Source organism: Pseudomonas sp. RA_35y_Pfl2_P32 (assembly GCF_963970735.1).
In the GTDB taxonomy this organism is placed as follows: domain Bacteria; phylum Pseudomonadota; class Gammaproteobacteria; order Pseudomonadales; family Pseudomonadaceae; genus Aquipseudomonas.
Genome location: NZ_CAXAQF010000009.1, coordinates 173,015 through 221,066, shown reverse-complemented (window position 1 = coordinate 221,066; position 48,052 = coordinate 173,015). Strand labels below are relative to the sequence as shown.

General features: G+C 61.9%; 41 protein-coding genes and 1 pseudogene (1 of these 42 only partly in view). 20 read left to right on the top strand and 22 right to left on the bottom strand.

Annotation, left to right across the window (positions count from 1 at the left end):
* Positions 1–37: 37 nt before the first annotated feature.
* Positions 38–169, bottom strand: a pseudogene (locus AACY45_RS11640) (fumarate hydratase C-terminal domain-containing protein); the annotation flags it as partial.
* A 100-nt stretch (positions 170–269) separates the two neighbouring features.
* Between AACY45_RS11640 and AACY45_RS11635 the strand changes: the two are divergent.
* The 5 genes from AACY45_RS11635 (at position 270) to AACY45_RS11615 (ending at position 6,186) form a co-directional block, all read left to right on the top strand.
* Complete coding sequence (locus AACY45_RS11635; protein ID WP_339545593.1) at positions 270–2,030, top strand: ATP-binding protein; 1,761 nt, start codon at positions 270–272, stop codon at positions 2,028–2,030.
* Positions 2,030–3,358 (top strand): sigma-54-dependent transcriptional regulator, encoded by a 1,329-nt coding sequence (locus AACY45_RS11630; protein WP_339545592.1) that lies wholly within the window; start codon positions 2,030–2,032, stop codon positions 3,356–3,358. Before AACY45_RS11635 ends, AACY45_RS11630 begins: the two co-directional genes overlap by 1 nt.
* Positions 3,359–3,529: 171 nt before the next feature.
* Positions 3,530–4,849, top strand: a complete 1,320-nt coding sequence (locus AACY45_RS11625) for an MFS transporter (protein WP_339545591.1) — start codon at positions 3,530–3,532, stop codon at positions 4,847–4,849.
* A gap of 320 nt (positions 4,850–5,169) precedes the next feature.
* A complete protein-coding gene (locus tag AACY45_RS11620; RefSeq protein WP_339545590.1) occupies positions 5,170–5,430 on the top strand; it encodes a hypothetical protein in 261 nt (86 codons plus the stop codon).
* 123 nt (positions 5,431–5,553) lie between these two features.
* Positions 5,554–6,186 (top strand): flavin reductase family protein, encoded by a 633-nt coding sequence (locus tag AACY45_RS11615; RefSeq protein ID WP_339545589.1) that lies wholly within the window; start codon positions 5,554–5,556, stop codon positions 6,184–6,186.
* A gap of 9 nt (positions 6,187–6,195) precedes the next feature.
* Here the strand turns inward: AACY45_RS11615 and AACY45_RS11610 are convergent, their stop codons facing one another.
* Entirely contained in the window at positions 6,196–6,459 is a 264-nt protein-coding gene (locus AACY45_RS11610) for a hypothetical protein (RefSeq protein ID WP_339545588.1), read from the bottom strand.
* Between the two features lie 9 nt (positions 6,460–6,468).
* Positions 6,469–6,834, bottom strand: a complete 366-nt coding sequence (locus AACY45_RS11605; protein WP_339545587.1) for a putative quinol monooxygenase — start codon at positions 6,832–6,834, stop codon at positions 6,469–6,471.
* A gap of 336 nt (positions 6,835–7,170) precedes the next feature.
* On the opposite strand from AACY45_RS11605, the gene AACY45_RS11600 reads away from it, so the two are divergent.
* Entirely contained in the window at positions 7,171–8,100 is a 930-nt protein-coding gene (locus AACY45_RS11600) for an AraC family transcriptional regulator (RefSeq protein WP_339545586.1), read from the top strand.
* Positions 8,101–8,129: 29 nt separating this feature from the next.
* Here the strand turns inward: AACY45_RS11600 and AACY45_RS11595 are convergent, their stop codons facing one another.
* The 6 genes from AACY45_RS11595 to AACY45_RS11570 all read right to left on the bottom strand — a co-directional run bounded on the left by AACY45_RS11595 (position 8,130) and on the right by AACY45_RS11570 (position 15,540).
* Positions 8,130–9,185 carry an ABC transporter ATP-binding protein gene (locus AACY45_RS11595; protein ID WP_339545585.1) on the bottom strand — a complete coding sequence of 352 codons (1,056 nt, stop codon included), beginning with the start codon at positions 9,183–9,185 and terminating at the stop codon, positions 8,130–8,132.
* Positions 9,186–9,203: 18 nt separating this feature from the next.
* On the bottom strand, positions 9,204–10,052 hold the full coding sequence (locus AACY45_RS11590; protein ID WP_339545584.1) for an ABC transporter permease: 849 nt from the start codon (positions 10,050–10,052) through the stop codon (positions 9,204–9,206).
* Positions 10,049–10,957, bottom strand: coding sequence for an ABC transporter permease (locus AACY45_RS11585; protein ID WP_339545583.1), 909 nt, complete (start codon positions 10,955–10,957; stop codon positions 10,049–10,051). Before AACY45_RS11585 ends, AACY45_RS11590 begins: the two co-directional genes overlap by 4 nt.
* A 180-nt stretch (positions 10,958–11,137) precedes the next feature.
* Entirely contained in the window at positions 11,138–12,241 is a 1,104-nt protein-coding gene (locus AACY45_RS11580) for an ABC transporter substrate-binding protein (RefSeq protein WP_339545582.1), read from the bottom strand.
* A gap of 216 nt (positions 12,242–12,457) precedes the next feature.
* Positions 12,458–13,906 carry an aldehyde dehydrogenase family protein gene (locus tag AACY45_RS11575; RefSeq protein ID WP_339545581.1) on the bottom strand — a complete coding sequence of 483 codons (1,449 nt, stop codon included), beginning with the start codon at positions 13,904–13,906 and terminating at the stop codon, positions 12,458–12,460.
* On the bottom strand, positions 13,903–15,540 hold the full coding sequence (locus tag AACY45_RS11570; RefSeq protein WP_339545579.1) for a 5-guanidino-2-oxopentanoate decarboxylase: 1,638 nt from the start codon (positions 15,538–15,540) through the stop codon (positions 13,903–13,905). The genes AACY45_RS11575 and AACY45_RS11570 overlap by 4 nt, the downstream gene beginning before the upstream one ends.
* Positions 15,541–15,699: 159 nt before the next feature.
* Between AACY45_RS11570 and AACY45_RS11565 the strand changes: the two genes are divergently transcribed.
* Positions 15,700–16,599, top strand: coding sequence for a LysR substrate-binding domain-containing protein (locus AACY45_RS11565; protein WP_339545578.1), 900 nt, complete (start codon positions 15,700–15,702; stop codon positions 16,597–16,599).
* A 63-nt stretch (positions 16,600–16,662) separates the two neighbouring features.
* Here AACY45_RS11565 and AACY45_RS11560 read toward each other — a convergent pair whose 3' ends face one another.
* The 4 genes from AACY45_RS11560 to AACY45_RS11545 form a co-directional block, all read right to left on the bottom strand.
* On the bottom strand, positions 16,663–17,685 hold the full coding sequence (locus tag AACY45_RS11560; protein ID WP_339545577.1) for an alpha-xenorhabdolysin family binary toxin subunit B: 1,023 nt from the start codon (positions 17,683–17,685) through the stop codon (positions 16,663–16,665).
* Positions 17,686–17,719: 34 nt separating this feature from the next.
* A complete protein-coding gene (locus tag AACY45_RS11555; RefSeq protein ID WP_339545576.1) occupies positions 17,720–18,946 on the bottom strand; it encodes an alpha-xenorhabdolysin family binary toxin subunit A in 1,227 nt (408 codons plus the stop codon).
* 341 nt (positions 18,947–19,287) lie between these two features.
* Positions 19,288–19,902 carry an NAD(P)-dependent oxidoreductase gene (locus AACY45_RS11550; RefSeq protein WP_339545575.1) on the bottom strand — a complete coding sequence of 205 codons (615 nt, stop codon included), beginning with the start codon at positions 19,900–19,902 and terminating at the stop codon, positions 19,288–19,290.
* A 46-nt stretch (positions 19,903–19,948) separates the two neighbouring features.
* On the bottom strand, positions 19,949–20,833 hold the full coding sequence (locus AACY45_RS11545; protein WP_339545574.1) for an MBL fold metallo-hydrolase: 885 nt from the start codon (positions 20,831–20,833) through the stop codon (positions 19,949–19,951).
* A 115-nt stretch (positions 20,834–20,948) separates the two neighbouring features.
* On the opposite strand from AACY45_RS11545, the gene AACY45_RS11540 reads away from it, so the two are divergent.
* Together AACY45_RS11540 and AACY45_RS11535 are read left to right on the top strand one after the other, a co-directional pair.
* Positions 20,949–21,854, top strand: coding sequence for a LysR family transcriptional regulator (locus AACY45_RS11540; protein ID WP_339545573.1), 906 nt, complete (start codon positions 20,949–20,951; stop codon positions 21,852–21,854).
* A 124-nt stretch (positions 21,855–21,978) separates the two neighbouring features.
* Positions 21,979–22,155: a hypothetical protein gene (locus AACY45_RS11535; protein WP_166590737.1), complete on the top strand. Its 177-nt coding sequence runs from the start codon at positions 21,979–21,981 to the stop codon at positions 22,153–22,155.
* Positions 22,156–22,162: 7 nt separating this feature from the next.
* On the opposite strand, the gene AACY45_RS11530 is transcribed toward AACY45_RS11535, so the two are convergent.
* On the bottom strand, positions 22,163–23,059 hold the full coding sequence (locus AACY45_RS11530) for a helix-turn-helix domain-containing protein (RefSeq protein ID WP_339545572.1): 897 nt from the start codon (positions 23,057–23,059) through the stop codon (positions 22,163–22,165).
* A 286-nt stretch (positions 23,060–23,345) separates the two neighbouring features.
* Here AACY45_RS11530 and AACY45_RS11525 point away from each other — a divergent pair, with 286 nt between their 5' ends.
* Complete coding sequence (locus AACY45_RS11525; protein WP_339545571.1) at positions 23,346–24,863, top strand: MDR family MFS transporter; 1,518 nt, start codon at positions 23,346–23,348, stop codon at positions 24,861–24,863.
* 2 nt (positions 24,864–24,865) lie between these two features.
* On the opposite strand, the gene AACY45_RS11520 is transcribed toward AACY45_RS11525, so the two are convergent.
* The 4 genes from AACY45_RS11520 to AACY45_RS11505 all read right to left on the bottom strand — a co-directional run bounded on the left by AACY45_RS11520 (position 24,866) and on the right by AACY45_RS11505 (position 28,744).
* A complete protein-coding gene (locus AACY45_RS11520; RefSeq protein ID WP_339545570.1) occupies positions 24,866–25,714 on the bottom strand; it encodes a cache domain-containing protein in 849 nt (282 codons plus the stop codon).
* An 87-nt stretch (positions 25,715–25,801) separates the two neighbouring features.
* Positions 25,802–26,647, bottom strand: a complete 846-nt coding sequence (locus AACY45_RS11515) for an ATPase (RefSeq protein ID WP_339545569.1) — start codon at positions 26,645–26,647, stop codon at positions 25,802–25,804.
* Positions 26,648–26,740: 93 nt separating this feature from the next.
* Positions 26,741–27,748, bottom strand: a complete 1,008-nt coding sequence (locus AACY45_RS11510) for an NAD-dependent epimerase/dehydratase family protein (RefSeq protein WP_339545568.1) — start codon at positions 27,746–27,748, stop codon at positions 26,741–26,743.
* 96 nt (positions 27,749–27,844) lie between these two features.
* Positions 27,845–28,744 carry a LysR family transcriptional regulator ArgP gene (locus AACY45_RS11505; protein WP_339545567.1) on the bottom strand — a complete coding sequence of 300 codons (900 nt, stop codon included), beginning with the start codon at positions 28,742–28,744 and terminating at the stop codon, positions 27,845–27,847.
* A 96-nt stretch (positions 28,745–28,840) separates the two neighbouring features.
* Between AACY45_RS11505 and AACY45_RS11500 the strand changes: the two genes are divergently transcribed.
* From AACY45_RS11500 to AACY45_RS11480, 5 genes are all read left to right on the top strand, one after another.
* Entirely contained in the window at positions 28,841–29,242 is a 402-nt protein-coding gene (locus AACY45_RS11500; protein WP_339545566.1) for an ACT domain-containing protein, read from the top strand.
* Between the two features lie 5 nt (positions 29,243–29,247).
* Positions 29,248–29,850, top strand: a complete 603-nt coding sequence (locus AACY45_RS11495; protein ID WP_339545565.1) for a LysE/ArgO family amino acid transporter — start codon at positions 29,248–29,250, stop codon at positions 29,848–29,850.
* 175 nt (positions 29,851–30,025) lie between these two features.
* Positions 30,026–30,622: a superoxide dismutase gene (locus tag AACY45_RS11490; RefSeq protein WP_095165865.1), complete on the top strand. Its 597-nt coding sequence runs from the start codon at positions 30,026–30,028 to the stop codon at positions 30,620–30,622.
* Positions 30,623–30,948: 326 nt separating this feature from the next.
* Positions 30,949–33,003 carry a putative bifunctional diguanylate cyclase/phosphodiesterase gene (locus AACY45_RS11485; RefSeq protein ID WP_339545564.1) on the top strand — a complete coding sequence of 685 codons (2,055 nt, stop codon included), beginning with the start codon at positions 30,949–30,951 and terminating at the stop codon, positions 33,001–33,003.
* 267 nt (positions 33,004–33,270) lie between these two features.
* On the top strand, positions 33,271–34,614 hold the full coding sequence (locus AACY45_RS11480) for an imelysin family protein (RefSeq protein ID WP_339545563.1): 1,344 nt from the start codon (positions 33,271–33,273) through the stop codon (positions 34,612–34,614).
* Between the two features lie 160 nt (positions 34,615–34,774).
* Here AACY45_RS11480 and AACY45_RS11475 read toward each other — a convergent pair whose 3' ends face one another.
* A complete protein-coding gene (locus AACY45_RS11475) occupies positions 34,775–35,221 on the bottom strand; it encodes a hypothetical protein (protein ID WP_339545562.1) in 447 nt (148 codons plus the stop codon).
* Positions 35,222–35,313: 92 nt separating this feature from the next.
* Positions 35,314–39,084 (bottom strand): dermonecrotic toxin domain-containing protein, encoded by a 3,771-nt coding sequence (locus tag AACY45_RS11470; protein ID WP_339545561.1) that lies wholly within the window; start codon positions 39,082–39,084, stop codon positions 35,314–35,316.
* A gap of 192 nt (positions 39,085–39,276) precedes the next feature.
* Here AACY45_RS11470 and AACY45_RS11465 point away from each other — a divergent pair, with 192 nt between their 5' ends.
* From AACY45_RS11465 to AACY45_RS11445, 5 genes are all read left to right on the top strand, one after another.
* Complete coding sequence (locus AACY45_RS11465) at positions 39,277–40,704, top strand: di-heme oxidoreductase family protein (protein ID WP_339545560.1); 1,428 nt, start codon at positions 39,277–39,279, stop codon at positions 40,702–40,704.
* Between the two features lie 45 nt (positions 40,705–40,749).
* Entirely contained in the window at positions 40,750–41,814 is a 1,065-nt protein-coding gene (locus tag AACY45_RS11460; RefSeq protein ID WP_339545559.1) for an imelysin family protein, read from the top strand.
* 14 nt (positions 41,815–41,828) lie between these two features.
* Positions 41,829–42,926, top strand: a complete 1,098-nt coding sequence (locus AACY45_RS11455) for a DUF1513 domain-containing protein (RefSeq protein ID WP_339545558.1) — start codon at positions 41,829–41,831, stop codon at positions 42,924–42,926.
* Positions 42,927–43,027: 101 nt separating this feature from the next.
* Positions 43,028–44,179 (top strand): efflux RND transporter periplasmic adaptor subunit, encoded by a 1,152-nt coding sequence (locus AACY45_RS11450; RefSeq protein WP_339545557.1) that lies wholly within the window; start codon positions 43,028–43,030, stop codon positions 44,177–44,179.
* A gap of 13 nt (positions 44,180–44,192) precedes the next feature.
* Positions 44,193–47,231 (top strand): multidrug efflux RND transporter permease subunit, encoded by a 3,039-nt coding sequence (locus tag AACY45_RS11445; RefSeq protein WP_339545556.1) that lies wholly within the window; start codon positions 44,193–44,195, stop codon positions 47,229–47,231.
* Positions 47,232–47,301: 70 nt separating this feature from the next.
* On the opposite strand, the gene AACY45_RS11440 is transcribed toward AACY45_RS11445, so the two are convergent.
* Positions 47,302–47,529, bottom strand: a complete 228-nt coding sequence (locus AACY45_RS11440) for a hypothetical protein (RefSeq protein WP_339545555.1) — start codon at positions 47,527–47,529, stop codon at positions 47,302–47,304.
* Positions 47,530–47,531: 2 nt separating this feature from the next.
* A protein-coding gene (locus AACY45_RS11435; protein WP_339545554.1) for a lipopolysaccharide kinase InaA family protein crosses the window boundary here: on the bottom strand, positions 47,532–48,052 show its 3' portion. Its footprint extends 193 nt past the window's final position; only the last 521 of its 714 coding nucleotides appear in the window; its start codon lies off the right edge, out of view; the stop codon is at positions 47,532–47,534.

Genomic DNA, 48,052 nt, shown 5'->3' with positions numbered 1-48,052 from the left:
TGCCTGCATACCGGTTCTTGTTGTGCCCTGTCAGTGTTTACTGCACTTCCACCGCCAGGCTGTCACTGATCTTTTTCTGCCAGATGGCAGGACCGGTGATGTGTACCGACTCGCCCTTGCTGTCGACTGCAACAGTCACCGGCATGTCCTTGACGTCGAACTCGTAGAGAAGAACTCAGGGTAATGACAATGGCTCGTAAATGGGTTTGATCGGTCGCAATCAGCTCTCATGCTATGGTGCCCGCCTTCTTCCTTCCTGTGCTTACAGCATGCTCCCGATCTCCAGATACCTGCGCCTGGCGCTCTACACCTTAATGATCATCGCCGGAGCAGCCGTCGCCGCGAGCCTGGCCATGCGCCACGCCGAGCGCCAGTCAATGGTCGAAGACGCGGCCCGCGCCAATCAGCAATTGGGGCTATATGCCACGTCCCTGCATACCCTGATCGAACGTTACCGCGCCCTACCCGCCGTGCTGGCGCTGGACCCGCAATTGCGCTCGGCGCTGGCCGGCCCGGTAAGCCCACAACAGCAGGACTCGCTGAACCACAAGCTGGAGAAAATCAACGGCGCGGCCCAGTCGTCCACCCTCGAACTGCTGGACCGTGACGGCCTGGCTATCGCGGCCAGCAATTGGCGCCTGCCCAGCAGCTATGTCGGCCACAACTACGGCTTCCGCCCCTACTTCAACCAGACCCGCAGCCAGGGCACCGGACGCTTCTATGCGGTGGGCGTGACCAGCGGCATTCCCGGCTACTTTCTGTCCAGTGCGGTGCTGGGCGACAACAATGAGTTTCTCGGCGCCATGGTGGTCAAGCTGGAGTTTCCAGAACTGGAGCGCGAATGGCGCCAGGGCACCGACACCCTGCTGGTGAGCGACGCCCGCGGCATCGTGTTCATCGCCAACCGGCCGGGCTGGCGCTATCGCCTCCTTGACACGCTGTCGCCGACCGACTTCGCCGAGCTCGAGGCCACCCGTCAGTACGACAAACAAACGCTGGTGCCCCTGACCCACGAACGGCTGCGACGCTTTGACGACAACAGTTATCTGGCGCGGGTCGAGGGGCCCGACGGGGCAGCCCAGTACCTCTGGGAGTCCCTGCCCCTGAGTACCGAAGGCTGGACGCTGCACCTGTTGCGGCGGCCACAGGTGGCCTTCGAAGATTTGCGCAATGCCGCACTGGCCGCCGCCGGCCTGTGGCTGACGCTGGTGTTTGTGCTGCTGTTTCTCAGCCAGCGCTGGCGTATCGCCAAGTTGCGCCAGCGCAGCCGCGAGGAACTGGAACGCCTGGTGGAGGCGCGCACCCGGGATTTGCGCACAGCCCAGGACGGCCTGGTGCAGTCCGCCAAACTCGCCGCCCTGGGGCAGATGTCAGCGGCCCTGGCCCACGAGATCAACCAACCGCTCACCGCCCAGCGCATGCAACTGGCAACCTTGCGCCTGCTGCTGGACCACGGCCGCGTCGATGATGCCTACAAGGCGCTCAAACCGCTGGATGACATGCTCACCCGGATGGCCGCCCTCACCGGCCACCTGAAGACCTTCGCCCGCAAGAGCCCCAGCGGCTTACGCGAGCCGCTGGACCTGGCGGCCGTGGTCGACCAGGCCCTGCACCTGCTGGAAGCTCGCCTGCGCGATGAGCAGATCGACTGCACCGTAGAACTGACCCGCCCGGCCCGGGTTCGCGGGGACGCCATACGCCTGGAGCAGGTGCTGATCAATCTGCTGCGCAATGCCCTGGATGCCATGCGCGACAAGCCACTCAAGCGCCTGCACATCCGCCTTGAAGCCGATCAACAGCTGTGGCGCCTGAGCGTCACCGACAGCGGGGGCGGGATGCTCGAGCAAGACCTGTCCAACGTCTTCGACCCGTTTTTCACCACCAAGCCGGTGGGTGATGGCCTGGGACTCGGGCTGGCCGTATCCTTTGCCATCATTCATGAACTCGGCGGCCGCCTGACGGCCGAGAATCACGGCAACGGCGCGCACTTCACCGTGACCCTGCCCGTCGACCTGGAGGCACAGATCTGATGTTGAACTCGGTAATCGTGGTCGATGACGAACGCAGCATTCGCGACGCCGTCGAGCAATGGCTGAGCCTCTCGGGATTCCAGGTCAAGCTGTTCAGCCGCGCCGAGGAATGCCTGGCGCACTTACCGGTGAATTTCCCCGGCGTGATCCTCAGCGACGTGCGCATGCCCGGCATCAGCGGCCTGGAACTGCTGGCCACCTTGCAACAACGGGATGCCGAGCTGCCGGTGATCCTGTTGACCGGCCACGGCGATGTGCCGATGGCGGTCGATGCCATGCGCGATGGTGCCTACGACTTCCTGGAAAAACCCTTCAGCCCCGAGACCTTGCTCAACAGCCTGCGCCGGGCGCTGGACAAGCGTCGGCTGGTCCTGGAAAACCGCGCCCTGCACGAACAGGCCGACCACCGCAGCAAACTGGAGGCCAGCCTGCTGGGCGTTTCCCCGGGCCTGCAGACCCTGCGCCGACAAATCCTGGACCTGGCGGCCCTGCCGGTCAACGTATTGATTCGCGGCGAAACCGGCAGCGGCAAGGAGCTGGTCGCCCGCTGCCTGCATGATTTCGGCCCGCGCGCCGCCAAACCCTTCGTGGCTTTGAACTGCGCAGCGATCCCCGAGCAACTGTTCGAGGCCGAACTGTTCGGGCACGAAAGCGGCGCCTTCACCGGCGCCCAGGGTAAGCGTATCGGCAAGCTGGAGTACGCCGACGGCGGCACCTTGTTTCTCGATGAAATCGAAAGCATGCCGCTGGCCCAGCAGGTCAAATTATTGCGCGTGCTGCAGGAACAGAAGCTCGAACGCCTGGGGGCCAACCAGAGCATCGATGTCGACTTGCGAATCGTCGCCGCGACCAAACCCGACCTGCTGGATGAAGCCCGCGCCGGGCGTTTTCGCGAAGACCTGGCCTATCGGCTGAACGTTGCCCAGTTGCGTTTGCCGGCGCTGCGTGAACGGCGCGAAGACATTCCCTTGCTCTACGCCCACTTCAGCCGCGCTGCGGCGCAACGCCTGGGCCGCAGCGTCGCGCCCCTGAGTGGCCCGCAGTTGAGTCGCCTGCTCAGCCATGACTGGCCGGGTAACGTGCGCGAACTGGCCAACGTTGCCGAGCGCCAGGTCCTGGGCCTGGATGATCCCGAACCGGACGCCATCGAGCCCGGCCAGTCCCTGGCCGCCCAGCAGGAAGCCTTTGAAGCGCAGTGCCTGCGCGCCGCCCTGACCCGGCACAAGGGCGATATCAAGGCGGTGCTCGAAGAGCTGCAACTGCCACGGCGCACCTTCAATGAAAAACTCCAGCGCCACGGTCTGACCCGCGAGATGTTCCTGGGCTGAAGAGTCGGCGGATTTACGCTCAGCCAATCTGGCAAATGAGCGGATTTCCGCTCACCCCAAGCGCCAAACCCCTCTGGAACGGCCCTGCACAACCTGGCACAGGTCCTGCTATAGCTCCTGCAGGCTGCGCTTTCGCGCGCTCCACAAAAACAATTAATTGAAGGATCCGTCATGGATAACTCACAAACCCTGCCCCTCGGGTCGGCGACTTCGCCTGCCAAAGAAAGAACCACGGCCAGTCGCATCAAATCGATTTTCAGCGGTTCTGTCGGCAACATGGTCGAGTGGTATGACTGGTACGTCTACGCCGCCTTCTCGCTGTACTTCGCCAAAACGTTCTTCCCCAAAGGCGACACCACCGCCCAACTGCTCAACACCGCCGCGATCTTCGCCGTAGGCTTCCTGATGCGTCCGATCGGTGGCTGGCTGATGGGCCTGTATGCCGACAAAGTCGGGCGCAAAAAGGCCCTGATGGCCTCTGTGTACCTGATGTGCTTCGGCTCGCTACTGATCGCCCTGAGCCCAAGCTACGAAGTCATCGGCATCGGTGCGCCGATCCTGCTGGTGTTCGCGCGCTTGCTGCAAGGCCTGTCGGTGGGTGGCGAATACGGCACCTCCGCCACTTACCTGAGCGAGATGGCCACCAAGGAACGTCGCGGCTTCTACTCCAGCTTCCAGTATGTGACGCTGATTTCCGGCCAACTCATCGCCCTGGCGGTGTTGATCGTGCTGCAGCAACTGCTGACCACCGAAGAGCTGTACGCCTGGGGCTGGCGCATCCCGTTCGCCATCGGTGCGCTGTGCGCCGTGGTCGCGCTGTACCTGCGTCGCGGCATGGAAGAAACCGAGTCGTTCACCAAAAAAGAGAAGTCCAAGGAAAGCGCGATGCGCACCTTGATGCGCCACCCCAAGGAACTGCTGACCGTGGTCGGCCTGACCATGGGCGGCACCCTGGCGTTCTACACTTACACCACCTACATGCAGAAGTACCTGGTGAACACGGTCGGCATGAGCATCAGCGACTCCACCACCATTTCGGCGGCCACGCTGTTCCTGTTCATGTGCCTGCAACCGATCATCGGCGGCCTGTCGGATAAAATCGGCCGGCGTCCGATCCTGATCGCCTTCGGTGTATTGGGCACCCTGTTCACCGTGCCGATCCTGACGACCCTGCACACCATCCAGACCTGGTGGGGCGCGTTCTTCCTGATCATGGCGGCGCTGATCATCGTCAGCGGCTACACCTCGATCAACGCGGTGGTCAAGGCTGAGCTGTTCCCGACCGAAATCCGCGCCCTGGGCGTGGGCCTGCCGTATGCGCTGACCGTCTCGATCTTCGGCGGCACCGCTGAATACATCGCCCTGTGGTTCAAGAGCATCGGCATGGAAACCGGGTACTACTGGTACGTCACCGCGTGCATCGCCGTGTCGCTGCTGGTGTACGTGACCATGAAAGACACCCGCAAACACTCGCGGATCGAAACTGACTGATCCACCCTCCGTAGGAACTGCCGCAGGCTGCGGCATTTCCTACAGACATATCCTCCTCCCCCTTCCTCCCGATTAATGATCTGTTAATTCCCCTACGACACTCTGCTGTCATCTGAATCCTGAACGACGCCTCGTCCGTCCATGGCATTCGGCCCCCCCCCCCTCGGGGGGAAGCCGCACTGCAATCTGTCAGTGACGGCACATATATCAAATAAATCGATTATTAACGGCCAATTTTTGAGCTTTTACATCAGCTTTGTGCGGACAGTATGAACTCCATACCGCACGCCCAAAACGCCAACGAACCTGGAGCACAGACCATGAAAACCCAACTGATCCTCGCCCTGACCCTCTCTGTACTGGCTGCCAACACCTTCGCCGCCGATGGTTACGACCGCACCGGCGCTGCTACCCTCGCAGAGGATGGTTACGACCGCACTCCACAAGGCCAGAGCGTTGCCGAAGGTGGCCGCGAACGCCTGGAAGAAAAAGGTCTGGTTGAAGTCGGCTACGACCGCAGCGGCTCGGCGACCGTTGCCGAAGATGGCTACGATCGCACAGGCTCGGCCGCCCTCAGCTAAGCCATGAATGCCCCCCACAAAGCCCGGCCCAGGTCGGGCTTTGTGGTTTTTGCTCGCCCCGGCACACTGGCAATACAGGCGATTGCCCTGCACCATTGCCCCTCATTTTCACGGAATCCGCCCATGCAAGACGACATCCACTTCTACGAACCTGCCCAGGGCCACGGTCTGCCCCACGACCCCTTCAATGCCATCGTCGGCCCACGGCCTATCGGCTGGATTTCCTCGCAAGACGGCCAGGGCCGCCTGAATCTGGCGCCCTACAGCTTTTTTAATGCGTTCAACTACATCCCGCCGATCATCGGGTTCGCCAGCGTCGGACGCAAAGACAGCCTGAACAACATCGAACAGACCGGCGAGTTCGCCTGGAACCTGGCCACCCGCCCGTTGGCCGAGCAGATGAACCAGAGCTGCGCCACGGTCCCGGCCGACGTCAACGAATTTGAACTGGCTGGACTCACCCCCATCGCCTCGAAAATCATCCAGGTGCCGCGCGTCGCGCAAAGCCCGGTGTCCTTCGAATGCAAGGTGACCCAGATCATTCAGTTGCAGCGTGCAGACCAGCAATGGGTGCCAAGCTGGCTGATCCTCGGCGAAGTGGTCGCCGTGCATATCGCCAAGTGGCTGCTCAAGGATGGGGTGTACGACACCGCCGCGGCAGAACCGATTCTACGCGGCGGCGGTCCGGCGGATTACTTCCAGGTGGGGCCCGAGGCCCTGTTCAAGATGCACCGCCCAGGGGCGTCCAAAGCTTGAGCAGTGGCTTTACCAGATGAGTTCGCCGTCCTCGCTGACGTCGGCCAGTCGGGCCAGTTGCTGCTCGGCCGCCAGGTCGGCCTCCAGGGCGGTCTTGAACGTCTGGTCGATCAGCACCTTGTTGAAACGCGGGGCGCCCGAACCGCCGAGTGCCTTGACGGCGATGGCGGCGGTGTAACCTTCGTCACCGCGCACGGCGGCGGAAACGGCTTCGAACTGTGCAAACTCTTTACGTGCCATGTTGCGGATCCTGGCCAATGGAAAGTCGGCCATTCTAAACCTTCAGCCGACCAACTGCTGCATGACCACGGCATCGACGGACGGATACCCGGCGCGTGCCTGGTCGGCACTCACATCGCTGAAGGTGTGAAAGTCCAGGCTGTGGACCACCCGTTCCTGGACCAACTCGCCGAAAACGGCCATGGCCGGGCTGCTGAAATAGGCGGTCATGGCCGGCTGGTCGACCCAGGAACCGGATACCAGCCACAGCTCGGGGTCACACAACGAGTGCTGCAGGGCAAAGTGCAGGTTGCCACTGGCCTGGCGCGTAGGCTCGATCAGGCGGCTCAAGCGCGCGCCCAACTCCATCGAGCGGCCCGCCTGGGCCCGGACCAACGTCATATGGCTGACGGGGATTTGCATGGACATGTTCATCGCTCCCTGGATGTAGACAATCGGCAGCCTGAGAGACGCTGCGACAGGAGCAAAGAGTAAGCGTCAGGCTCAAGACCCGTTAGTCGATTCCTGCCGGCTTGTTGCACAATCCTGCACCGACTGCCGGCACACCTCTGTGTCCAGCACCTCTACCCGATGAAGATGACAAGGGTGTTTCAAGCAACGATCACGGCCCTGCGTCCCGGTTCTGCGGGTGGTACTCACCAGCGCGGCAGGATCAGGCAAGTTTTGCGCAGGATCGGCCTAGCCCCCTGACTTGCACAAACTTAAGCTATGCCCATCCCACCAGCCCTGCCGAGGATGTTCGCCATGTCACCTGTGGATTCCCCCCACGCACCGCTGGACGCCAGCCTGGAGCACCAGCGCGAGGAACTGGCCACCATCCTCCGGCGTAACACCCAGGAAGACGGCAGCTACGCCACCGCCATCAACGCCCTGGTGTTGTCACGCCATAGCCAGTCCCACGACTTTGCCCCGGTGCTCGCGCAGCCGGCGCTGTGCATCATGGCCCAGGGTCGCAAAGAGGTCAGGCTGGCCGACGAGCTGTTCAATTACGACCCACTCAACTACCTGGTGGTCTCGGTCTCGATGCCCCTCAGCGGACGGGTGGTGGATGTCTCGCCCGACATGCCGATCCTGGCCTTGCGCCTGGACATCGACCCGGCAGAAATCACCGCGTTGATTGCCGATGCCGGCCCCCTTGGCGTGCCCGCGCGCCCCGCAGGACGCGGCCTGTATGTCGAACAGCTGGATCAACCGATGCTCGACGCGGTGCTGCGCCTGGCGCGTTTGCTGGAGACCCCCAAAGACATCGCCATGCTCGCGCCACTGATCCGCCGGGAGATTCTCTACCGCCTGCTGCGCAGCCCCCAGGGCCACCGGCTATATGAAATTGCCATCGCCAACAGCCAGAGCCATCGCATCAGCCAGGCGATCAAATGGCTCAACGGCCACTTCGAGCAGCCGCTGCGCATCGATGACCTAGCTCGCGAGGTGAACCTGAGCGTGTCGACCCTGCATCACCGGTTCAAGGCAATGACGGCCATGAGTCCGTTGCAGTACCAGAAGCAACTGCGCCTGCAAGAAGCCCGGCGCCTGATGCTGGCCGAAGGCATCGACGCCTCGGCGGCGGGATACCGCGTGGGCTATGAAAGCCCCTCGCAGTTCAGCCGCGAATACAGCCGGCTGTTTGGCGCCCCCCCGCTGCGGGACCTGGCGCGGTTGCGACTGTCTGTCTGATCAGACCTGCTCGCGATGGGGCCAGTCAGTCAGGCGCCCAATACGCGGCACGCCTCGGCCGGGATGGTCACCGACACCGGGTTGCCGATGCTCAGCCCAATACCCTGGCACGGCGTACTCAAGGCGGTCAGCGAGACCCCGGAGCACTCCACCGTGGTCTCAATGGTCGCGCCGATGTCCCGCACGAACGTCACCTTGCCCAGCAGGCGATTACCCGCCGTTGCCTGGGGATGGGACAGTTGCAGGTCTTCGGGGCGCACCAGCATCTTGAGCTTCTCGCCGACCACGATACTGCTGCAGATCGGCACTGCCAGGGCGTCGCCGCCCGGCAAGCTGACCCTGCCATTGCCCAGCGCGGTAGCCGGGAAGATGTTGCCGGAGCCGATGAAGTCCGCCACGAATGCGTTGGCCGGATGCCGGTAGATCTCGATCGGCGTGCCGATCTGCTGGATCCGGTGTTCGCCCAGGACGACCACGATATCGGCCATGGTCATGGCTTCACGCTGGTCATGGGTGACCATGATGGTGGTGATGTTCAGGCGCTGCTGCAGTTGGCGAATTTCCACCTGCATCGACTCCCGCAGCTTGGCGTCCAGGGCGGACAGCGGCTCATCGAGCAGGAGGATTTTCGGGTGCGCGGCAATCGCCCGGGCAATTGCCACCCGCTGGCGCTGACCACCGGAGAGCTTGGCCACCGGACGATCGATCATCGGTTGCAGCTGGATCAGCTCCAGCAACTCCACCACCCGCACCTGCTGCTCAACCTTGCTCACGCCGCGCAGCTTCAGGGGGTAGGCGATGTTCTCGCCCACCGTCATGTGTGGGAACAGCGCCAGCGACTGGAACACCATGCCGAAGTTACGCAGGTGCGCCGGGGTGTGGCCAATGTCCTCGCCGTCCAGGCGAATCTCGCCGCCACTGAGGGTTTCCAGGCCGGCGATCATCCGCAGTAGAGTGGTTTTGCCACAGCCCGAGGGGCCGAGAAAACACACCAGCTTGCCCTCGGGCAAATGCAGGTTGACGTCCCTTACCGCGCAAGCCGAGCCGTAGTATTTCTCGACGTTTTCCAGAATCAGACCAGTCATGTGAATCTCCTCAAGCAATCAGAAGGAAACGCCGCCTTCGCCCACCAGCTTCTCCAGCACCCAGATCAGGACGAAGTCGATCAGCACAATCAGCACGGCAAACGAAAAGACGGTGGGGTCCAGCGATGACACTGTGCGGCTGTACATCCAGATCGGCACGGTCATGACATCGATGGTGTAGAGGAAGTAGGTCACCGTGAACTCGTTGAACGAGACGATGAACGCCAGCAGCATCCCGGCCAGGATCCCCGACTTCATCAAGGGCACCACCACATCGACGATCGCCCGGGTCGGCGAGGCGCCGAGCATCTGCGCCGCCTCTTCGACTTCACTGCCGATCGACAGCATCGCCGCCGTGCAGTTCTTCACCACAAAGGGCAAGGCCAGGATCACGTGGGCAATCACCAGCCGCGACGTGGTCATCTGGAACGGCAGGCTGTCGAACACCAGCAGCAAGGCCAGGCCCAGGACTACCATCGGAAACACCAGCGGCAACGACATCAGTTGCAGGGCCACGGCCTTACCACGGAACTCGCAACGTGTCAGGGCATAGGCCGCCGGCACTGCGATCAGCGTGGCGAACACCATGGTCAGGCACGCCACCATCAGGCTGGTGCTCATGGCCTTGCCCAGGCTCAGCACATCGCTGGCATCCGGCGAGACAAAGGTCTGCCAGGCGGCCTTGTACCATTGCAGGCTGTAGCTGCTGGGCGGGAAGTCGAGGTTCGACGCACCACTGAACGACATGACGATCATGGTCAGGATCGGCAACACCGCCAGCAGCAGGACGCAGCCGGACAACACCCCCGCCAGCTTGCCGGTGTCGCCCGGCAACAGTGCCTGACGTGGCTTGAGCAAACGACTCATAACGAAGCCTCCAGCATGCGCCGGCGACGGCCGGTGACGTATTCAGACAGGGTCATGATCGCCAGCGTGGTGACAATCAGCACCACGCCGGCGGCGGACGCGGCGGGCCAGTTCATCAGCGGGGCGATCTGGTCATGCACCATCACCGCCAGCATCGGTACGCGCCGGCCACCGAGCAGCAAGGGCACCACGAAGCTGCTGGCGTTGTAGGCAAACACCAGGGTCGCACCGGTGATGATGCCGGGCAGGCTCATGGGCAGCACCACCTGGCGAAACACCTGCAGGCGGCTGGCGCCGAGGGTCGCGGCGGCTTCTTCATAGGTCCGGGCGACCCCGCGCTTGGCGCTGGCAATCGGCAGCACGGCCAACGGGAACGCGGTTTGCACCAGCCCCATCAACACGCCGTTCTGGTTGTACAGCAGCATGATCGGCCGCTTGATCAGGCCCAGGCCCATCAAGGCCTGATTGAGCATCCCGCCCGGGCCGAGGATCACCAGCCAGCCATAGCTTTGCAGCAGCAGGTTGACCAGCAACGGCAACAGCACCGCCGCCAGGAACACCCGCCGCATCAGGGGCGAAGTCAGGCGCGACATGGTGTACGCCACCGGGATCGCCAGCACCACGGCGATCACTGCGCTGATCAGCGCCAGGCGCAGGATCAGCAGCAAGGACTTGAGGTAATAGGGTTCCAGCAACTGGGCGTAACTGGCCAGGCTGAAGCCGCTCCATTCCGCACCCTTGGTGCCCACGCTCATGCGCAGCACCAACAGGCTGGCGGCAATCAGCACACCGAGGAACAGCATCGAGGGCGAAAGAAAAAACCAGGCACGCGCCGTCGGCGAAACACCCCGGTTGCGGCGCACGACAGCAGCGCCGACCGGGTGGGTCAGGGGTTGGTGTTCCATAGCAAAGGGTCTCGTCAATAGAGGATCAATGGCGCACGGACACGGGGTGCCACCCCCGATCCCCTGTAGGAGCAAGCTTGCTCCAGGCGGCGTTCCGACGAAGGACCTGAAGGCGCTGCGTAGTTTCAGGCAGCCCTCGTCATCGTTAACGTCCATCGCGAGCAAGCTCGCTCCTACAGTTCAGGAGGAAAAGATTTCCGTGTAACGACGAATCCATTGGTCATGCACGCTCGCCAGGAAGGCGTTGTCGTGCATGATCGCCTTCTCGGCTATCTGCTCCGGCGTCAGGATGTATGGGCTCTTGCGGGCCTCGGCGGAGATGATGGCCTTGGCGTTGACCGGGCCGTTGAAGATGTCTTCGGCCATCTTGCCCTGGACCAGCGGGTCCAACGAGTGGTCGATAAAGGCGTAGACCAGGTCGGTGTCGCCAGGACGGTTTTTCGGCATCACCGACAGCATCAGGTCGGTGTAGAAACCTTCCTTCATGCCGAACGTGGCACCCAGGCCATAGGCTGGATCGCGGATCTGTTTCGGGAAAAACGCCGGGGCGTACAGCCCGCCCATGTCCAGGGAACCGGTGCGGAACAGCTCGGCGATCTGGTTGGGGTTTTCCCCCAGGGTCACCACCCGGTCCTTGAGCTCGGCGAGTTTCTTGAAGCCCGGCTCGATGTTGTGCTCGTCACCGCCGGCCAGTTTCGCGGCGATGATGATCAGGTCCATGGCCTCGGTCCAGTTCGGCGGCGGCAGGAAAATGCTCGGCGCCAGTTCTGCATCCCATAACGCGGCGTAGCTGGTCGGTGCCTCGCTCAAGGTGCGGGTGCTGTAGACCAGGCTGTTGCACCACAACAGGTAACCAATGCCGTGGCCGTTGGCGCCGGTGCGGTATTTTTCCGGCACGTCGAGCAGATTGGGAATGCGGTTGAGGTCGGGTTTTTCCAGCAGGCCGGCGGCGGCCAGGCCTTCGGCACCGACCCCGGCCAGGGTGATGATGTCGTACTGCGGGCGATCACCTGCGGCCTTGAGCTTGGCGACCATTTCCGAGGTGCTGCCGGTGCGGTCGGCGATGACCTTGGCGCCGGTCTTGGCCTCGAAGGTCGCGGCGATGTTGCGCAGTGCCGCCAGGCCCGTGTCATCGGACCAGGTCAGCAAACGCAGGGTCTTGCCTTGAAAGCGCGTGTCACTGGCGTTGGCGCGGATGAACGGCATGCTCATGGCGGCGGCCGCCACCGAGGCGACCCCAACGGTCTTGATGAATTGTCTTCTGTTCAGATCATGCTCGCCCATGAAGGACTCCCTCTATTGTTGTTGATTTGAGGTGGCTGCATCCCTTGCGACCGCGCTGTTCGATCGCGGCCAACCCCCGTGTTACAAGGGCCTTGGCGATATCGGCGGGTTCATCCTGAGGTCACGCCCTGGGCGCAACAATCGAAAAAAAATCATTGGTGCCATGTCCCGCACGCATGCCTCGTGACGAGGCATGCAGGGTCCGTTTTCGGGCAGTCAGACGGCGCGAATCACGTGCTTTATTTCCTGGAAAGCCTGCAAACCCCAGGGCCCCAACTCGCGGCCGAGGCTGCTCTGTTTGTAGCCACCCCAGGCGGCCTGCGGGAAGATCACCTGCGGTGCGTTGATCCACACCAGCCCCGCCTGCAGGGCGTTGGCGACCCGCTGCGCAACGTTCGCATCGCCGCTGACGACACTGGCCACCAGCCCGAACTGACTGTCGTTGGCCAACGCGATGGCCTCCTGCTCGCTGGCGAAACGGCGCACACAGAGCACCGGGCCAAAGATCTCTTCGCACCACAGCGCACTGTCCAGGGGCACGTCGGTGAAGACCGTTGGCTGCAAAAAATACCCGCGCGACAGGTCCGCCGGACGCCCGCCACCGCACACCAGTCGCGCACCGGCACTGAGGCCGCGATCGATGTGGCCCAGCACTCGCTGGTATTGCGCCTGGTTGACCAGCGCGCCCATCTCCACCTCAGGGTCGAACGGATCCGCCACGCGAATCGACTCGGCACGGGCCTTCAGGCGTTGCAGGAACTCATCCGCCAGCGAGTCGGCCACCAGTACCCGGCTGGTGGCCGAGCACATCTGCCCGGCGTTGAAGAACCCACCGCCACTGGCCAGCTCCACCGCCAGGTCGAGGTCGGCGTCAGCCATCACCAGCAACGACGATTTGCCACCCAGCTCCAGGCTCACACCCTTGATGGTTTCGGCCGCACGCTGCATGACCTGAACCCCCACCGCGTTGCTGCCGGTGAAGGAAATCTTCGCCACCCGCGGATCACTCGACAGCGGTGCGCCCACTGCCAGACCAGTGCCGCAGACCAGGTTGAACACGCCCTTGGGCAAGCCGCTCTGGGCGATGATCGCCGCCAGTTCCAGCTCCGGCAGTGGGGTGACTTCCGAGGGCTTGAGCACCACGCAGCAACCGGCGGCCAGGGCCGGTGCGAGCTTCCAGGCAGTGGTGACCATGGGGAAATTCCACGGCACGATCAGCCCGACCACACCGCAGGGCTCCCGGCGCACGCGGGCGGCAAACGCCTCGCTTGGCAGCGCCAGCGGATGGTCCTGGCTGGCGTCCAGCGCCTCCGCCAGGCCAGCGTAGTACTCGAAGGTGGCGATCACATCATCGACATCGATCCCGGCTTCAAACAGCGGTTTGCCGTTGTTGCTCGACTGCAGGTACATCAGCCGTTCCCGGCCTGCCTGCACGCCCGCGGCAATGCGGCGCAGGATGGCCCCGCGCTCGGCGCCCGAGGTGTTCGACCACTGGGCAAAGGCTGCAGTGGCGGCACTCAGTGCGCGATCGACTGCCCCTTCGTCGCCGCCGTTGACCGTGGTCAACAGGGCTTCGGTCGCCGGGTTGATGACCCGCAGGTGTTCGCTGCCCGCCGACCATTGGCCATCGATGTACACACCGTCCAGGGTGATCGGGAAGTTCATGCCGACACCGCCTTCTGCCACTGGTTCTGGTCGATTTCAATCAGGCTCGGGCCCTGGCGATCCACCGCGGCACGCAGCGCCGCGCGTAGCGCCTCCACCCCATTGATGGTCTGGGCCGCACAGCCCAGGCCCTTGGCCACGGTGATGAAATCCGGGGTGTAGATGTCGACGCCCACCGGTTCGATGGCGCGGTTGACCATATACTTCTTGATCTCTTCGTAGCCCTGGTTATTCCACAGCAGGACAATCACCGGCGTGCGCGCTTCCACGGCACTGGCCAGCTCCGGCAAGGTGAACTGCAGGCCACCGTCACCGATCAGGCACACCACCGGGGGCCGAGTGTCCCGCGCCTGGCCCCCGCCGAGCCAGGCGCCGATGGCGGCCGGCAAGGCGTAACCGAGGGTGCCGTAACCGGTGGACGAGTTGAACCAGCGACGCGGGCGCTGCGGGTTGAACGTCAGGTTGCCGCTGTACACCGGCTGGGTCGAATCGCCGACGAACACCGCCTCTGGCAAGACCTCCTGCACGGTGTGCAGGAACAGGGTCTGGGCCAGGGTCGGGGCGTCCCAGGTGCTTGCCAGTTCAGCCCGCAGGCTGGCCGCGCGGGCCTGGCCCCAATCGCTGCGCCGCTCGGTCAGGGCATGTTTGGCGACGCCATCGAGCAGGGCCTGGGCGGCATATTGTGCATCCGCCACCAACGCGACTTTCGGCGGGTAGTTGCGCACGGTCTGGTCCGGGTCGATGTCGACCCGCAGCAGGGTCCCGGGAATCTCGAAGCCGCCGGCAAAGGTCACGTCGTAATCGGTTTCCGCCAGTTCGGTGCCGATCGCCAGCACCACGTCGGCGTCCGCCACCAGGGCGCGGGTGGCCACCAGGGACTGGGTCGAGCCGATCAGCAAGGGGTGCTCTGCAGGCAACATGCCTTTGGCATTGATGGTCAGCGCCACCGGCGCGTCCAGCAACTCGGCCAGACGGGTCAGCTCGGTGGCGGCATCAATCGAACCGCCACCGGCGAGAATCAGCGGACGCTGGGCAGTTGCCAGCAACTCACTCATCTGTGCCACAGCCGACGGCGCGGCACCGGCGCGGGTGATGCTCACCGGTTGGCTGCCTTGCAGGGAATCGGCGTCTTCCACCAGCACGTCGAGGGGGATCTCGATGTGCACCGGACGCGGGCGCCCGGCCTGGAACAAGGCGAAGGCCCGGGCCAGTACGCCCGGCAGCTCGGCGGCCGACATCAGCGTATGGGAGAACGCCGCCACGCCAGCCACCAGGGCACCCTGGTTCGGCAATTCGTGCAGCTTGCCGCGACCGCCGCCCAACTGACTGCGCGACTGCACGCTGGAGATCACCAGCATCGGGATCGAGTCGGCATAGGCCTGGCCCATGGCGGTGGTGATGTTGGTCATGCCAGGGCCGGTGATGATGAAGCACACCCCGGGTTTGCCGCTGGTGCGGGCATAGCCGTCGGCCATGAAGCCGGCGCCCTGTTCGTGGCGCGGGGTGACGTGGTTGATGCTCGAACGGGCCAGCCCGCGATACAGCTCAACGGTGTGAACCCCGGGAATGCCGAACACCTGCTCGACCCCGTAGCCTTCGAGTAACTTGACCAATACTTCGCCGCACGTTGCCATGTCTTTGCCCTTCTTGTTCGTTGAGACGCTGACCCCGCGCGACATGTGTTGCTGCGCGACGGGGCTCAGTCATGGCGTTATTGGAACGGTCTGCGGGTAGCCGCAACAATCGATAAAAAGTCATACTCGCCATGTCCTCACCTCATGCCTTGGCGTTCCATGAAACGACTTCCGCCCCTCCCCGCCCTGCACACGTTTCTGATCACGGCCCAGTGCTGCAACTTCACCCGGGCGGCCGAGCAGTTGCACATCACCCAGGGCGCGGTAAGCCGGCAGATCGCCGGGCTGGAAGAGCACCTGGGTTACGCGCTGTTCCATCGCCAGGCGCGGGGCTTGAGCCTGACGGCCGAAGGCCAGGAATGGCTGCCGCGCATCCAGCAGGTATTCGGGTTGATCGACGAGGCGGTGGAACAGGTGGGCGCGCACCGTGAAACCCTGCAACTCAAGGCCCCGACCTGTGTGATGCGCTGGTTGCTGCCGCGCTTGCTGCAATGGCAGAAGGAGCGACCGGACGTGCCGGTGGAACTGACCACCACGGTGCACCACGGGGTGGACTTTCATCGCGAACAGTTCGACGCCGCCGTGATGTACGGCGCACCACCGGACAGCACCCTGGCGTCGCTGCGCCTGTTCGATGAACAGCTGACGCCCGTCTGCTCCCAGCCGCTGCTCGATGGCCCGGTGCCGCTGCACAGCCCGGCAGACCTCGACCAGCACTTGCTGCTGCACCCCACGCGGGATCAACGGGACTGGAAAGCCTGGCTGAAAGCGGCGGACGTCAACCTCAGCACCGTGGGCAAGGGCCAGCACTTCGAGACCCTGGACCTGGCGATGTCGGTGGCCTCCCAAGGCACCGGGGTGGCGATTGGTGACTGGTCGTTGATTGGCGATGACCTGAGTGCCGGACGGCTGGTCATGCCCTTCGCGCTGAAGGTGCGCACGGGGTTGGCGTACTACCTGGTGTTCCCGCAAAAGCCGGGACCGTCGCCGCAGCTGCGCGAGTTGATGGAGTGGCTGATACGGCAGGCACAACAACGTGATGATTGCTCGACGGTGTAGCTCCACTGCCTGCAAAACAAAGAAGGTCATGCGTTTGGCATGACCTTCAGTACACTTGATGGATCAGCTTTTCTTGATGGTTTTCAAATAGCGCTGAAATGCCTCATAACGTTCGGCAGCCGCCTCCAGTGCCGACACATCCGTTATCGACTCAGGCTTGTTGTCCTGGAGAAAATGCGTGTAGGCCTCAGCAACCTTGGCGACTTCTTCCGACCAGCTACGGATAACCGGACCCAGTGCGTCCAGCTCCTCCAATGCATGAAGCTTGCGTCGCAACTCACGGACTTGCAACTGGTCAGTCTTGAGGCTGGCATTCAGCATCGTCGTGCGCTCGCGCACGGCATCCCTGGCTTGCGCCAAATTGGTGAACTGACGCCCCTGGTCGATACCCTCAAGGTTTCCCTGGAGCTTGTTCAGCACCATTTGCAGGAACTCCTTATCCGGCTTTTGAGTTGCGACCAGCTTCATCGCGGCCTGAATTTCCTCTACGCTCGGCAGCAGGCTTTTGACGATAGCCAGCCAGCCCGGCGTCTTGAACCGCTGAATGGCGTCATCGATAAATTGCTTCTCCGCAGCGAGCTTCTCAAGATCCCCCCTGTCGGTCTCAATGCGCCGTTCAATAGACGCCACCTCAGAACTGATGGTACTAGGCAAATTACCGGCCGACTCAGCGAAACTGACCGAGTCAAGCTCCCGGACCACCCTCGCCAGATTGCGATTGGCAGAAGCCACCACAACCTGCGAACCGCTGACCCGCTCAACCCCTTGATTAAGGATCCTGTCCGTTTGTTGATCTTTCAATACGGAGGACAAATCAGTGAGGCTTCGAACCTCCTGGATACTCGTCAACGTTGCGACGAATCCAGTGTTGGCCAATGCCGCATGAACCTTCTTGATATCGTCGAACAGTTGTTGATGTGCGTCATTCAGCTCGTCCCTGACAAACGCGAGTTTGTCTTTCAATGAGGGTAGAAAATTAAAATCCTGACCTGCCACACTTATGTTCAGCCGGTCCTTGGCGACCCTCATCGCAGCAGTATCGGGCACCACATAATGACTAGCCGTAAAAAATCCATAGTTATTCATAGTCACATTCATCCCTGAACAAAAAACTGATTAATTAGTCCGCAGTAATCTGATTGAAAACACCCGACAGTGCTTGAGCATGTCCCTTAATGGTTTTCCACGGTTCGAAAATAGCCTGAAGATTAAGCACCAGCAAAATCAGGTCCAACTCAGTCGCATTATCTTCAAACGCCTCCAGAGACACACCCAGGCTACTCCAGACAATACCCAATACGTCCTCGATACACTTGATGCCTTGCTCAGCATCCTTCATCAATGCACGCATCTCGGTAAAATTGGTCGCCAGGGCGATCAGGCTTTGCGACAACCGAGCCTTCGACAACTTTGCAAGCAATTTCTCCTTACGCTCTAATAACAGATTCTTTTGCGCTCTTGTTGCTTCCGCCTGGGCACCAAATATTCCACCGGTCACGAGCAGTCCAATCGGACCAAACACCAGCCCGGTAAATGCGTATCCCACTTGCCCGTCATACTCAGATTGCTTTTCGGCAATTGCCTGATCAAGCGACTTTATTTGCTGACAAAACTCATCAACCTCTTCGTCCCTGCCAATGCGCGCCTCATCAACAACTTTTTGCTTGTGCGCCACCTGAATCAATAACTCATCGGATATCTTGCGTGAAAACTCAATAGCCAACCCATTGACGCTGGCAACGTCCAGATAGAACTCTGCGATATCCTTTCTCGCCCACATCAATGCCCTGCCGAGGTTTTCAACACGCTTTGAATCGGTACCGCCAAGCGGAATGGCAGCCAAACTTTCTTTCTCATGCTCGCTCAATGAATCAACATTGCCCTGAAAATTTTTGTAGGCTTCGCTGCCCTTCAAAGCCTCGACAATTGTTGCACCCGACTTGATAAACGTGCTGGCAAACAGATCCAACTGATTGCCAATATCCTTTGTTCTACGCTCCAGCGTTGCCCATGACAGAGCATGCTGATGAATCTGCTGATGAAGCTGTTGCATGTTCGCGGGTTCAAGCGCTTCGTAACCCGACTCACGATAGCCCAGGAAAGATTCAACCTCACTGATGTTTACCGGCAAGGCAAGCCCCGCACGAACATAACGCTTAATGGACAACACATGACTCTTCTTTACGATAAACGTCTCATCATCTATATTTTCCACGCGCTTCCCAAAATACTGAACCGGTACGAATTTTGAGGCTTCTATCACATTGCTAACGCCCTCCAACGTTGGAACAACTTGCTCTGCTATGGTTTGCAACTGCTGGGCGGCAAACTCTAATTCCTGCTCCATACATCCTCCGGTGCATCACTAAAAATACAGCTACGATTTAAATGCTTATTCATGCATTACCTGAAGCAACGAATAACACATTGACAGTCAAGCAACCGTATCGCACCGACATCATTACCCGCAATTCCCCAGCAGAACCAGGTAACGTAAGACGTTGAACCGGAATACCGTAAGACTTATAAAAATCCCCACTAAAAATAACTTACACATAGACCAAACACTCTATAGCTACTCAACGCTCCGCCCAACCTGTACAAAAACACTCGACGCGATAACAGCACACACCGGCGCCAATAAACGCGCAAAAAAAAGGCCACTCAGTGGCCTTTTTAAATATTCAATCAGTAACCTACCGTAAATCTCTGCCGGGAATAAGCGTGTTTCTCTACTTCATCGAGCATCGCAATCGCATAGTCAGCGAAAGTGATCCAGCTCTTGCCTTCAGCACTCACCAGCAAGTCATCCTGACCGATACGAAAAGTCCCGGTGCGCTCGCCTTCGACGAACAGTGCGGACGGTGAGAGGAAGGTCCAGTCCAGCTCCTGTTCCTGGCGCAAGGTGTCGAGGAACACCGCGCCGGCACTGGCCTGCGCCTTGTACTCAGGCGGGAAATCCGGGCTATCGATGACCCTGGTGCCGGTGGGCAACAGTAGCGAGCCGGCGCCACCGACCACCAGCAGGCGCTTGACCCCGACTTGCTTCACCGGCGCGATGATGGCGTTGGCGGGGATGGTCGCAAAATGTGCGGCGCTGATCACCAGGTCGTGGCCGGCCACTGCCGCTTGCAAGGCGGCTGCATCGAGCACGTCCACGTTCTTGCTCACCACACCCGGACGCGGGCTGAGCTTCGAGGTGTCACGGGCGATGGCGGTGACGCTATGCCCACGACGCAGGGCTTCTTCCAGCAGTTGGCTACCGGCACGGCCGGTGGCGCCAATGAGTGCGATCTTGCTCATGAACAGTGCTCCAGTGATTGAGGTTGGCTAATGACAGGGTGACGAATCACCACTGCATCTCGCCCTTGGCGACTTTGGCGCTCAGCTCCAGGGAGCTTTCCTCGCCCAGGTTCGGGTAACGCTTGAGCATCGCCGCGATCAGGGCGGTGGAATCCTTGGCCTTGGCGGTTTCTTCATCAAAGGCCTTGATGTACTCGGCGGTGAAATGCACGGCCGCCAGCGAGCGGCGGCTGTCACCCAGGTAGTGACCGGGAACCAGCGTCTGCGGCTGCAGCTTGACGATGCGGTCCAGGGTGCTCAGCCAATCGGCGTGGGACTGCGCGGTCTGGGTGTCCGCCATCCAGACGTGGATGTTTTCTGCGATCACCACCCCGCCGACCACCGCCTTGATCGACGGGATCCAGACAACGCTACGGTCCGGCTGCTTGCCGTCCAGGCCCACGATGTCCAGGGTCTGGCCTTCCAGGCTCAGGCTATGGCCCTTGAGCACGCCGGGGATGACGGTTTTAGCAGGAACGTCGGCGCCCATCTTCGGGCCCCAGAACTTGAGCTTTCCTTCAACCGTGGCCTTGATGTGATCCACCGTCGGTTGTGAGGCCAGCACGTTGGCGTTGGGGAACGCCGCCGTCAGGGTGTCCAGGCCGAAATAGTAATCCGGGTCGCCGTGGCTGATGTAGATGGTGGTCAGTTGTTTGCCGCTGGCGCGGATTTTCTCCACCACCTGCTGGGCCTGGGACTTGCCGAACTGGGCATCCACCAGGATCGCCTCTTTCTCGCCGCTGACCAGCACCGAACTCACTGGGAAAATGGCGGCGGTGCCCGGGTTATAGACATCCAGGGTCAGTGCCGGACTGGCGGCCGCCGCATGCGCTGCAAAACCGAGGGTGGCGGTGGCCAGTAAAAGTCGCTTGAAAGTGCTGAAACCGATCATGGTGCTGCTCCGTGTTCCGTGGGCCAGGTTTGGCGATGGGACAGAGCTTAGTTGCCTGACTCGCTACAAAAAATGCGATGCTTGAACATAGTTTGTTTCTGAAAGCGGGCAAATCATGGATCGTCTTCAAGCAATGCGCGTGTTCGTCTGCGTGGTCGACCTCGGCAGCCAGTCGGCCGCCGCCGATCATCTGGACCTCTCCCGCCCGGTGGTGTCGCGCTACCTGGCGGAACTCGAAGACTGGGTCGGCGCCCGGCTCATGCACCGCACCACTCGCAAGCTGAGCCTGACCGCCGCCGGCAGCGAGATTCTGCCCCGCTGTCGACAGATGCTTGAGCTGTCGAGCGACATGCAGGCCGCCGTCAGCGCACCAGATGATGCGCCACGCGGCCTGTTGCGCATCAGCGTCAGCACCTCGTTCGGCCAGGCGCAACTGGCCGATGCCATGGCCGCCTACGTCAAGCGTTTCCCCGGGGTCAGCATCGACCTGCAAATGCTCGACCGCACGGTGAACCTGGTGGATGAACGCATCGACCTGGCGATTCGCACCAGCAACGACCTGGACCCGAACCTGATCGCCCGGCACCTGACCGTCTGCCGTTCGCTGATCTGCGCCTCCCCGACGTACCTGCGCGAACACCCGGCGCCGCAGCGGGTGGAAGACCTACGCCTGCACAACTGCCTGACTCACTCCTACTTCGGCAAAAGCCTCTGGCATTTCGAGGAGGCAGGTGAACAGGTCTCGGTGCCGGTGCAGGGCAACATCAGCGCCAACGAGGCCAGCACCCTGCTGCGCGCTGCCATGGCCGGCGCCGGGGTGGCCATGCTGCCCAGCTACCAGGCCCATGTACACATTCACCGCGGCGAACTGGTCCGCCTGCTGCCCCAAGCCGAGCCCCGGCAGATGAACATGTACGCGGTGTATGCCTCACGCAAGCACATGCCGGCGGCCTTGCGCAGCATGCTGGATTTTCTGGTGGTGAGGTTTCCGCAAGAGCCGGAATGGGATCAGGGGCTTTAAGCACTTTGGCGACATCAACCGCCTGAATGTCCGCCTACAAACGCCGGCAGCACTCATGGCATCCAGGCACAGCTGACCTATGCTGATAGTAGTACCCCCGGGTATTCGTTCAGAGGTCGATGCCATGAACATTAAAACAAGACGGTATTTCGCGATCTTCATCACTTGCACCGCCACGTTGGCGCTGTATGGCACGGCCGCCTACCGTGTCGAACAGGCCAGGCAGCAACCCAGGGTCGCGGCCAGTTGTGGCGTTGACCAGTGCATTCCCCATAACGCGACCTTGAACGCCCTCAGGTAGACCGCGTTTACGCCTGCTCGCCCTGATCACTTTTCAAGCGATCCCGAAAAGCCTTGGGCGAGATGCCGACACGCCGACGGAACAGCCGGGTGAAGTTGGTCGGGTCGGAGAAGCCCAGCAGATCGGACATCTCGTAAATCGTCATGCTGGTGTAGGTCAGCATGCGCTTGGCCTCCAGCAACTGCCGCTCGTGCATGATCTGTAACGCCGGCTGCCCGGCCAGCTCACGGCATGTGCCGTTGAGGTGAGAGACCGAAATTCCCAGGCGGTGGGCCAGGTCCTCGACCTTGACGTGCTGGCGATAATTCTCTTCCACCAGCTGGATAAAGCCATTGAGGTATTCCCGAGCGCGCTGCGGGCGCTGGTGGGCGCTGCGGCGCTGGATCACCTGGCGGCTGACCCAGACCAGGATCACGCTGACCAGCGAGTGCATGAGCATCTCGCGCGCCGGTTGATGGCCGTTGTACTCCGCCTGCAAGGCGCTGAACAGGCTATTGAGGTACTCGGCCTGAGCACCTGCCAGGTAACTGTCGGCCTGGGCCAGGGCGTTGACCGAATGGCCCAGTTGAGCTTGCAGATGCGCCACCAGGGGAGCCGCCAGGGTCAGGATAAAACCCTCGACATCCTCGCTGAAGCGAAAACCATGGACTGCCAACGCTGGCAGGATCTGGACTCCAGGCTCGTCCAGCCGGGTCAGTTGGCCTTCGATTTCGAGTGCTGCCTGGCCTTTGAATACAAACAGCAACTGACAGAGATCAGCATGCCGATCGGGTTTGATTTTCCAGTGGTGCTCGCGACTGCGCTGGGAGAGGGTTTCGCAATGCAGCAAGTCCGGCGTCGGCCAGTCCAGACTTTCACCATAGCGTTTGAATATCGGAATCGCAGGAAGGGCAGGCTTGTTCATAACGTCAGTCCAGGCCTCAGCGTAACGGGCGATAGTCGCCCCGATTGGCGAAATGTACAGGTTTTGGCTCAGTGTTCTCCCTCAATTGACCGACTCACCCAGGAAAAATGCAAGCACTGGATGGATAAAAACCACCCGCGGGCCTGTCCGAGTGACGCTTTTGAGTCATAACGACCCGCACAACACGTGCAACAGGGTCGCGGAAAACCCCCATCCGCTTTCTTGCGAGGCTATCGAATAGCCTGCTACCGACTTACACTGGCGGCATTCCCCGCAGGGTTTGCCCGTGACCACCATGAATCAGCCTGAACACCCCAAGCCGGCCATTCGCAGCGTCCTGATCGCCCTGATGCTGGCGATCTTCCTCGGCGCGCTGGACCAGACCATCGTTGCCGTGTCGATGCCGGCCATTTCCGCCCAGTTCAAGGACGTCAGCCTGCTGGCCTGGGTGATTTCCGGCTACATGGTGGCGATGACGGTGGCGGTGCCGATCTACGGCAAGCTCGGCGATCTCTACGGTCGGCGCAAGCTGATGCTGTTCGGCATGGGCCTGTTCACCCTGGCCTCGTTGCTGTGCGGCCTGGCCCAGAGCATGGAACAACTGGTCCTGGCGCGGATCATCCAGGGCATCGGGGCCGGGGGGATGATTTCGGTCAGCCAGGCGATCATCGGCGACATCGTGCCACCGCGCGAACGCGGCCGGTATCAGGGCTACTTCAGCAGCATGTACGCGGTGGCCAGTGTCGCCGGGCCGGTGCTCGGCGGCTACATGACCGAGTACCTGTCATGGCGCTGGGTGTTCCTGATCAACCTGCCCCTGGGCCTGGGCGCCTGGCTGGTGGCCAATCGCACACTGGTGGGCTTGCCAGTGCCGCAACGCAAACCGCTGATCGACTACCTCGGCACGCTATTGATGATCATCGGCCTGACCGCCCTGTTGCTCGGGATCACCGAGGTCGGCCAGGGTCACGCCTGGCGCAGTGCCGAAGTGCTGGGGCTCCTGGCGGGTGCGGTGCTGACCCTGGCGCTGTTCGTCTGGCACGAACGCCGCGCCCGCGAACCGCTGCTGCCGATGCACCTGTTCGCCAACCGCACTGCACTGCTGTGCTGGTGCACGATTTTCTTCACCAGTTTCCAGGCGATTTCCCTGATCGTGCTGATGCCGCTGCGCTTTCAGAGCGTCACCGGCGCCGGTGCCGACAGCGCTGCGCTGCACCTGCTGCCGCTGGCCATGGGCTTACCGATGGGGGCCTACTACGCCGGGCGCCGGACCTCGGTGACCGGCCGCTACAAACCGATGATCCTCACGGGCGCGCTGCTGACCCCGATCGCGATCCTCGGCATGGCCTACAGCCCGCCACAAGCGATGCTCATCAGCAGCCTGTTCATGCTGCTCAGCGGGATCGCCGCCGGCATGCAGTTCCCGACTTCGCTGGTGGGCACGCAAAACGCTGTGGAACAACGGGACATCGGCGTCGCCACCAGCACCACCAACCTGTTCCGCTCCCTCGGCGGCGCGGTGGGCGTGGCCTTGATGTCGGCGCTGTTGCTGGCACTCTTGCAGGACTCCAGCTTCGCCCATCTGGCCGGCACATCGTTGGTGGCCGAAGGCCGTTCCGGCAACGTCCTGCTCGACGGCTTGAACGCCGCACCGGGCGCCGCGCAGCACGCCCTGCGCGCCGAATTGCTGCTGACCTTCCGGCATTTGCTGATGGTCAGTGCGGCAGTGTCGCTGCTGGGGCTGGCGGCGGCCATCGCGATGCCCAACCAACTGCTGCGCGGCCGCGAACACAACGCCAGGTAGGATCAAGGGCTGTAATACCCCACCGCCACCAGCCGGTTGCCGACTTTTTTCAGGTAGGCGTGCTTGTTTTCCACTTTGCCGGTGACCGGGTTTTTCCAGCGGTACTCGTACTCGCCCTGCTCCTGGGTGGCCATCAGCGCCAGGATCGGCTCGCCCACCGGCTTGCCTTGCGGGTCCTTGATCTTGCCAAAGTCAGTGTTGATCAGGCGCAGGTTGGTGCCGTGGGCCAGGTACCGTTGATTGTCGAGATTGACCACGAACACATACAGGTCGTCCTGCAGGAAACCGCCTTGCAGGGAATTGATCGAATTGAGCGTGGCCTGCTCATCCTTGGCCAGGTCGGCTGCCGCTTTGTCGAGCAGGGCCTTGGCCTGTTCGGCCGACGCCCGTGGCAGGTAGTACCCGACCGCGAGAATCCGTTGGCCGACGCGCTGGTAGTACACACGCTTGCGCTCGACCTTGCCGTCGGCCCAGTTCTGCCAGCGATACTCGGCGGTCTGGATGCCGTTGCCCTCAGGCACCTGCAAGACATCCTTGAAGGCTTTCTGCAGGTCCGGGCCCAGCACTTCGGACACATCGCGCCCGATCAATGCCGAGGATGGCCCGCCACTGGCGAGCATCGTGCCCTGGGTGTCGAGTACGAAGACGTATTTGTCCTTGTCGACAAACTCACCCTGGCGACTGAAGGCGGCAAACGCCTTGTCACCGTTGTCGTGGTAGTAGGCCAGGGCCTTTTCCAGCAAGGCCAGCGCGGCCTTTTCCTCATCGGCGACCTTGCCCGCCGCCTGGACCTGGCCCAGGCACAACAGCAGTAACCCGCCGAGCAGCACGGCTTTTTGCAGAAACCTCATTGCGCGTCCCTCGTTCTTGTTGATGTTTCAAGAGCGTAGACGGCTTGGGGCTATGTACGACTATTCAGCAAAGCCCGGCGGGTCCAATCAAGGGCGGGTGCTGATCTGCTGCTGCAAATTGCGGATCTGGGTCTGCAAGGTGGTGATATTGCGCGTGACCTGGCCACGGAAGGCATCGAACTCGGCCACTGTTGCACCACCTTGTGGGCTGGCCGGGCGATTGTCCTGCTCGCTCTTGATCACCAGCAGTTCCTGCTCCAGTCGGTTGATGGCCGCACTCGGATTGCCCTGTTTCTTCAACGCGGTGATGTCGGCACTGAGGCTTTTGAGCTCGGCCTCGACCTTGCTGGTATCGGCAGGCGTGCTCTTGAGGGTGGTCACTTCGGCGCCCAGGGTCTTGAGTTCGCTTTGCAACTGGTTATTGAGGGTACGCTGCTCGGCGCTTTGCGCCGCGATCTGCGCCAGGCGTTTGTCCAGGTCAGTCGCCTGCCCTACCACGCCTTGCTGTTGCTGGCTCTGCTCCAGCAACTGGCGCTCAAGCTGTTTGATTTGCAACTTGAGCGCTTCACTGTCGCTGCTCACGTTGGTCTGGCTGGCGACGACCTTGCCGGAAATGTCCTGCAAGCGCCCGGCCGCTTCCTCACTGATGCGCGCAAAGCTTTCCTGGGTGGCCACCAACTGCTGCTCCATCAGCGAGATCTGCTGGAAGCTCCACCAGGCCAGGCCCATGAACGCAAAGAACAGCGCGCCCACCAATGCCCACAACGGACCGGTGCTCGGCCCCTTGACCTGGACCGCCGGGACGCTGCGCGCATGCACGCTGCTGCGCTCGCGGGTAGGGCCGGCGGCGTGGAAGTCATCGTGATCGAAACTGTCGGCACGCAGGCTCGGCACATTATCGAAGTCGTCGTTGGCATCGTTACGCATGGACATGAGTCAACCTTTTGGAACCACAGAGATGGCTAAATGCGCCGAGTATAAACCTTGAACTCGACGCATTGATCGACCCCGAACCCGTCACTCGGTTCAGTGCCGGGGGTGTCCGCCGATGTCCTGGGCCTTCCACCAGCCACAGAACTCATCCAGCGCCGCCCACAGGCTGACTTTCGGGTCGTAGTCCAGATAATGCCGGGCGCGGCTGATGTCCAGGGTGAAATTTTTGTTCATCACCTGCATCCCCAGCCGCGACAGGGTCGGCTCGGGGCGCCCCGGCCAGAGCTTGCAAACCCCCTCGTTCAGCGCCGCAACGCTGTAGGCCAGGCCATAGGAACGGTAGCGCGTGACCTGCGGCACCTCCATCTGGCGCATCACATAGTTGATCACGTCCCACACAGGCACGGGGGCACCATTGCTGATGTTATAGACCTTGCCCAGTGCCGAACCGCTGGCCAGCAAACAGCTGAGCATGGCCTCGTTGAGGTTCTGCACGCTGGTGAAATCGACCTTGTTCAGGCCATTGCCGACAATCGCCAGGCGCCCCTTGCGCTGCATTTTCAGCAGCCGCGGGAAGATACTCATGTCGCCGGCGCCGGTGACGAAGCGCGGGCGCAGCGCCAGCACTTCGAGCCCGAACTCCTGGGCACCGAAGACCTTTTGCTCGGCCAGGTACTTGGTGGCCGCATAAGGATGCTTGAAACGCTTGGGCACTTGCTCTTCGGTCAGGCCCAGGTGGTCGCGGCCATCAAAGTAGACCGAGGGTGAGGACAGGTGCACCAGGCGCCGGACATTTTGCTTGAGGCAGGCCTCGACCACGTTTTCGGTGACCAGCACGTTGCCCTGGTGGAAATCCTGATAGCGCCCCCACACCCCTACCGCACCGGCGCAATGCACCACGGCATCGACGTCCACGCACAGGTCGCGCACCAGTTGCCCATCGGTCAGGTCGCCCTGGACGAACTGGGCGCCGCGGCGCACCAGATGCTCGACGCTCTCGGCCCGGCGACCGTTGACCCGCACGTCCAGGCCCTGCTCCAGGGCGAACCGCGCAAAGCGTCCGCCAATGAAGCCGCTTGCGCCGGTGACCAGAATTTTCATGTATTGCTCCTACAGATGCAGTTCCAAGCTTCAAGCCACAAGCTGCAAGTTAAAAACGGTGCGCAAGCGCTTCACTTATCGCTTGCTGCTTGACGCTTACCGCTGCTCCAACGGCACCAACCATTGGCGGGATAAACGCACCAGATGCTCAGTGAGTAAGCCGAGCAGTTGGCCACCATTGCGCCAATGATGCCAGTACAGCGGTACATCGATCGGTTTATCTGCCAACAACTCCAGCAGCACTCCGCGCTCAAGTTGCTCGCGCACCTGCAACTCCGGCACCAGGCCCCATCCCAGGCCCGCTTCGGTCAGGCGAATGAAGCCTTCGGAAGACGGGCACAAATGATGCTCGAAACCGCCCTCCACCCCAAGGGACGCCAGGTAGCGATGCTGTAGGAAATCGTCAGGACCAAACACCAGTGCCGGAGTACGGGCCAGTTGCTCGGCGCGCACCCCATTCGGGAAGTGCCGGGCTATAAAGGCCGGGCTGGCCAGGGCCCGATAACGCATGGCGCCCAGCAAGACACTGCGCGCGCCCGCCACCGGACGCTCACTGGCACACAGGCAGGCCGCCACTTCCCCGGCACGCATGCGCTTGAGGCCAACAGTCTGGTCCTCCACCACCAGGTCCAGCAGCAAATGTTGTTCGGCGCAAAAATCCCCCACCGCCCCCGCCCACCAGGTCGCCAGGCTGTCGGCATTGAGGGCGATGCGCAGGCGCTCGGGCAGGCCGGCTTCATCCAGCGCCGGCACCAGGCTTTGCAGGTCGCGCTCGAGCAGGCGCACCTGCTGGACATGGTTGAGCAGACGCCGGCCGATCTCGGTCGGTGCCGGCGGCGTGGCCCGCACCAGCACCGGCTGGCCGACACGCGCTTCGAGCAGCTTGATCCGCTGGGAAATCGCCGACTGGGACAATCCCAGCACTTGGGCGGCGCGCTCGAAGCCGGCTTGCTCGACCACGGCAGCCAAGGCGGATAACAACTTATAGTCGAACATCAGTTTTCCTAATGAGCGATCAGCAATATTGGTTTTTCTTATACAGCCTGGAACAGGAGAATAGCCAGCATCCACTCTTGCCCAAGGATCAGCGACATGGCTGGCGAAACCTCACTCAACACCTTGCTGCGCAGCATGAGCCCGCACCTCAACGAGGGCGAATACGTGTTCTGCACGATTGCCGACGGGCAACTGCCACCCGGCTGCGAAATTATCGGCAGCTTTCGTGAACAGGAAGGCCTGACGGTGATCCTCGAACGCTCCAGCGCATTGAAGTGCGAGCTCGCCTTCGACTACGTGGCGGCGTGGATCACCCTCAACGTGCACTCGGCCCTGGAAGCTGTCGGCCTCACCGCCGCCTTCGCCACGGCCCTGGGCCAGGCCGGTATCAGTTGCAACGTGATTGCCGGCTACTACCACGACCATCTGTTTGTCGGCCAGGGCGATGCAACGCGCGCCATGGCCGTACTCACGCAACTGGCGGCGAACGCGGAGTAAGACGCATGTGGCAAAGCTATGTAAACGGCCTGTTGGTCGCGTTCGGCCTGATCATGGCGATCGGCACGCAAAACGCCTTTGTCCTGGCGCAAAGCCTGCGCCGTGAACATCATCTGCCGGTGGCCGCACTGTGTGTGGTCTGCGACGCGCTGCTGGTGGCGGCCGGGGTATTTGGCCTGGCCACCGTGCTCGCGCAGAACCCGACCCTGCTGGCCATTGCGCGCTGGGGCGGCGCCGCGTTCCTGCTGTGGTACGGCAGCCTGGCGCTGCGGCGGGCCTGTTCGAAGCAGAGCCTGCAGCAGGGCGAGGACCAGACCGTGCGCTCGTTGCGCGCGGTACTGCTCAGCGCACTGGCGGTGACCCTGCTCAACCCCCACGTCTACCTGGACACGGTGCTGTTGATCGGCTCCCTCGGCGCCCAGCAAACCGAGCCTGGCGCCTACGTGGTCGGCGCGGCCAGTGCCTCGTTGCTGTGGTTTTTCACCCTGGCCCTCGGCGCGGCCTGGTTGGCACCCTGGCTGGCGCGCCCCAGCACCTGGCGGATTCTCGACCTGCTGGTGGCGGTGATGATGTTCGCGGTGGCCTTTCAATTAATTGTCGCCCGTTGAATATCGCAAAAGGCTCTGGAACCTCTATCCCACACAGTTGTTGCGTGGTTATGCCGCACCCCCGGTGCTATGATCCGACACCTGCGCCGCAAAGAGTACAAACTCCCCGGCGCTTGTCTGGCCGCCCGTGATCGGCCTTGCGCTCACCGCAACTGACCTGATTAGGAGAATCATCATGGCTTTCGAATTGCCGCCACTGCCTTACGCACACGATGCACTGCAGCCGCACATTTCCAAGGAAACGCTGGAGTTCCACCACGACAAGCACCACAACACCTATGTCGTGAACCTGAACAACCTGGTGCCAGGCACCGAGTTCGAAGGCAAGACTCTGGAAGAAATCGTCAAGTCTTCTTCGGGCGGCATCTTCAACAACGCCGCTCAAGTGTGGAACCACACTTTCTACTGGAACTGCCTGGCGCCAAACGCCGGCGGTCAACCAACCGGCGCGCTGGCTGAGGCCATCAACGCTGCATTCGGTTCGTTCGACAAGTTCAAGGAAGAGTTCAGCAAAACCTCCATCGGCACCTTCGGTTCCGGCTGGGGCTGGCTGGTGAAAAAGGCTGACGGTTCCCTGGCCCTGGCCAGCACCATCGGCGCCGGCAACCCGCTGACCAACGGCGACACCCCGCTGTTGACCTGCGACGTCTGGGAACACGCCTACTACATCGACTACCGCAACGTGCGTCCAAAGTATGTGGAAGCGTTCTGGAACCTGGTCAACTGGAAGTTCGTGGCTGAGCAGTTCGAAGGCAAAACCTTCACCGCTTGAGTCCGCTTGTTGTGAAAGAACCCGGCATTGCCGGGTTTTTTTATGCCTGCGGCGGCAGCTGAAACCCCCGAAAAACACCCCTGCCCTTGCTCCGGCGCCACAGGCGGCTACCATCATCCAGATACAAATATTCTCCCCTGCCCCTCAAGTTGCAGGAGGTGCATACCGACACACTACAAATGGGTTTCAATAACCGGCCCCCCCGGTTGTGCGGCCAGGCCGGCGGACAACGTCCGCAGGGCTCGATTGTCCCTTTGACTGCCATCACGGGATTGCCAATACTCATGGCATCTTGACGTTACCCGCACGGAACAAGGAATTACCCTTTGAAGCTGGAACTTAAAAACAGCTTGTCGGTGAAGTTGCTCCGGGTTGTGCTGTTGTCGGCATTGATCGTGGGTGTGGTCTTGAGCTGCGCACAGATCGTCTTCGATGCCTACAAGACGCACCAGGCGGTAGCCAACGATGCTGAACGCATCCTCGACATGTTTCGCGACCCATCGACCCAGGCCGTCTACAGCCTGGACCGGGAGATGGGCATGCAGGTGATCGAGGGGCTGTTCCAGGATGACGCCGTGCGCATGGCCTCCATCGGCCATCCCAATGAAACCATGCTGGCGGAAAAAAGCCGTGAGCTGCAGCACTCCGGCAGTCGCTGGCTGACCGACCTGATCCTGGGCAAAGAGCGCACCTTCACCACCCAACTGGTGGGGCGTGGTCCCTACAGTGAGTACTACGGCGACCTGAGCATCACCCTCGACACGGCCACCTATGGCCAGGGTTTTATTGTCAGCTCGGTGATCATCTTCATTTCCGGGGTTTTGCGGGCGCTGGCCATGGGGCTGGTGCTGTACCTGGTCTATCACTGGCTGCTGACCAAGCCGCTGGCGCGGATCATCGAGCACCTGACCACCATCAACCCCGACCGTCCCAGCGAACACAAGATCCCCCAGCTCAAAGGCCACGAGAAAAACGAACTGGGGCTGTGGATCAATACCGCCAACCAGTTGCTCGAGTCCATCGAGCGCAATACCCATCTGCGCCATGAAGCGGAAAACAGCCTGCTGCGCATGGCCCAGTACGACTTTCTCACCGGCCTGCCCAACCGCCAGCAGTTGCAACAGCAACTGGACAAGATCCTGGTGGATGCCGGGCGCCTGCAACGCCGGGTCGCGGTGATCTGCGTTGGCCTGGACGACTTCAAGGGAATCAACGAACAGTTCAGCTACCAGACCGGTGACCAACTGTTGCTGGCCCTGGCCGACCGCCTGCGCGCCCACAGTGGTCGCCTCGGCGCGCTGGCACGCCTGGGTGGCGACCAGTTCGCCCTGGTTCAGGCCGATATCGAGCAACCCTATGAAGCCGCCGAACTGGCGCAAAGCATTCTTGATGACCTGGAAGCGCCGTTTGCCCTCGATCACCAGGAGATTCGCCTGCGCGCCACCATCGGCATCACCCTGTTCCCGGAGGACGGTGACAGCACCGAAAAGCTGTTGCAGAAAGCCGAGCAGACCATGACCCTGGCCAAGACCCGCTCGCGCAACCGCTACCAGTTCTACATCGCCAGCGTCGACAGCGAAATGCGCCGGCGCCGCGAACTGGAAAAGGACCTGCGCGAGGCCCTGCGCCGCGAGCAGTTCTTCCTGGTCTATCAACCGCAGATCAGCTACCGCGATCACCGGGTGGTGGGGGTCGAGGCGCTGATTCGCTGGCAGCATCCGGAGCTCGGGCTGGTACCGCCGGATCTGTTCATTCCGCTGGCGGAGCAGAACGGCACCATCATCGCCATCGGCGAGTGGGTCCTGGACCAGGCCTGTCGCCAGTTGCGCGAGTGGCACGACCAGGGCTTCAGCGACTTGCGCATGGCGGTCAACCTCTCCACCGTGCAACTGCACCACGCCGAGCTGCCGCGGGTGGTCAATAACTTGCTGCAGATGTACCACCTGCCGCCGCGTAGCCTGGAGCTGGAAGTGACCGAGACCGGCCTGATGGAAGACATCAGCACCGCCGCCCAGCACCTGCTCAGCCTGCGCCGCTCCGGCGCCCTGATCGCCATCGACGACTTCGGCACCGGCTACTCCTCCCTCAGCTACCTGAAAAGCCTGCCCCTGGACAAAATCAAGATCGACAAGAGCTTCGTCCAGGACCTGCTGGACGACGATGACGATGCCACCATCGTGCGCGCCATCATCCAGTTGGGTAAAAGCCTGGGCATGCAGGTAATTGCCGAGGGGGTGGAGACCGCTGAGCAGGAGGCCTACATCATTTCTGAGGGCTGCCATGAAGGTCAGGGTTATTTCTACAGCAAGCCGCTGCCGGCCCGGGAACTGAGCGCCTACCTGAAACAGGCGCAACGCAGCAACGTCCTGAGCTTGTTGTAGCCGCGTTGTAGCAGCGGTCGCGCTCCGCGAGGCCGCGTTCGGCGGCGCAGCCGTCGTCGACGTTACAAATCGCCCGGGCGAGGACTGCGTCCTCGAACGCAGGCTACGCCAGCTGCTACAACTCGAACGCAGCCTTCGGCAACTGCTACCGTGAATAAGAAATATTTCCAGGTACAACCCTTTACACATAATGCGAAAGATTTGCATTATGTCGCAGTTTTGCGCTCACCGCGCTTGCCCCTCATCTACCGAAGCAGGATGTTCGCCATGATTCGTATGCCTCTGGCTACCGCCAGTTTGCTGGCCATCGCTATTTCCCTCGCCGGTTGCGGCGAAGGTAAAGACAAGGCTGCTGCTCCTCAAGCGCCTACTCCAGCCGCCAGCACTGCAGCACCTGCAGCTGCAGCCGCCACAGGCAAAGTCGACGAAGCCGCTGCCAAGGCCGTAGTCGCGCATTACGCCGATATCGTGTTCGCCGTCTACAGCGACGCCGAATCCACCGCGAAAACCCTGCAAACCGCGATCGACGCCTTCCTCGCCAAGCCGAACGACGAGACCCTCAAAGCCGCCAAGGCTGCCTGGGTTGCCGCTCGTGTGCCTTACCTGCAGAGCGAAGTGTTCCGCTTCGGCAACACCATCATCGACGACTGGGAAGGTCAGGTTAACGCCTGGCCCCTGGACGAAGGCCTGATCGACTACGTCGACAAGAGCTACGAGCACGCCCTGGGCAACCCGGGTGCCAGCGCCAATATCATCGCCAACACCGAAGTCCAGGTGGGTGAAGACAAGGTCGACGTGAAAGACATCACCGCGGAAAAACTCGCCAGCCTGAACGAGCTGGGCGGTTCCGAGGCGAACGTTGCCACCGGCTACCACGCCATCGAATTCCTGCTCTGGGGCCAAGACCTGAACGGCACCGGCCCTGGTGCTGGCAACCGTCCGGCCTCGGACTACCTGGAAGGCACCGGCGCCACCGGCGGCCACAACGATCGCCGTCGCGCCTACCTCAAGGCCGTGACCCAACTGCTGGTCAGCGACCTGGAAGAAATGGTCGGTAACTGGAAGCCGAACGTGGCCGACAACTACCGCGCCACCCTGGAAGCCGAGCCAGGCGAGACCGGCCTGCGCAAAATGCTGTTCGGCATGGGCAGCCTGTCGCTGGGCGAACTGGCTGGCGAGCGGATGAAGGTGTCCCTGGAAGCCAACTCCCCTGAAGACGAGCAGGACTGCTTCAGCGACAACACCCACAATTCGCACTTCTACGACGCCAAGGGCGTACGTAACGTGTACCTGGGCGAATACACCCGTACCGACGGCACCAAGATGACCGGCGCCAGCCTGTCGTCGCTGGTGGCCAAGGCCGATCCAGCTGCCGATACTGCCCTCAAGGCGGATCTGGCGGCGACGGAAGCCAAGCTGCAGGTCATGGTCGATCACGCCAACAAGGGTGAGCACTACGACCAGTTGATCGCCGCCGGCAACACCGCAGGCAACCAGGTCGTGCGCGACGCCATCGCCGCCCTGGTCAAGCAGACCGGTTCGATCGAACAAGCGGCTGGCAAGCTGGGTATCAGCGACCTGAACCCAGACAACGCTGATCACGAGTTCTGATCAACCCCGGCCACGACCCGTCTTGAAAATGCCCCGGCACGCGCGAGGCTGATCAGCGGGTCAGCCTGACCGAGAAGCCCTGCAGGCTCACGCTTGCAGGGCTTTTCTCGTTTTAAGGTGCAGGTACGCGACCACGATCGACGTCGAGCATCGAGCCCGGTCAGATCCGGAAAGCAAAGAGACTCGACTGGGCACCGACCGCTGGCAGATGAATGCCGCCGATCAAACTGACGAAATGGTTGTTGGCTTGCGCCTGACTGACCAGGGCGCGTGTAGCCGGGTCCATCAGGTCAATCCTCGGCGCGACACCAGAGAGGCCTTCAACCCGCTCGCCCAACGCTCTGCGCAACGACATCCAAAATAACTGATCGCTCCCCGCACGCCTGAACATCAACTCGAACGGCTGGTTGAACCCTGTGACCATTTCGTAACGGCTGCCCACCAACCGCTCGACCATCAGCGCCCTCAGCGCGCCGTCGCTCCCCGAGACCAAGGCCTCATGCATCAGCAACGGGATGTCCTGTGTAGTGAAATTCAGGCGGTGGTACACGTCGGGAAAGGTTTCGAGTCGCCAGGCGCCTGCGGTCTTGCGGGTGAGCGGGAGCATGGACAGTGGCTCGCCCAGCACGGGCATCGCCTGGGCTGATAGAGAGCGCCAGCCCTGCAGCGTGCGCTGGAGGGCGGCAATCCCCCAGACCGTCAGGCCTGAAGGATTGCCCAGGTGAACAGCATGTTGGCAACCTGCGTCTGAGAGATTGACGTGAATGTGGGGAACGCGTCCGCCACATAAGCGACCAGCGACTTGACGAAAGGCAACTCAATTGAATGCATCCATCGAGACAATGATTGCTCGAACGTCGCCAACCTTGGCTGCCGGTAAAGGTCAGTACTGAGCGTGCGCTCGAACGCCACAAAGCTGTTGGTGGGCATCTGTGGATCATGCATCAGCACAACACCGGTATTGATCGTGGCGCCTGAAGGTAGAACAGGAAAGTAGCGTTCATCAATCTTGACGTAGTCACGCCCGATCCATTGCGGGTCGCCACCGATACGCCGATAGATGCCCATCTGCGCGTTTTGCACCTGAAACTCAGAGGGATCCAGACTTTGTCCCCAATCGACAAATTGCTCGTGGGCAGGCCTGACGGGGCGTGGTGGCACGGGCACCGGTTGGCTTGGTCCGGGAATCGGCTCGACCGGACGGGGACGACTGGGTCCCGGGACGGGCTCGATGGTGGTGGGCCGAGCGGCCTCGCCAACCACACCGCCGCCGCTCCACGCATTCGCCCAATCAAGGCCTCTGAGGCGCATTCGTAGACGCTCCGGGCTCACGATCAGGTAAGTGTCGAAAATCCCTAATGCCCCCCCTATGCGTAAGTAATGAACCAGGCTCAAGCCAAACTCGATTTCGCGCCCACGCGGAAACGCGAAAGACTCAAACACACGCCGGGCCTGAAACTCGTCAAGAAAGGGGTAAAGATCCCTGAGCGCGCGCTCCGGAGAAATACCTCCCAAGGCGGGCGCATCCGGGTGCGTGCCGATTTCCCACTGCCCGGCGCAATCCCGGCGGATCGGCGCATAGTGGTGCTGAACCGGCTTGCGGGCGTCCCTGACACGCCATGCCTCCTCAAACCCCTCATCCAGGATCGAGTACCACTGTTGGCCGTCATTGAGGAAGTACTGCTTGGCTCCATCGACGGGCGAGAGCTTGTAATAAATGCCTTTGCCCTCCCATCCGGGGAGGGGGCTGAGGGCCTGCGGTTTTTTACCCAGGGCCATTTGCGGGTTCAATTTTCGCGCACCTGAGGCCAGCCTGGAGACCGCTTTGGGCGTGGCACCGGCAAGCCCCATCCCGACTGCGCCATCCACCACAGCGCCGGTGAACTCTCCCAATGCCCGGACAACGTGATGGGCGACACCTTCACGATCTGCGATTTTCGCCGCCTCAACGGCGTTAAAAAGCGCAAACAGACTCCTGGCCAGGCCGATAGGCAGTGTTACGCGGATCGGCAACACCATGGTCACCACATCAAGCGCAATACCCGCAACCGTCAGACCGGTCTCGATATCGGTTTGCCCAGTGGTGGTCATCTGGGCGGCCGCGTCATTGATCGCGAAGCTGGCCTCGATTTCATACCCCTCCTCGAAGACGTTACCTGCGATTCGCACAAGGCTGACCATGGAGACATCCCCCCGCCCTTGCACTGAAGCCCGGACATGGGGTTGAAACGCCAGCTCCACCCGCCCGACCAGGTACTCGCGCCACTGGCTGTTATGAATGAAGTCACTCATCAGGCGCTCTCGGGGGTACTCCCGGAACACCCGCCCGTCGGGTGCCTGGGGTGTGTACACCACAACGGTACCGCTGCCGGCGGTCGAGGTGCAGAACAGTAATACGCCGCGAACCCGCTGACCACGCAGCTTCAAGTGCTGCACGATAATCCGGTGATCTTCGACCTGAGCACGCTGATCGTTATCGACAGGCTGATCCAGCACCACGCTCACCCAATTGAACCCACGCGCCAGTCGGTCCGGTAGAAAATCACCGTTGATCTTGGCTTCGATGGCATCCAGGCGCAGTTGCTGGGCCATGAGCCGGACAAACGTGTGTTTGTGCTGCAAGGCCTGTGCGCAAGTGATCAGCTTCTCCTTCAAAAAGTCCTGATAGTGTTGGCCGACATTCAGGTTGCGCACCATGTCTTTGACCTGCTCGATCGTCAAACCGTCATAGGCGGGCAATCCTGCGGCGGGATTGATGTTCGCTGACTGCATGCTGCGGTTGGATGCCGCGCTGCTCGCGGCTTTCACGTTCAGTGTGGAGTCATTGCTGAAATTGAAGTCCAGGCCCCCGACGTTCTCCAGGGCCAGTTCGGTCAACGTCCGCGAACGGTATCTGCGTTGCGCCCCCCCAGGCTCGCTGATGGTGGACGCAGGCGCACCCGGCGCATACGTCACTGGCCGCACATCGGGTTCCCGAGTGGTGACGAGGATGTCATCCGGATTCACCGTCAATCCGTGCTCGGACTCAAGCGCCACGCGCAGTTGTCGATTGCTGTACGCCAACAGCGAGCGCCGGTCGCTGAACTGACTGAAGGAAGGCAGCCCTTCGCTGTCCGGCAAATTGGCCAGCGTCTGGCCATAGAGGGTGAACGCCGATGCCCAGGCCTCTTTGTCGACGACAGAGGCTCCCGCGAGAAAAGCCCGCAGTCGTGCCTGCGTACGTTTTTTGTTCCTGGCCTGCAGTACCGCATCGATCGTGAACGCGCGCCGCAGATCGGTCACTCGGTCCAGCGCACGAGGCAAGTTGGCCATATCGGCGTGGATACCCATCGCCTGGTAGCGGGCGATGGTCGAGGCAACATTTTGCTGGATCAACCGGCACTGCGACTCGATGCCGAATGTGAAAGGCGAATCCAGGCGCTCCAGATAAAGCATCTGATCGCACACCGGCGCGACACGATGCAGGGCCAGTACACGCTCGTGATCGTCGTCGGCAATCATCTCCAGCAAGCTGGCGAACTCGACGCCGTGCCCCAGGCGACGGTGCAACTCACGATCAAGGCTGGCCAGCGAGTCGAACTCTTCAAAACCCTGCAGCGGGGAAAACAACAGCACCCGCCCGACGTTTGCAGTCGGTTCGATGGGGCGAACCACAGGCGCACGGGCATCGATCTCCCAGCCCGCCTGCGAGTCCTGCGGGTCACGCGAAGTGAGGATAAAGGCGCCCTGCATCTGGATCGCAGGTGCCTCGCCCTGTTTGAGTGCCACACCATAGACACAGGGACGATAGCCCTGCAGCGCCTGGCGGGCCGCGGCATCCGGATAACGCAGCAGTTTGTCGAACAGCGTTTGCGCGGTGGGGCTGAGGAGCTCATCGCACCTGAGCAGCTCAAACTCGGTTTTCAGATGGCTGAGCCTGACCTCCTCCAGCCACTGTTTGTGGGTTCGGTTGTCTGTGGGGCTCAAAGGCGTGTCCCAGTAGCGCTGCAGATACAAGGGGTATTGCACCAGCAATCCGTCGGCCAACCGATCGAGAAACCCATCGAATGCCTGGGCCTTGAGCGCCGAAAAGCGTTCAGTGGCGCCACCGGCCTTGGGCACATGGTAGAAGTCGGTCTGCCGACGGGCATAACTCGCCGCCTCACCGCTGACGATGCGCTGCACGGCAGCATCCATCAGACTGGGCATCAGTGACAGCGACTGCGCGTCATCCGTACCCGAGGATGTCGTGGGCGTTTTTTCACGGGACTGGATATAGCTGTGCCGTAGATCCAGAGGGGACGTCAGTTCGGCAAAGTCCTGATCGAAGTGGTGCTGCACGAACCCATGAAAATCCGGCTGGGTCTGAAAACCCTCAGTGACCTGGACGTCCAGTTCCGATAGTTGCTGGCGCAAACTGGCCTGCCCAGCGCTGTCTCGGGAGTTCAACTGCTCGTTGAGGGGGGAAGGCGGTACGTATTCATTCAGCATGGGGAAACTCTAAGGTGACGGAGTGTCCTGCATCCTGCCCCCTCGATAAATCCCTTGGGGGGTGCATATGTACGGCGTTGTCCGACGAGGCCGGGCACTGCCCCCAGTCAAGCAAACGATAATTCCTCTTATTCAAACTCCCCTGCCCTGTTAGACTTTGCGCCCTGTTTTGCTCGTCTTTCTGGATACCCGATGCCCTCGCTGCCGCTTCGCTTGTCTGCACTGCTACTGGCCCTGGGCCTGAGTGCCTGCGATGACGCCCCGCGGTTTACCGAGGCCGAGCCCGGTGAGGCCCGCTCCGGGGGCGCGGCGACCGTGCGCAAGAGCGACCAGAACGCGTTTTCCCTGCCATCGGCCAATCTCTCGCCGACAAGGCGGCTGGATTTCAGTGTCGGCAACAGCTTTTTCCGCAGCCCCTGGGTCACCGCCCCCTCGACCACCACTGCCCGTGATGGCCTCGGCCCGTTGTTCAACACCAACGGCTGCCAGAATTGCCACATCAAGGACGGTCGCGGCCACCCACCGGCGCCCGATGCCAAGAACTCGGTCTCGATGCTGGTGCGCCTGTCGATCCCCAATGCCCCGGCCTACGCCACGCTGATCGAACAGGTCGGCGTGGTCCCCGAGCCGGTCTACGGTGGGCAGTTCCAGGACATGGCGGTCCCCGGGGTCACGCCGGAGGGCAAGGTCCGGGTCGAGTACACACCGGTTATGGTGCGATTCAAGGACGGCAGCGAAGTCGAACTGCGCAAGCCCAGCCTTAAGATCAGCCAACTGGGCTACGGCCCGATGCACCCGGACACGCGTTTTTCCGCGCGGGTGGCCCCGCCGATGATCGGCCTCGGCCTGCTGGAAGCCATCCCCGATGCGGCGATCCTGGCCAACGCCGACCCGCAGGACAAAGACCGCAACGGCATCAAGGGCCGGCCGAACCTGGTCTGGGACGATGCGCAGCAAAAAACCGTGCTGGGGCGCTTTGGCTGGAAAGCCGGACAACCGAACCTCAATCAACAAAATGTCCACGCGTTTTCGGGTGATATGGGCCTGACCACCCGCCTCAGGCCTTTTGATGACTGCACCCCAACCCAGGCCGATTGCTTAAAAGCGCCCAACGGCAATGGTCCCGATGGCGAGCCGGAAGTCAGCGACAACATCCTGCGCCTGGTGCTGTTCTACAGTCGCAACCTGGGTGTACCGGCCCGACGCGGCGTCAACGACGCCCAGGTGCTGGCCGGCAAGAACCTGTTTTTCCAGGCCGGTTGCCAGTCGTGCCACACGCCAAAATTCACCACCGCCGCCACTGCCGCCGAACCCGAACTGGCCAATCAAGTGATTCGCCCTTACAGCGATCTGCTGCTGCATGACATGGGTGAAGGCCTGGCGGATAACCGCACCGAGTTCCAGGCCTCCGGCCGCGACTGGCGCACCCCACCGCTGTGGGGCATTGGCCTGACGCAGACGGTCAGCGGCCACACCCAGTTCCTGCATGACGGCCGCGCTCGCAACCTGCTCGAAGCCGTGCTCTGGCACGGGGGGGAAGCTTCAGCGGCGCAGCAACAGGTTTTAGCTTTCAGTGCCGAGCAGCGCGCGGCGCTGCTGGCCTTTTTGAATTCGCTTTGAACGCCTTTCCCATTTGCTTTGCCCCATACACATAGGGAGCCCGATATGTTTCGTCCCAAGTTGTTGTTCACCAGCCTAGCCGCCCTCGCCCTCGGCGCCTGCGCCCCCCAGGACCCACAAGCGGTGACCTCGGCGGCCATTGCCAAGCAAGTGATCCTGCCGACCTACAGCCGTTGGGTCGACGCCGATCGCCAACTGGCGGTCAGTGCCCTGGCCTACTGCGAAGGCAAGTCTGACCTGGCGACCGCCCGCGCCGACTTCCTCCACGCGCAAAAAGCCTGGGCCGAACTGCAGCCGTTGCTGGTCGGTCCGCTGGCCGAGGGCAACCGCTCCTGGCAGATCCAGTTCTGGCCGGACAAGAAGAACCTGGTGGGTCGCCAGGTCGAGCAATTGCTCAGCGCCCAGCCCCAGATCGATGCCGCGGCACTGGCCAAATCCAGCGTGGTGGTCCAGGGCCTGTCGGCCTATGAGTACATTCTGTTCGACGCCAAGAGCAACGTTGCCGACGCTGCGCAGAAAGCCCGCTACTGCCCGCTGCTGACCGCCATTGGCGAGCGGCAGAAACGGCTGGCCGAGGAAATCCTCGCCAGTTGGAACAGCACCGACGGCATGCTGGCGCAGATGACCAAGTTCCCCAACCAGCGTTACGCGGACTCCCACGAAGCCATCGCCGACCTGCTGCGCGCCCAGGTGACGGCGCTCGATACCCTGAAGAAAAAACTCGGCACGCCGATGGGCCGCCAGACCAAGGGCATTGCCCAACCGTTCCAGGCTGATGCCTGGCGTAGCCAGTCGTCGCTGCCAAGCCTGCAGGCCAGCCTCAGCGCCGCACAGACCGTCTGGGTCGGTGTCGACAACAAAGGCCTGCGTGGCCTGCTGCCGGCCGAGCAGAAGCCGTTGGCGGACAAGATCGACGCCGCCTATGCCGCGTCGTTGAAGCTGTTCGACAGTAACCAGCGCTCGCTGACCGACATGCTCGGTGACGATGCCGGTCGCCAGCAACTCAACGATCTCTACGACAGCCTCAACGTCGTCCATCGCCTGCACGAAGGCGAACTGGCCAAGGCGCTGGGCATCCAACTGGGCTTCAACGCCAACGACGGTGACTGATGAGGGTTAGCTCCATGCTGCGACGCCAGGCTCTGACTTTCGGCAGTGTGTTGCTGGGCGCGGTGACGCTGGGCGGCTGGAAGCTGTTCAAGCAAAAGGACCACGGCCCTTTGCTGCTTTCAGCCCGCGATGACAGCGACGGCAAGCACTACGCCGTCGGCTATCGGCTGGACGGCACCCGGGTGTTCGCCACCGAAGTCGGCCAGCGCTGCCACGACATCATCAATCACCCCGAGCGGCCGATCGCCCTGTTCGTCGCCCGGCGGCCGGGGACCGAAAGCTACCTGGTGGACCTGCGCGACGGCACGTTGCTGCAAACCGTGGTTTCGCAGGTGAACCGGCACTTCTACGGCCACGCAGTGATCCACAAGGATGGCGAGTGGCTATACGCCACCGAAAACGACACCACCGACCCGGGCCGCGGCCTGCTCGGGGTGTACCGCTTCGAGGGCGAGCGCCTGGTGCACAGCGGCGAGATTTCCACCCACGGTATCGGCCCGCACCAGGTCTCCTGGATGCCGGACGGCGAAACCCTGGTGGTGGCCAACGGCGGGATTCGCACCGAGGCCGAAAGCCGGGTCGAGATGAACCTCGATGCCATGGCGCCCAGCCTGGTGCTGATGCAGCGCGACGGCACCCTGCTGAGCAAGGAAACCCTGGCCCAGCAGATGAACAGCGTGCGGCACATGGGCATCGCCAGCGACGGCACCATCGTCACCGGCCAGCAGTTCATGGGCGCCGCCCACGAGTCGTCCGAACTGTTGGCGATCAAGCGCCCTGGCCAGCCCTTCGTTGCCTTCCCGGTCGATGCGCACCAGTTGCAGGCCATGGGGCACTACACCGCCAGCGTCGCGGTGCACAGTGAACTGCGCCTGGTGGCGTTGACCGCGCCGCGGGGCAACCGGTTTTTCATCTGGGACCTGGACAGCGGCGAAGTGAAGCTCGATGCCCCGCTGCCCGACTGCGCCGGGGTCGGCGCGGTGGACGATGGTTTTGTCGTGACCTCGGGCCAGGGGCGCTGCCGTTTCTATGATTGCCGCAAGGCACCGCTGGTGGCCCAGCCCCTGGAACTGCCGGCAGGGCTCTGGGACAACCATTTGCATCTGGTCTGATTGCCCCAGGGGTCGTGCCTGCCCCCACACATATGGAATCACAGGCACACAGGGAGTAATGTGCCGCCTGTCTCGCCTGATTTTTTCCAAGGAAGTGGAATATGCTGCGTCGCCGCATGCTGATCATGTTGGGGGTTGTGCTGTTGATCGTGCTGATGCTGGGGGGCTACAAGGCCTTTTCCATCTATCAGATGATCCAGACCTTCGCTGCGCCCAAGCCGCCGGAGAGCGTTGCCGTGGTCACCGCCACCGAACGCCCCTGGCAGGTTCGCCTGCCCACCGTCGGTACCCTCAAGGCGCTGCAGGGGGTCGACCTGAGCCTGGAGGTCGCCGGTACCGTCACCGACGTGCAGTTCCAGTCCGGGCAGCAGGTCAAGGTCGGCCAGCCGCTCGTCCAGCTCGACAGCGCCGTCGAAAGCGCCCTGCTGGAGACCGCCAAGGCCGACCTGGGCCTGGCACAACTGGACTACGGCCGCGGCAGCCAGCTGGTGGGCAGCAGCGCCATTTCCAAGGGCGAGTTCGACCGCCTCAGCGCGCAACTGGCCAAGAACAAGGCCACGGTCAATCAACTCAAGGCCTCGCTGGCGAAAAAACACATTATCGCGCCCTTCAGCGGCACCATCGGCATTCGCCAGGTCGACGTTGGTGACTACCTCGCCAGTGGCACGGTGATCGCCACCCTGCAAGACCTCAGCAGCCTGTATGTGGACTTCTACGTACCGGAACAGGTGCTGCCGAAAATCGCCAAGGGCCAACCGGTCAACGTCGGCGTCTCCGCCTATGCCGGGCAGAACTTCCCCGGCACCATCAGTGCCATCAACCCCAAGGTCGAGAACAGCACCCGTAACGTGCTGGTGCGCGCCACCCTGGCCAACCCTGACGGCAAGCTGCTGCCAGGCATGTTCGCCAGCCTGCAAGTCCTGATGCCGGCCCCTGAAACAAAAATCGTGGTCCCGGAAAGTGCGGTCACCTACACCCTGTATGGCAACTCGCTGTACGTGGTCGCGCAGAAAAAAAATGCCGAGGGCAATCTCGAAAAAGACGACCAGGACCAGCCGGTCCTGGTCGCCGAACGGCGGTTCATCGAAACCGGTGAACGCCGGGACGGCCTGGTACTGATCAACAAAGGCGTGAAAGACGGCGAGCAGGTCATCAGCGCCGGGCAGATCAAGCTCGAAAACGGCATGCACATCGTCATCAGCCCGGACAAAAACCTGCCGGCCGAACAGAACAGCCAGCCACGCGCTGACTGATCAAGGAATCCCCATGGCTTTTACCGACCCGTTCATCCGTCGCCCGGTGCTCGCTACCGTGGTCAGCCTGTTGATCGTGCTGCTGGGCTTCCAGGCCTGGAGCAAGCTGCCGCTGCGCCAGTACCCACAGATGGAAAACGCCCTGATCACGGTGACCACCGCGTACCCCGGGGCCAACGCCGAAACCATCCAGGGCTATATCACCCAGCCCCTGCAACAGAGCCTGGCCAGTGCCGAAGGCATCGACTACATGACCTCGGTCAGCCGCCAGAACTTCTCGGTGATCTCGATCTACGCGCGCATCGGCTCCAACAGCGACCGGCTGTTCACCGAGTTGCTGGCCAAGGCCAACGAGGTCAAGAACAAGCTGCCGCAAGACGCCGAGGACCCGGTGCTGAGCAAGGAGGCGGCGGACGCCTCGGTGCTGATGTACATCAGCTTCTTCAGCAAGGAGCTGAATAACCCGCAGATCACCGACTACCTGTCGCGCGTGATCCAGCCCAAGCTCGCGACCCTGCCCGGCATGGCCGAAGCCGAGATCCTCGGCAACCAGGTCTTTGCCATGCGCCTGTGGCTGGACCCGGTCAAGCTCGCCGGGTTTGGCCTGAGTGCTAGTGACGTGACCAGCGCGGTGCGCCAGTACAACTTCCTGTCGGCCGCCGGTGAGGTCAAGGGCGAGTACGTGGTCACCAGCGTCAACGCCAACACCGAACTGAAAACCGCCGAAGCCTTCGGCCAGATCCCGCTGAAAGTCGATGGCGACAGCCGGGTGCTGCTCAGCGATGTGGCCCGCGTGGAAATGGGCGCGGAAAACTACGACAGCATCAGCTCGTTCGGCGGCACGCCCTCGGTGTACATCGGGATCAAGCCAACGCCCGGGGCCAACCCGCTGGACGTGATCAAGGAAGTGCGCAAGCTGATGCCGGAGCTGGAGTCCCAGCTACCGCCTAACCTCAAGGCGGAAATTGCCTACGATGCCACGCTGTTCATCCAGGCCTCGATCGATGAGGTGGTGAAAACCCTGTTCGAAGCCGTGCTGATCGTGATTGTCGTGGTGTTCCTGTTCCTCGGCGCCCTGCGTTCGGTTGTAATCCCGGTGGTGACCATTCCGCTGTCGATGATCGGCGTGATGTTCTTCATGCAACTGATGGGCTACTCGATCAACCTGCTGACCCTGCTGGCCATGGTGCTGGCCATCGGCCTGGTGGTGGATGATGCCATCGTCGTGGTAGAGAACATCCATCGCCACATCGAGGAAGGCAAGACTCCGCTGGATGCTGCGCTCGAGGGTGCGCGGGAGATCGCCATGCCGGTGGTCTCGATGACCATTACCCTGGCCGCCGTGTATGCGCCGATCGGCTTCCTGACGGGGCTGACCGGGGCGCTGTTCAAGGAGTTTGCCCTGACCCTGGCGGGCGCCGTGGTGATCTCCGGCATCGTCGCCCTGACCCTGTCGCCAATGATGTGCGCCCTGCTCCTGCGCCACGATCCGAACCCATCCGGGCTGGCCCATCGCTTGGACCAGTTGTTCGAACGGCTCAAGCGACGCTATCAGAGCATGTTGCACGGCACCCTCAATACCCGGCCGGTGGTGCTGGTGTTCGCGGCGATCGTGCTGTGCCTGATTCCGGTGTTGCTCACGTTCAGCAAATCGGAACTGGCGCCGGATGAAGACCAGGGCATCATTTTCATGATGGCCAATGCCCCGCAGCCGACCAACCTCGAGTACCTGAATTCCTACACCGACGAATTCATCACGATTTTCAAAGAGTTTCCCGAGTACTACTCCTCCTTCCAGATCAACGGCTTCAACGGCGTGCAATCGGGGATTGGCGGCTTCCTGCTCAAGCCCTGGAACGAGCGCAGCCGCACCCAGATGGAGATCCTGCCGCTGGTCCAGAGCAAGCTGTCACGCATCCCCGGGTTGCAGATCTTTGGTTTCAACCTGCCTTCGCTGCCCGGCACCGGTGAGGGCCTGCCCTTCCAGTTCGTGATTAACACCGCCAATGACTATGAGTCGCTGCTGGCGGTGGTCGAGCGGGTGAAAAAACGCGCAATGGAGTCCGGCAAGTTCGCCTTCGTCGATATCGACCTGGCCTTCGACAAGCCGGAAGTGGTGGTCGATATCGACCGCGCGAAGGCCGCTCAGATGGGCGTGTCCATGCTCGACCTGGGCACGACCCTGGCGACCTTGCTGGCCGAGGCGGAAATCAACCGGTTCACCATCGAAGGTCGCAGCTACAAGGTGATCGCCCAAGTGGAACGGGCCTATCGGGACAACCCGGACTGGCTGAACAACTACTACGTGAAGAACACCCAGGGTGAACTACTTGCCCTGTCGACCCTGATCACCGTCAAGGACCGGGCCCGGCCGCGCCAACTGAACCAGTTCCAGCAACTGAACTCGGCGATCCTCTCGGGCTTCCCGGTGGTCAGCATGGGCGAGGCGATTGAAGCCGTGCAGCAGATCGCCCTGGAGGAGGCGCCACCGGGATATGCCTTTGACCACGCCGGCGCTTCCCGCCAGTTCGTGCAGGAAGGCAGCGCGCTGTGGGTGACCTTTGCCTTGGCGCTGGCAATCATTTTCCTGGTGCTGGCTGCGCAGTTCGAGAGTTTCCGCGATCCGCTGGTGATCCTGGTGACCGTGCCGCTGTCGATCTGCGGCGCACTGATCCCGCTGTTCCTGGGTTGGTCGAGCATGAACATCTATACCCAGGTCGGCCTGGTGACCCTGATCGGGCTGATCAGCAAGCACGGGATCCTGATCGTCGAGTTTGCCAACCAGTTGCGCAAGGACAAGGGCCTGACTCCTCGCGAAGCGGTGGAGGAAGCCGCCGCCATCCGCCTGCGTCCGGTGTTGATGACCACCGCGGCCATGGTGTTCGGCATGTTGCCGTTGATCATTGCCACGGGCGCGGGAGCCGTCAGCCGGTTTGATATTGGTATGGTGATTGCCACTGGGATGTCCATCGGCACCCTGTTCACCCTGTTCGTGCTGCCCTGCGTCTACACCCTGCTGGCCAAACCCGACAAGGCACCCGAGCCGGTGTGATCGGAGGGTGATCCACCCAAAACAAAAAGGCCTCGCAACTGCGAGGCCTTTTATTTGGGCTTCATTGTTTTCAACTTTGCGGTCTCATTCCCTGGGCCATACCGAACATGAACAACAGCAGATCATTGTCGGGATGGACTGCCACGGAGGCTTTCGCCACCCGTGGCAATGGGCAATGCGCGTCGCCATGCGCCGCGCTGAGGACCTGCGTGCGGGGCTGCTCCCAAGCCGCCACCGCCAATGAAGCAACTGCCAAGGCTCCTATTAGAAATAAACCTCGAGCAATTTCTAGTTTCATCGCTATAAGCCTTTGATAGCGCTGCCAAACGCCGTCTTATAAAAATAGACGAGTTTGTCCCAGTCCGCCGCGCTCCACGACGAGTGGCGACGCAATTGCTTCATGTCGTGGGCCGCTGCCTGGGTGCTCAATAGACGCTGGCGGCACTTCTCCAGGTCCAGCAGGGCGATCTCGGCCTTGGCTGTTGGCCCCTCTCCGGTGACCCGTAGAAAAATATGCTTGATGTACAGGCAGCTGTGTTGCCAACGGCCCTTGTGCATGCGGGCCAGGTTCTGTGCCAGGTCTTGCAGGACCTGCTCATGGAAGGCCTCGCCGTGACGCTCGCGACCGCCGCTGGCGTACCAGTCCTCGATCTCGACAAAGCCGTCCAGGGACTGAGTCACCAGCAACGCTCGCCACTGATGCACCGGATCCCGCTGTGCACCACAGAAGACGATTTGCGGCACCCGCACGTTGAGCTTGTGCAGCCCCGTCAGCGCATCCAGCTCGCGCAACACGGTGGGGCGCCCGAATGGGTGCAACC

What these genes read in the sequence shown, in the direction of transcription:
- AACY45_RS11635 (WP_339545593.1), top strand. Translation starts at nt 270, where the DNA reads ATGCTCCCGATCTCCAGATACCTGCGCCTGGCGCTCTACACCTTAATG.
- AACY45_RS11630 (WP_339545592.1), top strand. Translation starts at nt 2,030, where the DNA reads ATGTTGAACTCGGTAATCGTGGTCGATGACGAACGCAGCATTCGCGAC.
- AACY45_RS11625 (WP_339545591.1), top strand. Translation starts at nt 3,530, where the DNA reads ATGGATAACTCACAAACCCTGCCCCTCGGGTCGGCGACTTCGCCTGCC.
- AACY45_RS11620 (WP_339545590.1), top strand. Translation starts at nt 5,170, where the DNA reads ATGAAAACCCAACTGATCCTCGCCCTGACCCTCTCTGTACTGGCTGCC.
- AACY45_RS11615 (WP_339545589.1), top strand. Translation starts at nt 5,554, where the DNA reads ATGCAAGACGACATCCACTTCTACGAACCTGCCCAGGGCCACGGTCTG.
- AACY45_RS11610 (WP_339545588.1), bottom strand. Translation starts at nt 6,459, where the DNA reads ATGGCCGACTTTCCATTGGCCAGGATCCGCAACATGGCACGTAAAGAG.
- AACY45_RS11605 (WP_339545587.1), bottom strand. Translation starts at nt 6,834, where the DNA reads ATGTCCATGCAAATCCCCGTCAGCCATATGACGTTGGTCCGGGCCCAG.
- AACY45_RS11600 (WP_339545586.1), top strand. Translation starts at nt 7,171, where the DNA reads ATGTCACCTGTGGATTCCCCCCACGCACCGCTGGACGCCAGCCTGGAG.
- AACY45_RS11595 (WP_339545585.1), bottom strand. Translation starts at nt 9,185, where the DNA reads ATGACTGGTCTGATTCTGGAAAACGTCGAGAAATACTACGGCTCGGCT.
- AACY45_RS11590 (WP_339545584.1), bottom strand. Translation starts at nt 10,052, where the DNA reads ATGAGTCGTTTGCTCAAGCCACGTCAGGCACTGTTGCCGGGCGACACC.
- AACY45_RS11585 (WP_339545583.1), bottom strand. Translation starts at nt 10,957, where the DNA reads ATGGAACACCAACCCCTGACCCACCCGGTCGGCGCTGCTGTCGTGCGC.
- AACY45_RS11580 (WP_339545582.1), bottom strand. Translation starts at nt 12,241, where the DNA reads ATGGGCGAGCATGATCTGAACAGAAGACAATTCATCAAGACCGTTGGG.
- AACY45_RS11575 (WP_339545581.1), bottom strand. Translation starts at nt 13,906, where the DNA reads ATGAACTTCCCGATCACCCTGGACGGTGTGTACATCGATGGCCAATGG.
- AACY45_RS11570 (WP_339545579.1), bottom strand. Translation starts at nt 15,540, where the DNA reads ATGGCAACGTGCGGCGAAGTATTGGTCAAGTTACTCGAAGGCTACGGG.
- AACY45_RS11565 (WP_339545578.1), top strand. Translation starts at nt 15,700, where the DNA reads ATGAAACGACTTCCGCCCCTCCCCGCCCTGCACACGTTTCTGATCACG.
- AACY45_RS11560 (WP_339545577.1), bottom strand. Translation starts at nt 17,685, where the DNA reads ATGAATAACTATGGATTTTTTACGGCTAGTCATTATGTGGTGCCCGAT.
- AACY45_RS11555 (WP_339545576.1), bottom strand. Translation starts at nt 18,946, where the DNA reads ATGGAGCAGGAATTAGAGTTTGCCGCCCAGCAGTTGCAAACCATAGCA.
- AACY45_RS11550 (WP_339545575.1), bottom strand. Translation starts at nt 19,902, where the DNA reads ATGAGCAAGATCGCACTCATTGGCGCCACCGGCCGTGCCGGTAGCCAA.
- AACY45_RS11545 (WP_339545574.1), bottom strand. Translation starts at nt 20,833, where the DNA reads ATGATCGGTTTCAGCACTTTCAAGCGACTTTTACTGGCCACCGCCACC.
- AACY45_RS11540 (WP_339545573.1), top strand. Translation starts at nt 20,949, where the DNA reads ATGGATCGTCTTCAAGCAATGCGCGTGTTCGTCTGCGTGGTCGACCTC.
- AACY45_RS11535 (WP_166590737.1), top strand. Translation starts at nt 21,979, where the DNA reads ATGAACATTAAAACAAGACGGTATTTCGCGATCTTCATCACTTGCACC.
- AACY45_RS11530 (WP_339545572.1), bottom strand. Translation starts at nt 23,059, where the DNA reads ATGAACAAGCCTGCCCTTCCTGCGATTCCGATATTCAAACGCTATGGT.
- AACY45_RS11520 (WP_339545570.1), bottom strand. Translation starts at nt 25,714, where the DNA reads ATGAGGTTTCTGCAAAAAGCCGTGCTGCTCGGCGGGTTACTGCTGTTG.
- AACY45_RS11515 (WP_339545569.1), bottom strand. Translation starts at nt 26,647, where the DNA reads ATGTCCATGCGTAACGATGCCAACGACGACTTCGATAATGTGCCGAGC.
- AACY45_RS11510 (WP_339545568.1), bottom strand. Translation starts at nt 27,748, where the DNA reads ATGAAAATTCTGGTCACCGGCGCAAGCGGCTTCATTGGCGGACGCTTT.
- AACY45_RS11505 (WP_339545567.1), bottom strand. Translation starts at nt 28,744, where the DNA reads ATGTTCGACTATAAGTTGTTATCCGCCTTGGCTGCCGTGGTCGAGCAA.
- AACY45_RS11500 (WP_339545566.1), top strand. Translation starts at nt 28,841, where the DNA reads ATGGCTGGCGAAACCTCACTCAACACCTTGCTGCGCAGCATGAGCCCG.
- AACY45_RS11495 (WP_339545565.1), top strand. Translation starts at nt 29,248, where the DNA reads ATGTGGCAAAGCTATGTAAACGGCCTGTTGGTCGCGTTCGGCCTGATC.
- AACY45_RS11490 (WP_095165865.1), top strand. Translation starts at nt 30,026, where the DNA reads ATGGCTTTCGAATTGCCGCCACTGCCTTACGCACACGATGCACTGCAG.
- AACY45_RS11480 (WP_339545563.1), top strand. Translation starts at nt 33,271, where the DNA reads ATGATTCGTATGCCTCTGGCTACCGCCAGTTTGCTGGCCATCGCTATT.
- AACY45_RS11475 (WP_339545562.1), bottom strand. Translation starts at nt 35,221, where the DNA reads ATGCTCCCGCTCACCCGCAAGACCGCAGGCGCCTGGCGACTCGAAACC.
- AACY45_RS11470 (WP_339545561.1), bottom strand. Translation starts at nt 39,084, where the DNA reads ATGCTGAATGAATACGTACCGCCTTCCCCCCTCAACGAGCAGTTGAAC.
- AACY45_RS11465 (WP_339545560.1), top strand. Translation starts at nt 39,277, where the DNA reads ATGCCCTCGCTGCCGCTTCGCTTGTCTGCACTGCTACTGGCCCTGGGC.
- AACY45_RS11460 (WP_339545559.1), top strand. Translation starts at nt 40,750, where the DNA reads ATGTTTCGTCCCAAGTTGTTGTTCACCAGCCTAGCCGCCCTCGCCCTC.
- AACY45_RS11455 (WP_339545558.1), top strand. Translation starts at nt 41,829, where the DNA reads ATGCTGCGACGCCAGGCTCTGACTTTCGGCAGTGTGTTGCTGGGCGCG.
- AACY45_RS11450 (WP_339545557.1), top strand. Translation starts at nt 43,028, where the DNA reads ATGCTGCGTCGCCGCATGCTGATCATGTTGGGGGTTGTGCTGTTGATC.
- AACY45_RS11445 (WP_339545556.1), top strand. Translation starts at nt 44,193, where the DNA reads ATGGCTTTTACCGACCCGTTCATCCGTCGCCCGGTGCTCGCTACCGTG.
- AACY45_RS11440 (WP_339545555.1), bottom strand. Translation starts at nt 47,529, where the DNA reads ATGAAACTAGAAATTGCTCGAGGTTTATTTCTAATAGGAGCCTTGGCA.